Source organism: Prochlorococcus sp. MIT 1327 (assembly GCF_047304785.1).
Taxonomy (GTDB): domain Bacteria; phylum Cyanobacteriota; class Cyanobacteriia; order PCC-6307; family Cyanobiaceae; genus Prochlorococcus; species Prochlorococcus marinus_D.
In genome coordinates this window covers 2,058,031-2,113,958 of record NZ_CP138972.1, presented here as the reverse complement: position 1 = coordinate 2,113,958, position 55,928 = coordinate 2,058,031, and the positions used below count along the sequence as shown (strand labels likewise).

The following is a 55,928-nucleotide window of genomic DNA, read 5'->3' as shown; positions in this document are numbered from 1 at the left end:
ACTGAAAGTCGGCTTGATGCTAGGGGCGTAGCCAATGATCAATTGAAGAATAATCAACTGGCAATTAATCCAAAAGCCACTAATCTAGCAGCCACTAATCCGCTAGCTATTCAGAGAGTGCCAGCTAATTCAGTAACCAGTCAGCGAGTGCCGAATGATCAAGTATCAACAGATGAGACCGCTGTTGAACAGCAGGGCTCTAAATGTGCGCCTGGCTGGGTAGAGACAGGCGATGGCATTTTATGTGTGCCTGGATTGTTTAAGATGCTTGATGTTGCCGATACGGGCGGTCCGGGCGAGAAGAATTGTTGGGCTGGAGGGATGGTGCTTAATTGCCGTGACTAAAGAATCTGATGCGACTCTATTCATTGGAAGCCCATAAGATCGTGCTCTGTCTAATATCAAGTTCCTAGAATACCTATTTATTGGTATGATTATCTTGATTAATTCACAGCGTCTGCACTGAAATAGCAATAGATAGTTTTGAGGTTTGGAAAACTAGTTTGGTCAATGCTGGCGATAGCTGGCTGTGCTTTTGAGGGTTGGCTAAGGCATCGATAAAGAAGACGCTGTTCTCACCAACAGCAATGGGAAGAAATGCCCCTATGCAAGCTTGATCGGGTGTGCCTGCTCCTTGCAGTGTTCCTTGGAAACCCCAGTTGAACCACACAGCATCTTTAATCTTGATCTTCATCACGCCTAGATCTTCTGTACTGCCTTCTTCTTGTTGAGTAGCAACAGGTTGGATGGGAGTGTTGGCTAGTGCAAGAGCCGTCGCACCAGTCAGCGATAACGCGAGGCGAAGCGAACGCAGCACTGGGATTGAGCTGTTAAATGCTGTCCAAAGCATGATGGGAAGATGTGGCTTTTCGACCTGCCCACATCTTTTTCGCCAAAACGAACAGCAGGATCCGTGTCTCGGTTGCGCAGTTTTGGCTGGTGGGTAATGAGCGCATGAGGTGCTGGTCTTGTATCAATAGGGCAGTAGATCTTGTCCAATGCAGAGCAAGCCATTCACTCAAAAAGAAGGCACGCCGTTGTGGCTTCAAGTGTTCATCGTCAGTAGATGGCCCTTCGCTCTGGTGATTTCGATCGGCATGCTTTCGGCAACAGCGCTGCAGTTGCTCAGCCGGCCGATTCCAATTCGCATCGTTGGTGGATTACAAGTGGATCAGATTGATCTGCCCACCGTTGACATCAACGCCGAACAGCCACTCTCTGTGAACGGTGATGTGGCTGTTAAGAATGGCGTGACGATTAACTCCAATAAAGCTCTACCGATCCTCGGCCAAGTGTTGGTAGAAGAGATTAAAGGAAGCGTGAGTGTTGATGAAATTCGAACACCGGTGGATGTGGTGAATTCATCTCCTCTACAAGTGCAAGGTAGAGTTAATATTGATGGCAAGGTCAATGTGGAAGGGAGTGTGGGTGCTTCTGTTAAGCCCAAAATCTTCTGACTTGTTTCATGGAAGTAAAGAAGATGATTAGCTAGAGGCTTCTCTTTTAAAGTAGTTGTTGATTGATGTTTAGATGGTCAATCATTAATCTTTTTATTTGTTCTTTTAATCAAGCCAACTGCTCTGCCAGCTATTGGCTTATTTCCCTCTTGAAGCTTTGGATCGTGTTAAGCATCGTTTGTTGAATTAATCACTTTGGATTCGTTGCGGCGATGAGCTTGATCGCGGCGCCCCCGTAGGATGCGCCGCTGGCGACTTCGCTACTTATGGCCAACATCGATCAGGCTCCAAGCCGCAGCACTCCCAATCTCTTGCATGTGTTGCCTGCCTTTGCCGATGAATCGGAATTGCGGCTCAACACGATCGTGGAGCTCAACTCCAACACGATCAACAAATATGAGCTGATCACGGAAACAGGCCACCTCAAGCTTGATCGTGTCGGCTACTCCTCCCTGGCCTATCCCTTTGCCTACGGTTGCATTCCTCGTACATGGGACGAAGACGGTGATCCACTCGACATCGAAATCGTCAGTGTTACAGAGCCGCTGGTGCCTGGCTCGATTGTTGAGGCAAGGATCATTGGCATCATGACCTTTGATGATGGTGGTGAAGTCGACGACAAAGTGATCGCTGTACTGGCTGATGACAAGCGCATGGACCACATCACCAGCTTTGAACAGCTCGGAGAGCAATGGCTGAAGGAGACCCAGTACTACTGGGAGCATTACAAGGACCTTAAAAAGCCTGGTACCTGCAAGGTGAACGGCTTCTTAGGGGTGCAAAAGGCTGTTGAGATTATCAAGGCCTGCGAAGCCCGTTATCTCGCTGAGATCGATCCAAAATTGGTTGATTGATCCTTGCGGCAATGGTCGTTGGCAGCGAATGGACATTGCCTGAACGGTTTTGTTGCTCGCTGTTTATCTTGAGACTGATCAGTCTTTGCTGGCCCGTGTCAAGGCTGTTGTGCCGTCCGTTTTCGCTGTTGCCTGTTTCATTGATCTTGGCGGGAGCTGTTGCTTTGCCAGGCATGGTTCAAGCATCGCCTGAGATCTCAGCGGATAACACTGAAGCGTCTGCATCGCCTGAAGTCCCAGCGGATAACTCTGAAGTGTCTGTATCGCCTGAGATCAGTACGAAAGTTGTCTTGCTGCTTGGTCGTCGTGAAATCAGTGTGATCCGCGATGGAGAGAAGCTTGGCCCCTGGCCGGTTGCTATTGGTGATCCTCGTACGCCTACTCCTACTGGTGTCTTCAAGGTGGAGAACAAAGTGACCAATTCGCAATATCAGAGCACCAATTTGGGCGAGTGAATCCTGCGATTGGGGTTGCTAGCCCGCTTGGCGATCGCTGGATTGGCTTTCTGCAAAGTGGTCAGAACAAATTCGGCATTCATGGCACCCCATGGCCCTACTGGGTCAATGCAAAAGGTGCAGTCATCAATAGCTGTGTGCGCATGAAGCATGCGCATGTACGTCAGTTGTTTGACGTCGTCGAGGTGGGAACAGCTGTGGAAATCCTGCGCTGATCCTTTTCAGCGCAGCCAACAGACTTATGAGTGGTTGATTGATCTAGCTAGCTGGCTCAATAGAGATTGAGAGGAGTTCAGGTTTCTGGCCTGACAGCAGCGAAGATCTCCGCAAGGATCTCTCCAGCGCCTTGAGATTTCAGGGTTTCAGCGAGTTCCTTGCCGATGGTTTCACAGTGATCAAGTGGGCCGCGCTGCTGATCACGTATCAACCGCTTGCCATCCAAGCTGGCAACCATGCCCGTGAGCAGTAATTCATTGGCTTCGATGCGGCTATTGACTCCGATGGGGACCTGGCAGCCCCCTTCTAGTTCTCTCAGTAAGGCCCGTTCAGCAAGGCAGCGCTGTGCTGTTGGTTTGTGTTCCAGTGCCTTGATGACCTCGAGGACTTCGGGGTGTCCCTCCACGCATTCAATGCCTAGGGCTCCCTGGCCAACGGCATGAAGGGAGATCTCGCTGGGAATCAACTGATGAATGCGATCTCCAAAGCCAAGCCTTGTCAGACCTGCTGCTGCAAGGATCAGGCAGTCATAGTTGCCGGCATCCAGCTTTTCAAGGCGGGTGATCACATTGCCGCGCACATCCTTAAACACCAGATGGGGGTAGTGATGCCGCAATTGGGCGAGGCGCCGTAGCGAGCTTGTGCCAACGATTGCCCCTTCAGGCAGGGTGCTGAGTTGATGATCGGCATTCTTTTGATTCACTACCAGAGCGTCGGCTGGGTCTTCTCGCTCAGTCACGCACCCAAGCATGAGCCCTTCGGGAAGATTTGTGGGTAGATCTTTGAGGGAATGAACAGCGATATCGGCACGGCCGATCAGCATCTGAGCTTCAAGCTCTTTGGTGAACAGGCCCTTGTCGCCGATCTTGGCAAGGGCGACATCGAGGATTTTGTCTCCCTGGGTTGCCATCGCTTCCACGGAGATGGAAAGGCCAGGGTGTGCTTTCTCCAGTTCCGCTTGCACCCAATTGGTTTGCACCATGGCCAGCTGGCTTCGGCGGGAGGCGATGCGCAGTTGGGTGAGGACCATGTGTTCAGAACTCCAGCCCTCCAGATTAAGCAGTCGACCCCACGATCTTCGCGATGGGCTGATAATCCGTTAATGCTCTGAGGGAAGGGAGGTTTTTCGGTTGTCTGCTCAATCAATAGGACTTGTTCATTTCCTTTCCCAAGACCCGCAAGAGATGTAAGAGCTTCTGCTTGGAAAGCAAATATCACTTCCAAGCTATTGAAAAAGTGATCAGAAATATCTTTAGCTTGTCTCCGGATTGCATGCTGAAAAATAAAGTCGTTCCTAGTGAGTGACTTGATTGAATTTAACGCGGAGGCACTAACTTGATGGCCAGATTTTGATTTCTATCAGAAAGATGGAGGTGTTCTATGCCTAACATGAATGGTCATAGTGGTTAAAGTATTTTTAGTGCCTTTGATCGGATTGAGACTTGTTGCTTTTTTCGTGGCCTTAACCTAAATATCTTCGCTGCTCTACTGGCATTAGGAATTAAAGATATCAGTGGCTGAAAGGTCTTGGTCGCCTGCATTAAAAAAGGGGGCTTAAGCCCCCTTTTTGGATTGACTTTTAAATTCATTACTTGATGTATTCCTTTAAGACACCATTGCGGTTCGGGTGGCGAAGTTTGCGCAGGGCTTTTGCTTCAATCTGACGGATGCGCTCTCGTGTGACCTCAAAGATCTGTCCAATTTCCTCGAGGGTTTTCATGCGGCCATCGTCAAGGCCATAGCGCAGACGCAGAACATCACGTTCGCGGGGGCTGAGGGTTGCGAGAACACCTTCTAGATCTTCTCGCAAGAGAGTTTTGGCGACATCTTGTTCAGGATTCTCAGTATCAGATTCGATGAAATCACCAAGTCTGGAGTCTTCCTCTTTGCCAATCGGAGTCTCCAGGGAGATGGGTAGTTGAGCACTTTTTGCGATGAATCGAAGTTTTTCGATTGTCATCTCCATGCTTTCGGCAATTTCCTCTTCTGTTGGTTTACGGCCAAATTCCTGGCTCAGCACTTTGGTTGTTTTTTTGATGCGTGAGATTGTTTCGTAGAGGTGAACAGGAAGACGGATTGTGCGGCTCTGATCCGCAATTGCTCGGGTGATGGCTTGACGGATCCACCAGGTGGCATAGGTGGAGAATTTGTACCCTTTCTCGTGGTCGAATTTTTCGGCAGCACGAATTAATCCCAGGCTGCCTTCTTGGATTAGATCCTGGAAGGACAGGCCTCGATTCATGTATTTTTTGGCGATCGAAACCACCAGCCGCAGGTTGGATTGCACCATCTTTTCCTTGGCTCGGCGCCCCAGCATCAGGCGACGGCGGAATTTGATGTTGGGCATTTCAACAAGGGCAGCCCATTCCTTGTTGTTGGGGTAATGACCGTGATCACTATTGAACTGCTCTGCCAGTTCCTCTAGATGCAGGAGGTCAGCAATTTTGCGGGCTAGTTCAATCTCCTCGTCTGGACGCAACAGGCGGATACGGCCGATCTCCTGGAGATAAACCCGGATGGAATCTTCGGTGTAGACGCCTTTAGGACCGATCTTGATATTGGCTAGAGCTCTGGCCTTCGCGTCTGCTTCGCTGGTTGCTTTAGCAGCAGCTTGGCTGCTTTCAGTTTCAGCACTGGCCTTAGGGGCGCTTGCCGCTGCTGTAGCAAGAAGTTGGTCAGCCGTTAAATCAAGGTTTTTGCTGACAGTAGGGGTAGGGGTGGCTTTTGCTTTTTTTGCTTTGGGGCTGGACGCTTTAGCAGCAGAGCTAACCGGCTTGGCAGCAGTCTTTGCCTTAGGTGTTGTTGCCTTGACTTTCTTGGCTTTGGCTTTAACCGTGCCTTTGGCCACTTGGGGTTTGGCAGTCTTTGCAGAGGCTTTTGGCTTGGCCTTTGCAGCTGCTGCTTGGGTGGCTGCAGGACTCATGGCAGGTGAGGGAATTACAGAGGAAAGTGGGAATGAGGTAGCAGAACCCAGGCTTATGCAAAACCATGCAAAAGTGGCCACTGCAGCACCGACGGCTCAAAGCATCAGATCAGAACCTCATAAACAAGTGATCATCTGAGCTAGAAGTAGCCTGACGATCCTGTGATCCAGGTTGAGACTTGGGATGCTCTGATTTGGAGCGAAAGGAACAGGGAATGTTTTTGTGGACCAAAGCAGGGCTGTCAGGGGCTTTCTCAGACCGACCGAACTTTTATAGAGGGTTCCCTATTAGAGGCTCGAATTTCGTGTCTTCCCACTGGACGGAACTCTGCTTGGTTCCGACGACAGCCTTTGGACTGTCCAACATTCATATTCTAAAAAAAACTTGTGACGCCTGCAAGTCTTGATCCGGCTGAACTGGCCCGCTGCCCTTCCGAACGCTGCGCAGAGGTGGACGTATGGGTGGAGGCAGGTCGTGAAGGGCGGTGTTTCACCTATGTGGACAGCAGACGGTTAGGGGTGGATTTAGGGGATCTCGTGGTCGTTCGCCTGCGGGGACGAAGGATGCACGGCCTCGTGATGGATCGGCGGATCTCGTCTCCTGTTGATCGTGGCCAGGACTCTGGGAGTGAAGCACCGCCGCGTCACTTAGAGGCCATCGAGGCTCTTGTGCAGTCTGCGGCGGTAGATCCTCTCTGGTTTGGCTGGATTGAAGCGATGGCTGTTCATTGCCATATCAGTTCATTTCGCATGCTTAAAGCAGCTTTGCCGCCTGGTTGGCTCGGTCAGCGGCAGTCTCATCAGGCGGAGCCCCGTCGACTCTGGTGGATTCAACTCGAATCTTCTGCGATCAATCCCCAGAATCTTCCTCAGCGTCAGGCTGATTTGCAGGCGGCCTTGGCTGCAGGGGGTGGTGGTGCATGGCAGAGGGATCTTCAGGCTGCTGGCTTCGGCTCTGGTCTTGTCAATGGCCTCATCAAGCGAGGTCTCATTCGTAGGGAAAAGCGTCAACCTACTGATGCCTCCAACGGGCTTTCCTGCTCAGATGCTTGTGATCAGGATTTGGAGGTGCCTCAGTCTCTGACTGTTGAACAGCAGGAGGTTGTGGAGGCTTTCCAATCCCAGCTTCTTGGCACTGGGATGCTGCTTTGGGGGGTGACAGGCTCGGGCAAGACAGAGGTTTACTTGCAGCTTGCGGCAAGAGAACTGCAAGCCGGTCGTCATTGCTTGATTCTCACGCCGGAGATTGGTTTGATCCCTCAGTTGGTCGATCGTTTCCGTCGCCGTTTCGGAACCAAGGTTCTGGAATATCACAGTGGCTGTTCCGATCGTGAACGGGTGAGCACCTGGCGGCAGGGGCTTACTGCTGCCACTCCATTGGTGGTGGTTGGTACTCGTTCAGCAGTCTTTTTGCCATTGGCACCATTGGGTTTGATCGTGCTTGATGAGGAACACGACAGTTCTTACAAGCAGGAGTCACCCATGCCTTGCTACCACGCCCGTGATATGGCCATGGATAGGGCCAGGCGAACTGGCGCCAGGGTGGTGCTGGGAAGCGCTACGCCTTCGCTTGTCAGCTGGAAGAACCTCGCTCCTCAAGGCCAGCTTGTCTTGGCTCGACTGACCCGTCGCATTTCCGATCAGCCCTTACCGCCTGTGCATGTGGTTGATATGCGACAGGAATTGGCCGATGGCCATCGTCGCTTGATCAGCCGTCCATTGATGGAACGTCTTTCGGCATTGCCTGAGGCCGGTGAACAGGCGGTGGTGTTGGTGCCACGACGCGGCTACAGCAGCTTTTTGAGTTGTCGTAGCTGTGGAGAGGTCGTGCAGTGTCCTAACTGCGATGTGGCGCTTACGGTGCATCGCAGTCGTCAAGGGCACCAGTGGTTGCGTTGCCATTGGTGTGACCATCGCGCTGAGGTTGAGTCCAGTTGCCATAAATGTGGATCGAAGGCTTTCAAACCCTTCGGTGCAGGCACGCAGCGCGTGATGGAGCATCTCGTTGAGGAGCTTCAGGGTCTGAGGTTGTTGCGTTTCGATCGTGACAGCACCGCTGGGCGTGATGGGCATCGCCGTTTACTGGAGCAATTTGCAGCAGGGGAGGCAGATGTGCTGGTTGGCACCCAGATGTTGGCCAAGGGTATGGATTTGCCTCGGGTCACTCTTGCGGCGGTGTTGGCAGCAGATGGTTTGCTGCATCGCCCTGATTTACAAGCTGGAGAGCAGAGCTTGCAACTTTTGATGCAATTGGCTGGTCGTGCAGGACGTGGCGAGCGGCCAGGTAATGTGCTTGTTCAGACCTATTGCCCTGATCATCCTGTGATTCACCATTTGGTGGATGGTTGCTATGGCGAGTTTCTGAAAGAAGAGGCCTGTCTTCGTCATGAGGCTGGTTTGGTGCCTTATAGCCGGGCCTGTTTGTTGCGTTTGTCAGGTGATTCAGCTGCCGTGACAGCCACAGCTGCTGCGGTCCTCGCTGAACAGATCAAACCCCTTTGTGAGGCTCAGGGTTGGTGTCTTGTAGGACCAGCGCCAGCTCCGATTGCACGGGTCGCTGGTCGAAGTCGTTGGCAACTGCTATTGCATGGTCCGGAGGAGAGTCGTTTGCCGCTGCCATCAGGATCGACTCTTTGGAATGGATTGCCCCGTGGGGTTTCCTTAGCGGTGGACCCAGATCCAATTCAGCTTTGATTAGGCCATCATCTTCAATGGTTGATGTTGTTGGAGGTCCGTTCGAGGGGCATTTTGAGCACGCCGAAGCCGAGTCTGAGCTGAACGTTTTGCAGGATCAGGCTGGTCTTCAACAGCTCCATTACCCAAGGGTTGCCAACCTCGAGTCGGCTGGAGCGTTTGCGATCAAGGTCTAGCTGCTGAGGGTCGCCTTGCTGTAGAGGCCAACTCAGATCCCCGTCAGGGTTGTTGGTGAGTCTTTGGCTGGTTACTGGGTTCACTCGTTTGGCCTTAAGAGGCTCATCTCGGTGGTATGGCCAAGCCACTGAGCAGCATGGTTAACCCGATGAGAACGAGCAAGACCAAGATTAAGAAGCCCAGATTGGGGGCTTTTGTTGGTCCGGTGGCTGGCGGTGGCGGCGGTGCTGGCCGCAGTGAAGGTCGACGGGCTGAGACAGGGCGTGCAGCCGTTGTGGCTGTCATGTTTAAGTTCGGCAAGCGTATCGACCAGTTGGCAGGCCGTTGCAAGCTTGGTGCTTCCAACACGATCAGTAGCTGTTTCGCGTTCTGGCGAAGTTCGAGGTCTTTGCAGCGGGTGAGAAGACGACAGGTTGCGAGGGCCTTGCGCTCGTCGCCTTGCCCCATCCAAGCAGTAACCATCAGCATTCTGATCCTGGCCCCCTCCGCATGGGGCAGTGGATGGTTTGCTGCCAAAGGCTCTAATAGAGCAAGGCTTTGGCCATAGTCTCCGCGGGCGAGGGCGGCTTCAGCCTCGGCCAGATTCGCGTGCATCGCTCAGCTTCGACCGACCACCATGGTGCCGATGCCGGCGTCGGTGAACACCTCGAGAAGCAGGGCGTGTGGAACACGTCCATCGATGATATGGGCAGCGCCGACCCCTTGAGCTAAAGCTCTGATGCAGCATTCGGTTTTTGGGGTCATGCCGCCAGTCACCACCCCTTCAGTGATGAGCTGGCGTGCTTCAGAGAGACGCAACTGATGAACAAGGGAACTTGGATCATCCCGATCTAGCAAGATGCCTGGGGTGTCGGTTAGCAGGATTAGTTTCTCTGCTTCAAGAGCGGCGGCGATCTCACCGGCGACCGTGTCTGCATTGATGTTGTGTGAGCAGCCCTCAACAGTGGCCGCCACACTTGAGATTACTGGTACATAACCCTTTGCGAGAATTGGTTCAAGTACATCGGTGTTGACTCGGGCTACATCTCCGACGAGGCCATGGCTGCCGTCGCCCCAGGGTCGGGCTTCAACCAGACTCCCGTCACTGCCACTAAGGCCAACAGCCTTGGCCCCCAGTTGGTTGAGGCCATTAACGATTTGCTTGTTAACGCGTCCAACTAAGACCATTTCCACCACGTCCATGGTGTCTGCATCGGTAACGCGAAGGCCATCGCGGAATTGTGCTGGGATCTCAAGCCTTTCCAGCCATTGATTGATCTCTGGTCCGCCGCCATGAACCACAACGGGCTCTACTCCAACACTGACGAGTAGGGCAAGGTCGCGAAAAACCGCTTCCTGCAAATTGGCGTGGGCCATGGCGGCTCCGCCGTATTTGATAACAATGCGCCGTCCGCTAAAACGTTGGATGTAAGGGAGGGCTTCGCTAAGCACAGAAACCCTGAGGGAGTCATCCTCTGTAAGCCTTCTCGCGGAGTTGGTTTGGCAGGGCTCAACCAGCGCTGCAGCAGATTTAGCTGACTCCATCTTGACCTGCTAGTTCATCATCCTTGTTGATTGGCAGCAGGATGAGATCCAGAACCCCCGCGCTTGGAGATTTCAGTTCGGCGTGCAGGCCTTTGGCAAAGAAGCGGCCCAATCGTTCCTGGCGTTCCTGCCAGAGATCGAGTGGCACAGCACCCAGATTGAATCTCAACCGTACGCCGTACCCCGCGGCAGTTTCTAGTTCTTCAATCTCTTGGAGCTGAGGGGGGTTGTCTTTATCCCAGAGTTTGAGCGCTTCTAAGGACGTCTCAAGATGGGCTTTCTGTCCATAACGCCAGCGGGTTACATCCCAGACGAGTTTGCCCAGTTCAGGTGCTCCCTTCTCCCTGGCTTGACGCAGAACTGCGGCTGGAGTGACGCGTTTAGCAGGGGGGAGTTCAGAGGATTTTAGTGCTAGTCCTCCTATGAGGATGGGCACTCCATAGAAGATGGTTGGCAGGCTGAGGTTGGCATTGCCATTTGTGTAGGCCACCGCACCAACAACTGCAAGTACACCACCTGCCACGGTGACGAGGCTGCCTGGAGAGAACAGATCATTCATGGCGTTTATTCTGACGCTTTAGCCTCCAGGCTGAGGGTAAGGATCCGTTGCAAATGGCTTCAGTTCATCCCTCTGATAGCGACTTATCTGAGTTGATCACTCAGTTGGATGCTGATCGAGCTTGGTTGCTGGAGCAGATTGATCGTGGCCGTTGGGTTGAGTTGCGCCTTGACTTGGCTGCTCTGGAGAGGGAATTGGGCCAGCTGTTGACTCGAGCTGCCGAGGGCCTTGAAGACGAGAACAGCTTCGGGTAATGAATGCGTTCAGAAGGGAATGTCATCGGTGTCTGGCACCAGTGGGGCACTATTCCAGCTGGCAGCTTCTGGTTCTGCAGTTGTTACCGGTTTGGGTGTTGGCGTCTCGGCTATCGGTAGAGGTCGTGAGGTCTGGTTGGTTGTAGTGCTAGTAGGTCGTTCTGGGCTACTAGCAGTTTGACCAGCTTGGCCGGAGAGGGAATGAAGACGCGCGAGCGTGAATTCGGCGCGCTTTTCCTTGGTGCCATCTTGGCGGGGAACTGTGTTCATTCGTAGTCGCCCTTCAATCACAAGCCTTTGGCCAACTTGGACGCGGTTTTGTAGATCCTGGGCAAGGTTGCCCCATCCCACCACCTTGAGTTGACCAGGGGCAGTGTCGACACGAAGTGCATCGAAGCGCACCTCCATTTCGGCGATCGGTGTTTGGTTGTCTTGGGTATAACGAATGGTTGGTGCCTGGATCACTTCCACTTCAAGTACGCAGTGGTTCATGTCCTTCCCTTGGAGTGAGAGTCATTTTGATGCAAGGTTGCAGGAATGACCAGCCGCATGTCTGGTTGCTATCTGGGACTGGTGAAGGACCTGTTTTGGTGGCCGCTTTGGTGGCTCAGGGATGGCGAGTCAGTGTCAGTGTCGTCAGTGCTAGCGCCGCAGGGGCATACGCAGGTCTGTCCTTGGAAGATCTTTGGACGGGCCCCCTCGACGGAGTGGAAGGGATACTCGGGGTGCTTGATCAGGCTCGTCATCGCCATCAAGGTTTTGATTGGGTGGTGGATGCGACCCATCCCTTTGCAGTCAAGATCAGTACGGATCTGCAGCGGGCCTGTCAGGAATTCGCTCAGCCTTTGTTGCGCTTTGAGCGTCCCATGGAGGGTTGTGGAGAAGCATCCCTGATCGCGAGCTCGGCTGATTTGGCAAGGCAAACATTGCAAGGAAGTCGATTGTTGATGGCTCTTGGGGCAAGGCATCTTGGCCAGGCTGTTAGGGCAGCTCGTCAGGCTGGAGCTCAAGTGTTTGCTCGTGTGCTTCCTTCGCCGGAAAGTCTTCGACATGCTTTGGCGAGTGGCTTGCCCGAGCACCATCTGGCTGTGGTGCGTCCGCTGCAGGGGCAATCTCATGGCGAACTGGAGTCAGCCTTGTGCCGGCGCTGGTCGATTACAGCAGTGGTTTGCAGGCAGTCGGGGGGGGTGACGGAGCAGCTCTGGCACAAGATCTGTCGGCAGCAGGGTCTTGGCCTTTGGTTGATCTCCCGGCCACAGCCCTGCGGTGCAGCAGAAGCCATCGGTAGCGTTGAGAGCCTGCTCAATCGGCTCTCAACCGATCCAGTAGCTCCACTGTGCTGACGTTCTTCGCAAAGGTCTTCATGGTTGATCGAGGATCCTCATCGACACTGGTTTTGGTGTTGACCACAGAGGCAAACGCAAACCTGGCCGAGGGATTGGCCAATGAGCTCTTGGCTCGCAGGTTGGCGGCCTGCGTGAGTTTGCAGCAGATTCAATCCCACTACTGTTGGCAGGGGAAGCTGGAACGAGCGCAGGAAGTGCAATTGCTGATCAAGACCAGTCAGGATCAGCTGGATGCACTGCATCAGACGATTAAAGAGTTACACAGCTATGAGACCCCAGAGTGGATTTACTGGTCAGCCACTGCAAGTGATCCTTACGCTGCTTGGGTAGCAGCAGCTGTGGAACCTGTTGAAGGGTGAAACAGCCCTTTAATTAGTTCAGATGCTTCGCTACTAATTCCGGAAGCGACACCTGTGAGCGAGGACCGAGTTGAGTGATCACCTGGCCGGCGCAGATGGATCCAATTTGTCCACAGGTTTCCAAAGGGGTTCCCTGGGTGTAACCGTGTAGGAAGCCACCGGCGTAGAGATCACCTGCACCTGTGGTGTCAACCACGTTGCCAAGTTTGTAGGCAGGAATATCCCAGCGTTGATCACCAGCGAGCACGACAGATCCGTGCTCGCTGCGGGTGAGGGCTGCCACCTTGCAGCGGCCTTTCACTTCTTCCAATGCAGCCTCGAAGCTGACACTCTTGTAAAGAGAGGTGATTTCGCTGTCGTTAGCAAACAGCAGATCAACGTGGCTATCAACCAGCTCGAGAAAGCTGTCGCGATGCCGATCAACGCAGAAGCCATCGGAAAGAGAGAGGGCTACTTGGCCTCCTGAATCACGACAGACTTGTGCGGCAGCGATGAAGGCTTTTTTGGCTGCCGGACTGTCCCATAGATACCCCTCGAGGTAGAGCACCTTGGCTTGGCGAACCATTGACAGGTCTAAATCTTCAGGGTCCAGCTGGACCGAAGCTCCTAGATAGGTACACATGGTGCGTTGCGCATCAGGGGTGACCAGGATCAGACAGCGAGCCGTAGAAGGACCATCACTTGCTGGTGGAGTCTCGAATCGAGCGCCTACTGAACGGATGTCGTGGCTAAAAATGCTGCCTAGTTGATCATTTTTGACACGACCGATGAAGCCTGCCTTCCCGCCGAGCTGCGCCAGACCTACCAGGGTGTTGGCGGCCGATCCACCTGAAGTCTCTAGACCTGGTCCACTGATGGAGTAAAGCGCTTCTGCTTGGGCTTCATCCACCAAGGCCATATTGCCTTTACTCAGACTGTGCGCATCAAGGAAGGCATCGTCTGCCTGCACCAGCACGTCCACGATGGCATTGCCTATTCCAACCACATCGAGAGGACGATCACTGAACCTGGGGATAGCCATGGAGGGATGCATGGGAAACCTCAGAAGTATCGATCCCCGTCCACCAACTGTTTTGAGGAAGGGCTTAGGCGCTTAGGAGAGCCCGTTTGGGACCGTGGATCGGATCTTCTACAACGATTGTTTGATCACGGTTGGCACCTAGGGAGACGATGGCAATCGGCACTTCCATCAGGTCGGCGAGGAAGCGCAGATAGTCCATCGCTGTGGTTGGTAGGTCTTCAAGACGGCGGCAGTCTGCAGTGGAGCATTGCCAGCCTGGCAGGGTCTCGAAGATTGGATGACAGCGGGCAAAGTCTTCTGCGCTGCTAGGGAAGTGTTCAATTCGTTCACCATTGAGTTCGTAGGCCACGCACACTCGGATTTCGTCGAGCTCATCAAGCACATCGAGTTTGGTAATCGCCAGGCAATCCAGGCCATTCACTGCTACTGCGTAACGACCAATGACTCCATCGAACCAGCCGCAGCGTCTGCGGCGGCCTGTGGTGGTGCCGAATTCACCTCCCCGGTCACAGAGCTGTTCATTGATGCTTCCTTCCAGTTCTGTAGGAAAAGGACCTTCTCCTACACGGGTGGTGTAAGCCTTGGCAACACCGATCACTCGATCGATCAGCGTGGGTCCGACTCCAGCTCCGATGCATGCACCGCCTGAGATTGGATTGGAGGAGGTGACATAGGGATAGGTGCCGTGATCAAGGTCTAAAAGGGTCCCTTGAGCTCCTTCAAAAAGAATGTTTTTGCGGCTGCGGGCAGCTTGATGAATGGTTTGAATACAGTCGACAACGTGTGGAGCAAGCCTTTGGCCATAGCCGAGGTATTCCTCGATGACCTGCTCTGAGTCAAGTGGTGCTACTCCATAAATTTGTTCGAGTAGACGATTCTTTTCTTGTAGAGGGCCACGCAGTCGTTCTCGTAGTCGTTGGCTATCTAAAAGATCCAGTACGCGAATGCCGTTGCGTTGGGATTTATCGGCATAGGTGGGACCGATGCCCCGTCCAGTAGTGCCGATACGTTGATCGCCACGTTGTTGCTCCATCGCCTCATCCAAGAGGCGGTGATACGGCATCGTTACGTGGGCAGTCGACGCCAGTTGAAGACCTGAGATATCAATGCTGTTCTCAAGCAGCATGTCTAGCTCCTTGAGCATCACTTTGGGATCGATGACTGTGCCAGAGCCGATGAGGCAGATTGTTTCTGGGTAAAGGATTCCTGAGGGAATGAGGTGCAGTTTGAGCACCTGGTCATCCACAACGATTGTGTGGCCGGCATTGACGCCACCTTGATAGCGGACGACAACATCAGCTGAACGGCTTAGGAGATCGGTGATCTTGCCTTTTCCTTCGTCACCCCACTGCGCACCGATGACGACAACATTGGCCAAGGACACTGCGGCCCGAAGCCGCCGTTATTCACAAACGGGGATCTTCCCAGATATCCCTGCCTTAAGTCAAACAGTGATTACCTAGCAGTTGATTTATCTGCCTCTTAATACAGTTTGTTCTGCCTTGGCAAGTTCTTTAGTGATCCGATTTTGAAGTTCTTCCGGTAGGGGGCGGTTGGCGAAGTTGTTGTAATGACCAGCTAGAGAATTGAGGGCTGTCTGCATGGTGGTGAAGGACTGCAGGTTATTCACCTTGGAGCGAGGCCGATATCGGGCGATGTAGTTGTAGCTCAGGTCACGAGCCTCCTCTTGCGCTGCTGAAAAGCCTTCGTCGTCCGAGGACAGGGCGATTGCGTCTTGCAGGTTGTGAGCCACGTTGACTGTGTCGTCTACATAGTTTCCGGACAATTGGATCTCGGCTGCATTGGCGCTTCCGTTGGCTGTGAGCATCAGGCAAAGGACAAGGCAGATTGCCAATCCTGCCCGCATCAACTGCTTGGCCATGTGATGCAAGGCAGTAGTCATCCGGTTCATTCCATTCCCAAGAATTTTAAATGGCTGGTCAGACCCTTGTGTTTTGGTTCGCTGCTATCTCTTTAACCAGTGCGGTAAAGGCCTGTTTTGCAGAAAGTATTTGAACCTTGCGGCTGGATCTTTGAATCAGTTCCACCTGCCCCTTGACGGCATCTCTGCCAACCACGACTCGCCAAGGGATACCGATCAGATCAGCATCTTTGAATTTCACGCCGGCGCGTTCAGTCCTGTCATCAAGTAGCGCTTCGATATCAGCTGCTTGTAGTTCGCTGTAAAGCTGTTCGGCCAGCTTTTGCTGAACCTCATCCTGGATGTTGGCTACCACGATGATGACCTCAAATGGGGCTATAGCTAGAGGCCAATTCATGCCAGCTTCGTCATGGTGTTGTTCCACAGCGGCCTGGGCAAGTCTGGAAATCCCGATGCCGTAACACCCCATCCAGAAAGGCTCCTGAGTGCCCTGGTCATTGGTGAAACAGGCCTCTAGGGCTTCTGAGTACTTGCGACCTAATTGGAAAATGTGTCCTACCTCAATGCCTCTTCTCTCCTCCAGAATCTGGCTGGAGTCATGGATACAGCGATCGCCAGCCTGCGATTTGCGTAGATCGACGCTTTTGGGCACTTCCCCGAGTTTTGACCAGGTCATGCCAGTTCGATGCTGATTGCTTTGATTGGCACCGCAGACAAAACAGTTCAGCTCAGTAGCTGTCGGGTCAGCTAGGCGTAGGAAATGTTTTGTCCAGCTTGTGGCTCCGCTTAACAGGGCATCGTCTAGGTCAGGCCCTATCGCCCCAAAGGGCCAGGCTTCAAGCTTTTGTGCAGTGATTTGATCGGCGCTGATGGGGGCCACATCGAGCACCCCCTTGTTTAGTTCCCTGCTTAGGGCGTTGATCAGCTTTACCTCATTGAGTTGCTGGTCTCCTCGGATGCTTACAAGGACTGGTTGAAGTTCACCATCTTCGATGCGGGCCAGCATGACCAGCACCTTCACCACTTGAGACGGAACAAGGCCCTGGGCGGTACACAGTGTCTCGATCGTTCCCTGTTCGGGTGTATCAAGCAAGGCAACTTTTGAAGCAGGCAGGGGGATGGCTTTTGGTGGATGAGAGACGGCCTTTTCTTGGTTGGCGGCGTAGAGGCCATCACCACTGATCAGGATCAGGTCTTCGCCAGCATCCGCTGTGACCATAAATTCTTGAGACGAGGCTCCACCGATGGCTCCGCTGTCGGCTTCCACGGCGACGGTTTCGAGTCCGCAACGGGAGAAGATTCGTTTATAGGCCTCATCCATGGCTCTGTAGGTCATGGCGAGGTCTGCTTCGCAGGAATGGAAGGAATAGGCGTCCTTCATGATGAATTCGCGGCCGCGCATCAGGCCAAAACGTGGGCGGATCTCATCGCGGAATTTGCTTTGGATCTGATAGAGCGTTACAGGAAGCTGTCGATATGAGCGCAGCAGGTCTCCGGCAAGACTTGTGATCACCTCTTCATGGGTGGGGCCGAGTCCGAGTTCTCGTCCTTGGCGGTCTTCAAGGTGGAACATCAGGCCTTCGCCGGCCGTATACCCCTGCCATCGGCCACTACGCCGCCAGAGTTCTGCAGGCTGCAATTGAGGTAACAAGGTCTCCAGAGCACCAGTGGCATCCATTTCCTCCTGCACAATCGCTGTGATTTTGCGCAGGACCCGCCACATCAGGGGTAGGTAGGCATAAATGCCTGAAGTCACACGACGGATATATCCCCCTCTGAGCAGCAATTGATGGGAGGCGATTTCCGCGTCAGCTGGTATGTCGCGCAACGTCACCAGCATCAGGCGGGAGACGCGCATGAATCGGACCTCAGTGGATCGGGGAAGCTACCATCCGCGGTCTAAAAAGCCGATCGCGAAACTGTCTCAAGGCGCCGAATCGGCCTGTACGAGATGAGTCTCACCTGCTAATGTCGCGCAACATTAAGAAGCGGGTAGTAGATCTCATGTTTGATGGCTCGGTCAATTCTGATTCTCCTCTGCCCAGCCCTTCTTCAGATTTAAGCAAAGATATTAATGCTGTGATGGCTCAATCTGATGCGCTTGTTGGGATCGATGACGTTCAGAAGTCTTTGAATCGTTCAAGGGCTTCGGTGTATCGCTACACAAATACAGATCCACGCAACCTCAATCCTTCGTTTAATCCTCGCAAGCTCAATCCTGAGTATCGAAGCGATCAGAAAGATCCCCTTCTTTTTCATCCAAATGAAGTCGCCCGTTTCGCAAAGGATGTTTTAAGGATCAAAGAAGTCACTGTTGAGGTTCTTAATTCCCCCTCAACAGCAACGCAACAGGTTCTTGGATCAATCCTTGAGGAGCTGCGTGCGATTAGGTCACAGCTTGATGGATTGAATGATGCACCGTCAGATTTGGCCGCTCATCGGGAGCGGCAGGATCGTCCTGCTGCATAACGTCTCTTTCGGTGACAGAATATTTTGTAGCGGTTTCCGGCAATGGCTTGCCCAGACCCTGAAATCGCCCCGATGAAGGTGGCTGATGCTATCCCTTACACCGGGTCGTTCTAAACCACCCCTGCATGGATCCTGACCCAGCCTCAGTTGCAAGCCCCTCGTCTAAGGGTGAGGAGTCGTCCAGATCACATCATGATTCTGGTCTCATTGGACCAGATCCTGAAGATCCTTTCAGTTTGAGTGCGCCTTCGATTGCGTTGCTGGGTTTGACTATTGCCATCGCAACCGTTGGAGTACCCCTCGCGGCAGTTTTGACAGATCGGTCTGCGGGGAGGGAAAGCATGGTTCCCACAGCCTTGGAGAAAGATGGATCTAAGCTCTCTACTCCCATCTCCTTCACCCGGGTTGGTCAACCTGTTGGTGGAGATTCCGGCGGGAAGCCGGAACAAGTACGAATATTTCGATGAGGCTGGTGTGATGGCCCTCGATAGGGTTCTTCATTCCTCGGTTCGCTACCCGTTTGATTACGGCTTCATCCCCAACACCCTTGCTGAAGATGGTGCACCTCTTGATGCAATGGTGATCATGGAGGAACCCACATTTGCTGGCTGTCTGATTAGGGCACGACCAATCGGGGTTCTTGATATGCATGATTCCGGGGCTTATGACGGCAAGTTGTTGTGTGTTCCCGTTGCTGATCCCCGTCAACGGTCGATCAGCAGCATTCGGCAGATTTCAGCCAGTCAACTGGAGGATGTGGCTGAATTCTTCCGCACTTACAAAAATCTTGAGGGGCGAGTTGTTGATATCGGTGGCTGGAGAGATTCAGAAGCTGTTGAGCCTCTGTTGGAGACCTGCGCCAAAGCTGCGCAGGTTAAGCTGAAAAAGTAACTATGAACCCTAATCGCTTGATTGAACGAGTTCATTCTTTGCTGGCCAGTTAAATCATGCTCAACTCAATAAGGATTTATAGCTATTCGCGCTGCGCTACTTGTCGGAAGGCCTTGACCTGGCTGCAGGAGCATCAAATTGTGCATGATCTTTTCGACATCGTTGAGACACCTCCTAGTCGAGAGATGCTTCGTGGCGCCAGTAAGCAGTTAGCAAGCCGCAAACTTCTCTTCAACACAAGTGGTGTAAGTTATCGCTCGCTTGGCGCGGATGCAGTCAAGGCCATGAGCGATGACGAGGCGCTCGATGCACTTGCCTCCGATGGCAAGTTGATTAAACGTCCTTTCTTGATCACTGAAAATGGCAGTGTATTGGTGGGCTTTAAGCCGGATGTCTGGGCTGAGGTGTTGCTGCCTTGAAGCGTAAACCCTTAGAAATAGGAGTATATTTCGGCAAAAATAAATGTTGTTTTGATGCGATGAATTTTTTGTAGGGCTGCTAAAGGGAAAATGACAAAAGAGATCGCGAACGATGGACGTGCGATTATTGCTATTCGCAATTTGTAAAAGCCAGTAATCAATAGCCTGAAGGATGATTCGTATATTGTTTGTTCCTGGGGGATTGACTGCCATAGCAGGTGTATTACGGGCCATGAGTCATCCCTGTGCGCGAATATAATGGCCTTGTCTAAGTATTTATCTACTTTATCTGCAAGTTGATGGCAGCCTGTAAAGGATAGGGTTTGTTATCTATTCATGCTGGTGGAAGGAGATGGTTTGTGTTGGATATTTCTAGATAAAGCAGCAAGTTTTTTCAAAGAAGTTCAATTAAGTGGATCCGTATCAGGCCCAAAAGTCAAGAGATTAAAGTCGCTGAGGGTTCGCTATGCAATATTAAATGCGGAGGCAATTGTAATCTTTGTGGCCGTTTATCTTATCGCTATTTCGTTTTCTTTTATTTATGTATTTCAGGCTCTTGCTTTCTTTGGATTTCTTCTAATGGTAGCTTGCGTGATATCTTATAGTGTTATTTTATTGCCATATTCTTGCTTTTGGCTTGTCGTTTTCGCCTCGCTGAAGTTAAGACCATCGATCTCACTGATCAATTCATTAACCCCACCTTGTTCTCTGAGCTGGCGGAAGCTGGAGCGCTTGAACTCTTCAAGGAAGGCCACCATTAGTTCTTGACTACGTTCGAGAACGGGTCCCTGCTCGAGGGTGCGAGCGAGCTCTTCCCAGAAGCTATCAATAGTATCGACTCCTAGTTGCTCTAGCACCATATCCTTGCGGCCAAGTTGGTCGCCGGCATTGCGAGAGAGCTGCAGAAATGTATCGATCATTCCGGCTGCGAGTTGCCGGCTTAGTTCCGATTCGGCCTTTTCAATGACGGCAAGCCCTTTGAGTGGAGGGGGTACGATCACGCCATCCATACTTCGCTGCAAGGCGTGACTAAAGAGTGCCAAAAGTTGGGGGCGCATGCTTGGCGCTACCTCACTGAGGATTAGCGGTAGCCAGAGCCGAAGCAATTCGGCTAGTTCACGTTCTTCGTTCTTGTCCACTGATTGATGACTACAAAGACTGCGGATTCGTTGCGGCAGATGTGGTGAGCGAATGATTTCTTGCATCGCATCCACGATGCGTAAGGTGAGAACTTCAAACAGCTCCAGGGCTAATAGGGCTACGACGCCCCTGCTGATGACAGCGCGCAAAGGTTCCAGCTGAATGAGCCCAGCGCTGGATAGGCGCTCGGTAACGGGCACTACCCGCAAGAGTCTCCAGAATGGGAGGAGTAGAGGCAGGTCGATCCATCGTCGAAGCAGGGCCTCTCGCCAGCTAATGCCGGGGAAGCGACGCTTCAGGCGCATAGCCCTTAGAAGGATGTCGAGGAGAAAGAGAAGTTGGAAGGGAGTGTCGAGGCGCCAGGCATAGTCAACAGGCTGCCCGTTTTCGTTGATCGATCGCCAATAGTTGGTGGCGATCAGGGGAAGAATCTTCTCGGTCCAGAACAGTCTTTCTTGCTGCCAATCGAGGTTGTTGAGGTATTTGTTTCCCAAGAGATGGGCGGCTGCCTGCTTGGAGGAATCCATCCCAGCCCTTGCACGCAGTAGGCTTTTTAGTTTTTCAAGGGTGCCTACGTTGCCAGAGCTGACGAACGGATTCTCATCGATCAGTTGAGTCGTGAGCTCGACTTGATTAAGGCGTAGTTGTTGTGAAGCAGGACTATTGATTCCTTGCCTTGCTGCGGTTTGATCGAGTTGGCTGAAACGTTTGATATAAATCTGGGTGTCTCTATGCGGTTTGATGCCTTTAACAACGTCATAGAAAGGCGTCACGTTCGGCACCCATGGCAACGGCACCATCAACGATGTCGAGGGCAGGAGATAGAGATTGCGGTGTAACCAGAAATTGCGTAGCGGAATGTAGGTAACGTCGAAGAGGATCCAACTCAAGTTGGTGGCAGCGATTAGCGCCAAAACCTGATCCCAGCGCCGCCAGAACTTACGCGAGGGGGAGGGTTTCAACCCTTGCCAGCGGGGACGCACCATGGGCTGAGGTTGCTTTGATCACGCTAAGGGGCCGGACAGGCTGGCCTTATCGTTAAGCATCGAATTCATAACAGGGCTGAGTTGTCTGACGCGCAGAAGCAGGACCATCCCACAAACGATAAGGCGTCTGCTCCCCGGGGAGCATCAACCTCTAAACCTCATCCATTTTGGGATTTCTGGGGACCAGTCTTCTTCACTTTGGGCCTGTATTTCGGCATTCGTCATTACGTCGCTGAGGCGAGATACATTCCCTCTGAATCGATGATCCCAGGGCTGCAAGTCCAGGATCGTTTGCTGGTTGAGAAAGTCAGCCTTCGCAGTCGATCTCCACGTCGAGGCGAGATTGTGGTTTTCAATACTCCTTCTTCTTTTAATTCAAAATTAATTAAGCAGCTCGAGAGGCGTCGTTTGCGTGATGGTGAGATCGCAATTCCTTGCTTGCTAGTCAACCTTCCCTTTATGAACTGGATTGGACTAAATAATCCTGGCTGTGATGCCTATATCAAGCGTGTTGTGGCTGTGGGTGGAGATCAGTTTTCCATTAATCTAAGAGGAGAAGTGAGTGTGAATGGAAAGAAGATTGAGGAGCCCTATGTGACTAACTATTGCCCTATTGCAATGCAGGGAAGGGGGTCATGTAAACCATTTATCGCGACTGTTCCTAGGGATCATGTCTTGGTGTTAGGTGACAATCGAAGCAGTAGCTCTGATGGACGAATTTGGGGATTTCTGCCTGAGAAAGAGATCCTAGGGCGTGCCTTATGGCGTTTTTGGCCTTTTGATCGTTTCGGCTCACTTATTCCCTGAGTCCACATGCCACGACACGGCCTTGCAGTTGACAGCCCTGCCAGGGTTGATTAGCGGCTTTGGGGGCATCATCACTGTGTCGATCTTGGATCCAGAGCTGATCAGGGTCGAACATGAGCCAGCGCCGGCTGCCAACGGTCAAGCGTTCTTCGGGCAGGTTGAGCATTTTTGACGGTCCAAAACTCAGAGCATGCCAAAGCTGCTGTACAGACCAACCAGCTTTGACCACAAGCTCTTGCCAAAGCGCAGGCAGCACGAGTTGATGGCCTGCCAGGCCAGGCTCAAGTTGATTGGGAGGCAGTTGGGTATCTTCCTCATCCAGGGGTATGGCATGGACAGCCACGGCCGTGAGGGTGCCATTGGCGAGGGCCTTGATCAAGGCGGCTCGATCTCTAGGACTGCCAAGAGATGGGCTGACCCTCCATCCAAGCTCTGTGGGATCAAGTTTGCTTTGGTCAGTCACCAGATGCCACCAGCACACGCTGGCCATAGGCCGGGAGGGACAGGACCCCAAGATGGCGACTCCAGGGGCAGTGGCCAGGTTCATCAGTCTTAGGGAACGTTCAGGGTGCTGCCGATGAAGTTCGAGAAGTTGTCCCAGGGGGAGGGTTTCGCTGGCGAAGGGGTCAGGTGCCCAGCCCGCTCGTAGTGTTTCAACGCCTTCGCGCACCATCCCGCCACCTTGAATTTTTTCATCTCTGGGGGCGATTAACACAGGGGCTGACCCCATTTCGCCTAGCACCAGTCCTCGCTGTAGGAGAGCGATCGGCAGGATTAGATCGTCGTTTGCCAGTCCTACGGCTCCGTGTTGCACTAAATCCGCGTGGGGGGATAGTTCGCTGCCGGCACCATCTCTGCTAAAGCTGCCCCACAAGTGAATGTCGACATCGCTATTTGGATTTAAAAATCCCTGCAATCTTTCGGGGCGATCACGCCAGGAGGAACTGCGGGGTAGCAGAGCTAGTTGGCCATAACCGGCAGCAGCAGCTGCATGTCTCAGGCTTGCAAGGGTTTCGCAATGACCACTGATTGGATCTTCAAGGATGGAATGGGGGTCTACAAGACAGGGGGCGAGTAGTTGTTGGCTGGCTGATTTGGGGGGCAACCCGAGCTGTTGCGCCTGTATACGTGCCTTCGCTCCAAAGGCGATCAGATGGTTGTCTCTGATCAGCACAGCATCTTCAACGACAGGTTGATCCGACCCGTGCAGGATCCTTATGGGGTCTAGAAGTTGTGCCCCGGGCATCACGTTAGAGCGCCCCAGCAGCTGTGCGGTCGAGCACACCACCAAGGTGAGAGGTGAGGTTGAGAGAGGTCACCACTGCAGGTTGGCCGGGATCTGTAGCGATGTCGACCACCGTGACACCTCCATTTCCTTGTTTGACTGCCCAGATATCAGCCGGGGTCATTCCGAGTAGATGGCAGAGAATCGTTTTGTTGACAGCGTCATGAGCCACCACGAGCGCTGTTGCTTCTGGAGCCAGGCTGTTGGCGATCTTGTTCCAGCAGGCCACTGAACGCTTCCATACATCCTGGATGGTTTCGCCTTCGGGCATCTGCACCGTCTGCGGAGCTTGTTTCCAGGCGTCTAGCAGTTCAGGCCAGCCGGCTTCAATGTCTGATTCCAGCTTCCCTTCCCAAAGGCCATGGCCGATTTCCACCAGCCCCTGGGTGACTTCGAGTTGGACATCTGGATGGTGCTTGAGGATGGCTTTCGCCGTTTGTCTTGGTCGGGTCATCGAACTGCTGTAGGCCTGATCGATCAACACATCGCTTAGGAATGCACCGGCTGCGGCGGCTTGCGCGAAGCCATTTTTATTCAGCGGGATGTCGATTTGGCCTTGGAACCGGCCTTGTTGGTTCCAGTCGGTTTCACCATGGCGCACAAGGATCAGTCTCGGACCCTTCCCTTTGCTGGGTAGTTGCTGATGCAAGTGAACGGTGCTGTTGAGGCATTCGACTTGTGCTTGATGGGATTGCTCTGAGAGGGGTATCAGGTTGAACACCGAGAGTGAGGCGTTATCGAGGCGCAGTCGTCGCAAGCCTTGGTTTGGCTCACCAAGGAGAACAAGGATTAAGCAGCGCAGGATGCAATTGTGCGAAACAACCAGAACTGTTTCGTCACCCTCCAGTGGGTGACGTTGAATGAGTTTCCGTAGGAATTCACGAGCCTGTTCCATCAGCTCGCCAATGGGTTTATAGGGATTGCCGTCTTCTCGCTTGAGAACCAATTCCTGTGGTTGTTGCTTCCAGGTGCGATAGGCATCTGGGAACATGCTCTTTACCTCATCGCTGCAGAGACCACTCCATGGAGCCAGGTCGATTTCCAGTAACCCATCATCGAAGCAAGGCCTGAGATCACTGCCTTTGCTTGCTAGTAGGTTTGTTGTTGTGGATGCGGCACGCTTCAGAGGGGAGCTGTAAACAGCATTGATTTGGATTTCTTTCAGGGCTTGTCCAGTTTGACGGGCCTGTTCTTGGCCTTGCGAGGTGAGCGTGGAAAGATCACTGCGACCCTGAATCCGTCGCTCGCGGTTGAAGCTGCTCAGCCCATGACGGACGAGGAGAAGACGCAGGGGCACCGGCAAAGATGTTTTGACGCGGCCATCGTATGGGGCCCCCTGCCAGCGCAGTATGGGATGGTCGTCGGCGATGCCCTTGAGGGAGTGTTGAACAGCTGTCAGCGCGCTGTGCTGCGGCCAGCGAGAATCAGCTTCAATTGATGCCTGGTCGTTGAGCTTTGATCCCCTGTTCAGCCTGATCAGGCGATACACCCGTGAGCCGCTTTGGAAAGTCGGACTGGCTTTCGTATCACTGATGTTTGCGGTTTTGATTTGGTTTGTGGGGTTGCAAGACAGCTTCAGCAGGCCGTCAGTGACCCCAACCATCTCCATGCAGCAACAGGAGATGGCTTTGCTTGCTGATCAGGCCGTCCCTGCAGCCATTAGGCCTCTGCTGGTGGGTGAGGATCCAACATTGGCTTTGCAAGAAGCTCTCGGTGAGATCCCTCTCAGTCAGATGAATGACCGCCAGAGGCTGTTGCTCGCCGGACTCCAATCTTCAGGGGCAGAACGTCGTGAGCTCCTGGCTGCTTCAGTGCAGTCACCGTTACTGATCCCTCTAGAGCAGGCGCTACTGGCTAGTAAGCAAGAAGGGGGCTTGTCACTTGCTGATCGTGAGGCGCTTGGCTCATTAAGCGGGGACCCTTTGCTTCAGCAGGTTGGTTGCTTTGCTCTTGGCGGGGATCGCGATGACTGCGTGAATCCCCGTGTCGCATCGAGCATGGCTTTGCGGCTGGTCTTGAGCGTGGTGTTACCGGCGGCGGCTCTACTTGCCGGTACTGCGCTTTTGTTGCGTCATCTTTGGATGTTGTTGCGCAAGTCTGTTGCTCCCTGGCCACTGCTTCAGGCCTTACCACTTTCCTTAACGGACATGGTGCTCCTGATTGCCTGTGGATTTGTGGTCTTGGGTGAGGTGATTGCTCCCGCTTTCGTGGCTCCGCTGAGTGCCTTGATGACGAGGGGGATGGACAGCCCCTTGAGCAAAGCGTTGACAGTGGTGATTGGCTACGGCGCTTTGGCACTACCGCCATTGTTGATTCTGCGTCAGCAGCTGCGAAGTCTGCAGGCAACTGATCGGCCCGTTGATGGATGGTTGCAGTGGCGTCTGCAGCCTTGGGGTTCAGCGTTGCTGAAGGCAGGTCGAGGCTGGTTGATGGTGATGCCGTTGGTTCTCTTGACTGGATGGCTGATGGGATTGCTGTTGGGGGATCAAGGGGGAAGTAACCCCTTATTGGAACTGGTACTGCGCAGCAAGGATCCATTGGCCTTGATGTTGCTAGCCACCACCGCTGTGATTCTGGCGCCTCTCTTTGAGGAGTTGGTTTTTCGTGGTGCGCTTCTGCCTGTATTGGCGAAATCTTTTGGTCCGCTATGGGGTGTGGTAACTAGCGCGTTGGTGTTTGGTGTGGCTCACCTGAGTGTTGGTGAATTACCACCGCTGTTTGTGTTGGGCTTGGGACTCGGTCTATTAAGGCTTAGTTCAGGTCGTCTTTTGCCTTGCGTGCTGATGCATGCCCTCTGGAATGGGGTTACTTTCATCAATCTTTTGCTGCTTGGCGGATAACTGAACTCTTCAATCAGCCTTGATTGTCAGCGACTTAGCCTTGCGGAGGCTTATTGAGGGTGGTTCACTGATTTATTAGAGTGGATTATTAGGTGGTTGCCGCACTTCAACAGCGTTCGGTAACGGCTAACCGTGCTGTTTCTCGGGCACGTTCTGTCCGCACACTTGAGCTGATCCAGGGATCCTTGTCTTCAAGGAAGGTGGCTCGCCAGTCGCCAGTCCTGGCAGGACTGCATCGGGCTGCTGATGGTGCATTGATCGGTGCTTTGGTTGCTGCGGCATTGATGTCCGCTCTCACGCTGCATTGGCAGCATCGTTGGACGATTGCTTTCAACAGGCTGGAGACCACTCGCTCATTGGCTCATCGTCTTACGGAGTCAACCGCGATGATTGAGCGTCACTTGTTGGTTGAAACCAGGTTGCCTCAGTCGATGGTTCCCACAAAGGTTGCCAACCTTCTTTACCTCGATCGCGCTGCGAATCCGTCTGGTGGTGTTGTTTCTGGAGAGTCGCAACTGCTTAGCCAATTGATGGGCCAACCCATTAATCACGGCTACTGATGCCTGCCTCAAAGGCTCGTCGCTCACGAAGCTCCAGGAGGCGTGCCCAGGACGTGATTGCGTTGGAATCAGTTCCTGCTCATCGGATGCGATGGGTGTTTTCCATCCTCTGCGTTGGGCTGATTGGACTTGTGGGCCGGATGGCTTGGCTGCAGGTTCTGCAAGCACCGGAACTTGAAGCCCGTGCAAGGGCTTTGCAGACCCAGCGAACCCAACCGATTGGAACACGGCGTTCAATTGTGGACCGCAATGGACGGCTGGTGGCTCTCGATGAGGAACGCTTTCGGCTTTGGGCTCATCCTCGTTATTTTAATTTCCCCGGGGATGATCCCGGTTTGATTCGTAAGCCACTGGATGTTGCTCGCAAGCTCTCCGGGGTGTTGGCGATTCCTGTTGCCGAATTGGTGCAGCGATTTGGCGACCGTCCTTCTGGTGTGAAGCTTGCTGAAGGATTGGATCAGGACATCGTCAATGAAATCCGCAACCTTGGTATCAGTGGTTTAGATCTTGAGGCTTATCCACAGCGGCTCTATCCGCAGGGCTCTCTGTTTGCCAACGTGGTGGGTTTTCTTAATTTGGATCGCGTCCCACAGGCGGGATTGGAGCAAAGTCGCCACGAGGATTTGTTGCGTCATGAACAGGTTCGCAGCATGCGCCGAGGAGCGGATGGCACCCCCCTTCCTGACGACCTGGCTCCGGGAGTGTTTTATGGCGATCATCTAAGCCTGCAGCTCACTTTGGATGCTCGTTTGCAGGAGCTGGCGGGGCAGGCACTTGTGGCCCAGGTCAAAGAGTGGAAGGCAAAGAAGGGAGTGGCCATCGTGATTGATGTCACCAATGGAGAGTTGCTGGCGCTGGCGTCCACACCCACATATGACCCAAACAAGTATTGGAAATATTCGCCCTCTCTCTTTCGCGAGTGGTCCGTTCAGGACCTTTATGAACCTGGTTCTACCTTCAAGCCGATCAACCTTGCCCTTGCTCTTCAGGAAGGTGTGATTGATCCGGGGGGAATGGTGAATGACAACGGATCACTGAAGATCGGTGGATGGCCAATCTCCAACCATGATCGTAAGAGCCATGGGGTGATCGACTACGCCAAGGTGCTGCAGGTTTCTAGCAACGTCGGCATGGTGAAGATCATGCGTCAGCTCAAACCCTCGCTGTACTGGGATTGGTTGCGACGGCTAGGACTTGATGTCAAGCCCGATACCGATCTGCCGGGGGCTATTGCAGGTCAGTTAAAGACGAAGGAGCAATTCGTGGCTCAGCCAATTGAGCCGGCCACGGCGGCATTTGGACAGGGACTGTCGCTCACGCCACTGAAGCTGGCTCAGTTGCATGCCTTGATTGCCAATGGTGGCCGACTGGTGAGTCCCCACATCACCAGGGGATTGCGGGCGGGAGAAGCGTTGGCTCCACGCGCCGCCGCAACAACTGGACATCAACTACTGCGCCCAGATGTCACCAGGATTGTGCGGGACTGGATGGAATCGGTTGTAGAGACAGGGAGTGGGGAAGGGGCGAAAACACCTGGTTATCGCATTGGTGGCAAGACCGGCACTGCTCAGAAAGCACTGAATGGGGTTTATTTGCCAGGAGCAAAGATTTGCAGTTTTGTTGCCCATCTGCCGGTTGACAATCCTCGCTATGTGGTGGTCGTTGTGGTGGATGAACCCCAGGGAGGCAATGCTTATGGGTCCACGGTGGCGGTGCCTGTGGCGAAGCAGATCATTGATGCTTTGCTGGTGCTTGAAAAAATCCCACCTAGCACTGAGCAGACCCATTCTCAGCCGGCCAAAGGCTAAGTCTTGGCAAATCTTCGATGGTGAGTTCTGAACCTGGGCTGTCAGCAAAAGAAACGCCGCTAGCTTAAAGATCTTGCGAGACGTTCTGCTTCATGGCCACACTCCTTGAGCAGCTTTCCACCATGACCGTGGTCGTGGCGGATACCGGTGATTTGGACGCGATTAGAAAGTTCACCCCCAGGGATGCCACGACCAACCCTTCATTGATCCTTGCGGCGGCTCAGATTCCTGCTTATCAGAGTTTGATCGATGAGGCTCTTCACTCCTCCCGTCAGTTATTGGGCAACTCTGCAGCTGTGGAGGAGGTGGTCCATGAGGCTCTCGATGAGATTTGTGTAATCTTTGGAAAGGAAATTCTCAAGATTGTTCCTGGCCGTGTTTCCACTGAAGTGGATGCTCGCCTCAGTTTCAATACTGAAGCCACAATCGCTAAGGCTCACAAACTCATTGGCCTATATAACGACGCTGGCATTACTAATGATCGCGTTTTGATCAAGATAGCTTCTACTTGGGAGGGTATAAAAGCGGCTGAGGTTTTGGAGAAGGATGGAATTCATTGCAACTTAACTTTGCTATTTGGCTTTTCTCAGGCTGTCGCTTGTGCAGAAGCAGGAGTCACTTTGATCTCTCCTTTTGTTGGGCGAATCCTTGATTGGTACAAAGCGTCTACTGGTCGGGATTCTTATGCAGGTCCAGAAGATCCTGGTGTGATCTCGGTGACCAAGATCTTTAATTATTTCAAAACCTATGATTATAAGACTGAGATCATGGGTGCGAGTTTCCGCAATCTTGACGAAATTATTGAATTGGCTGGATGTGATTTGTTGACCATCTCACCAAAGCTTTTGGATCAGCTGGGTAGTACAGAGGCTCCGCTGATGCGTAAGTTGGATGCGGTCAATCCTGTTGCTGCAGAGTCTCAGATCCATGTCGATAAGGAGAGTTTTGAGTCAATGATGAGGGCTGATCGCATGGCTTTTGAGAAGTTGGATGAAGGGATTCGCGGCTTTAGCAAGGCGATTGAAACTCTTGAGGCTCAGTTGGCGCATCGATTAGCTGTTTTGGAGGGAGGAGCGGCCTTCTGCCATGTTGTTCAGGAGATTTTCATGCTCAATGATCTCGATGGTGATGGTTGTATTACTAGAGAAGAATGGCTCGGTAGTGATGCGGTATTTGATGCCTTAGATCATGACCATGATGGCCGACTTCTTCAGGAAGATGTTCGTTCCGGGCTGGGTGCTGCTTTGGCACTAACAACAGCTTGAAGTCTTGCTTAGTAAGTTAATAAGGTGATGAGCATTTATCATCATTCCTTATAATGTTGAAAAATACTCTGCTTTGCCTGAATTGAAGCTGGAGAGTTTTTTTCTGCCATCTAGAAAGGACTAATGCTCTGAATCCCAAGATCGGTATCGTTTGATCAGAGCATGAGTGAGATCAGGGTTGGCAATCCTGCCAATCCAACTGGCATGCGTGCAAAGATACTCTCTCGCTATAAAGTTATTTTCTAAATAGGCTTCTGCTTTCTCTGCTCTTGGCGACCTATCTGATCACAGGAACGAATCGCGGCATTGGCTATGAATATTGTCGTCAGCTTCATGCTCGTGGTGACGTGGTTGTGGCTGCATGCCGTAAGCCTTCGCAGCAATTGGAAGGCTTAGGCGTGCGTATTGAGGCCGGAGTCGAGATCACTTCAGATGGATCGATTGCGCGCTTGAAGCAACGGCTTCGCAGCTTGCCGATCGATGTGCTGATCCACAATGCCGGCATTTTGGAAAGCACGACTTTGAAAGATTTTGATCCCGAGAGCCTTCGTCGTCAGTTCGAGGTCAACGCCATTGGGCCATTACGTGTCACACATGCTCTTATGGATCATCTACTTCCTGGCGCAAAAGTCATTTTGATGACTAGCCGCATGGGCTCGATCGATGACAACAGTTCCGGCGGTTCTTATGGCTACAGGATGTCGAAGGTGGCTTTGTGTATGGCAGGAAAGTCATTAGCTATCGACCTTAAATCTCAAGGCATTGCCGTGGCGCTTCTTCATCCAGGGCTTGTGCGTACCCGCATGACAGGATTCACTGATCAAGGCATTACTCCAGAAGAATCGGTTGATGGCTTGTTGGCCCGTATTGACAATCTCAATTTGGAAAACTCAGGCACTTTTTGGCATGCCAATGGGGAGATTCTCCCTTGGTAACAATTGGTTTGGTGAAGAAGTGATTGACGTTGCTTTTGGCCTGTAATTTTGCGTTCTTCGTAATCACTTGAGAGCACTCCACTGCTCACGCTGAAATTTATTCTAAATTAGAAATGCTTGAACACTAGTTATCGAACTTCGTTCGGCTAATCTTTATTTCTTTATGTAATTAACGTTGCAATAGCAACCGTTTGATCACACGCTGGGCAATGTCGCCATATCCCATCTCTCCAGAAAGGATCTGAGCAATCCGTTGTGGAGCTGTTGGCCTTTTGATCCCAAGCTGATATCCCACCTTGGGGAATCGATAAAACACCTGAGCAATCCTCTTGCCCCAGGCCATGGAGTCTCCCCACCGTTGTCGCATGGTTTGGCTGTAATCAGCCAGGTTGTTGGTATCACCGTTCAACCAATGATTCAGGCAGCGGGCTGCTTCACATCCACTCATCAACGCTGGGCGCAGACCTTCTGCCAGGAACGGATCGCATAGTGATGCCGCATCTCCCACGGCGACGACACCATCGCCATGAAGTGCTTGATGGCCGTTCCATACCCGTAAAGATGCTTCTTGTCGTTTGCCTGCTTGCGGGTCAAATCCCAGGTTCGGTAGAAGTTGTTCCAAGACGGCATCACTATCGGCGGCATTGCGGCCGATGAACGTACCTACGCCTATATTCACGCCTCCTGCCAAGGGGAAAGCCCAGGCAAAACCATGATGAACCAGCCCAAATTCAAATCGGGCTGAACCAGTTTTGAGGTTGCCTCGACCCTCCAGGCGTACAGACATGGTGCTCGCGTGATGCAGGGTTTTTGGTCCCAATCCCAAGGCTTCAGGCCAAGCTGACTGGGAGCCATTCGCCAGTACGACCGCTCTTGATTCAAGTTGTCTGCCGTCATCGGCTGTGACTTGCCATCGTTCTTTTTGTCTTTGCAAGCTTTTGACCGTAAAGGGCCGTAGCAGTTCGGCGCCTGCATCAATCGCCTGGCTTGTTAGGAGGGCATCAAGCTTTTCTCGCCGCACAATCCAAAACGGGGCGGAATCTTGCAGGTCGGCCACGACGGGATCACTGAGCTGCCAGCTGAACTCAACCCTTTCAATGACTTCATCAACGACCGATTGCAAATCAAATGGAAACCACTCCTGCACCGCAGCTGCCATGCCTCCGCCACAGGGTTTGATCGTTTGGTGTGCATTCTGTTCGAGCACTGTGACGCGTTGGCCGGCTGCAGCCAGATGGAAAGCTGCCGCAGACCCAGCGGCGCCTGCTCCGATGACCAGCACATCGGGTGTGCTCAAACCTTGAGAATGTCGGCTTCTTTTTCGGCGAGGTATTTTTCGATTTCAGTGATGAATGTGTCGGTGAGTTTTTGTATCCCATCCTGTTCATCATGGCTCTGATCTTTAGAGAGCTCAGCATCTTTTTCTAGCTTTTTCACTTTATCAATTGCATCGCGACGGATGTTGCGCAGGGCTACTTTGCCTTCTTCTGCATATCTTGCTGCCAGTTTGCAGAACTCTTTGCGGCGCTCTTCAGTTAGCGGCGGCACATTGATGCGAATGATCTTGCCGTCATTGTTGGGTGTCAAGCCCAAATCACTAGTGGCAATGGCTTTTTCAATCAGGCCCATTGATCCATTGTCAAAGGGCTGTATGGCAATCGTCTGTGAATCAGGGGTGGATATTGTTGCTAGAGATTTCAGGGGCGTTTCTGTGCCGTAATACTCAACGTTGATTCGATCAAGTAGTGACGGGTTGGCGCGTCCAGTACGGATGGTGGAGAAGTTGCGCTGTGTGGCCTCCACTGATTTGTGCATGTTGTCTTTGAGTTCCTGGTTCGACATGGCTTCAGAGAGGCGAAGGCTGGGTGAAGGGATGAGTTGGGATGGCCTGTTTAGGTTGCATTGCTGATACGGGAGCCGATTGCTTCGCCAGCCACTGCTTTGCCGATGTTGCCAGGTTCAAAGAGGTCAAATACAATGATCGGGATATTGTTGTCTTTGCATAGGGCAATGGCAGTGCTGTCCATCACCGCCAGCTCGCCGCTTAGCACTTGCTGGAAGGTGAGTGAGTCGTAGCGTTTTGCATCAGGGAAGCGTTTTGGATCACGGTCATAAACCCCATCCACCTTCGTGGCTTTGAACACCACATCAGCGTTGATTTCCGCAGCCCGAAGTGAGGCCGTGGTGTCAGTTGTGAAGAATGGATTACCGCAGCCTCCACCAAACACAACCACTCGGCCTTTCTCTAGATGACGAATGGCTCTCCGACGGATGTAAGGCTCCGCCACCTCTTGCATTTCGATTGCAGTTTGTACTCGGGTTGGTACCCCCGCTCGCTCTAAGCCGTCCTGCAATGTGATGGCATTCATCACTGTGGCCAACATGCCGACGTAGTCGGCCGTGGCCCGATCCATGCCCGCGGCAGAACCCTTTAGGCCTCGAAAAATGTTGCCACCGCCCACCACGATCGCCAATTGGGTGCCCTTGGCCACCACTTTGGCTACATCCTCTGCGATGGATTGAACAATTGCTGGATCGATGCCATAACTCTGATCGCCCATCAGCGCTTCGCCGCTGAGTTTTAGAAGGACTCGCGCGTAGGCCATTCATCGTCCAGATCCCGAAGAGAGTAGCAAGCCTTCTCCGAATCGTCCTTGAGCTGGATGGTCTGAAGGGTTGTCGATTCTCAGATTCGCTTGGATGAAGTCATCATTCCTGATCGATGCGAGAGAACGTGCTTTGTCGCAGCGATGTGATGGCAGGTCTGAGCTGTTGAGCGCTTGAAGGCATCAGACAGGATCCTTCTTGTTGGAGCGAGCTCATTGTGCACAGAGCTTTGCTGGTGAACGGTCTGTCGGTTTTTGTTGCTACAGATCAGCTATTGAATGTGCATTTAGAGGTGAGATGATTGATTGCCTCAAAACTCAATGCCTGCTTGTGCTTTGACGCCTTGCTCCTTGAAGGGGTGGTGCACCAAGGTCATTTCTGTGACCAGATCTGCACGTTCAATGAGCTCCTTTGGTGCGCCTCGGCCAGTGAGTGCTACGTGGGTTAGGGGTGGCCTTTCCGTGATCCCCCCTAGTACTTCTTCTACCTTGAGATATCCCAGTTTCATTGCCACATTGACCTCATCAAGCACTACAAGTTTGTGGGTGTTGCTGTGGAGGTAAATCAGAGCCTGTTGCCAGGCTTTTGATACCAATTGCTGATCTCTTTCCCGGTCTTGGGTTGTCCAGGTGAAGCCCTCTCCAAACGCATGCCAGCTCAAAGCGTCACCAAAAACTTTTAACGCTTTTGCTTCGCCTGGCTGCCAACTCCCTTTAATGAATTGCACGACTGCAACATGCTCGCCATGGCCAAGGGTGCGTAAGGCTAGCCCTAGCGCTGCTGTGGTTTTGCCTTTGCCATGTCCTGTGAACACAAGGATTAGGCCTTTCTCTTTGTCTCGTTCTCCTACACGTTGGCGCTGAATGTCTTGTCGGCGCTGCATGCGTTTGCGGTAGCTCTGTTGGTCGGTTTCGGGGGCTAAATGCCCGCCTATGCCGAGAACTTCTGCGCTGTGATCGAGTTCGGTTGAAGAGGGCGAATGCGGAGCTGGCGGGTTGGTCATCAAAGTGTTGGCAAGGTCTTGAGCATGCTTTGAGTTGGGCTGCTTATGGAAGGCGGGCTGTGATTCGTTGTAGTGCTCGGCCTGCTAATAGTTCTTGCTCAATAGTGCTGTAACCCATCTCCCGAAGTTGCTTGGGCAAGTCTGCTTGCAGCATTTTGAGAGCGGTTTCAGTTTCGAACAGGGCACAAAACAACTGTTGGGGCAGTTTGAGGCAGGGGTCTGCTGGATGGAGGTCTATCAGCACTAGCCAACCCCCCGGTTGCAATAGGCGCATGCAGGCTTTGAGCACTTGTTGTCGTTCTTCTGAGCTGAATTCGTGCAAGGCCAGGCTGATTTGGATGGCCGCAAATTGGCTGCTGTTCAGCGGTGGCTTTTCTGCCATGCCCTCGATGCATTGCAGTTGGGGGGTTCGTTCAGCTGCGAGTGCCAGTGCCTTTGGTGAAAGATCTAAACCTGTTACAGCGAAACCAGCCTCGATCCATGGTGCTGCTGTTTCGCCAGACCCACAGCAAAGATCCAAAACTGGTGCTCCTTTAGAAATCTTGTCTTGAAGAGCAGTCAGCCCTAAGGACCTCAACCGCTTTACACCCCCTACGCTGAAGGCCGAAATGGTTGTCACTAGGTCATAAAACCAGCGATGCTCGTAGGCAAAGGTTCTTAGTGGTGAGGTCATGGGCTGAGCTGTCGAGCTAGGGCTGCATCTACCGCTTGTTGTTGGTCACGTCGGGTGATCCAGTGGTGATAGGTGCGGGTATGAATAGCCACTGAATGGCCCATCATTCTTGCTGCAACTGTGTCTGGAAGGCCGATGTGGATTGTGCGTACCGCCCAGGCATGCCGCAGGTTGTAGGGGGTGAGGGGCAGTTGATAGCGTCGGAATTGTTCCGACACTCTTCTCCCCACCTGTTGGAGTGTGGTGTGACGCAGATCGACATTCACCGGCGGCAGGGCCTGGGCATTGTTTGCTAGTTGTTCAAGTTCAAAATGCTCGACCCAGTCTGGATGAAACGGCCAAACCTGATGCTCGCCGGTTTTTGTGTTTGGTAGGACCCGCAGCACCTGATCTTCCCCCTTCGCTAAAGCAGCAAGGTCGCAGAAGAACACCTCGTGATTGCGCAGGCCGTAAGTGGCCATCAGTCCATAGGCAAGTCGCCATCCTGGGTTGGGGATGCGCTCCACCGCCTCGATGATCTGCTTGTCGCTGGGTAGTTGACGAAAGCGCGCCTGATGCAGGCCATATCCATCCGCTTCTGCGCGCCAATCTTCCGGCAGTGCCATTTCCAGGTGGCGTGCCAATGCAGCTAGGGCCGTGGCGCATTGCTGTCGGCTTCGGCTGCCATCTGCATAACTGGCCAGAGTGTCTTTTAAAAGGTCTGAATCAAAACAGCTCTGCTTGTTAACAGCTAGGGCTTTGAGTCGTCGTAAGTAAGGAAGGTAAGCGGACGTCCATGTGCTGCGGCTACCGGCCGGTGACCGTCGGCGATATGGATCAGTAAAGAATGCTTCTTCAAAGCTGACCAAAGCTTCTCTAAGCCCTGTCGCTATCTGTTCAGGTTGTTTCCGTGTTGATTTGGTCGTCCACTGGGACCAGTCGAATTGTTTGCGTTGCAGTTGGTAGTGCACAAGTTGCACAATTCGCTCAGCCTCTTTCAATCCTTTTTGTTCTGCCAAAAGCTGCAAACTGATTCGTTGAGTTTTGATCAATCCAGTTCCATTCCGGCAGGGCAGTGCGCCGCGTAAATTGAGCCACTGGCCTCGCTGTTCAATTCTCAGGTTGATGCCGCTGTCAGCCAGGGCACGGTTGATGTTGATTAGCTCGTTGCTCAGCTCCATGGCCTTGTAGGGATGGTGCCACCTTGGCGTTGATGGCAGCTACCCTCAAGTCCCTCTAAAGAACTCTCTTCTCTATGGCCCGGGTCGGTGTCCTCTTGATGAACCTAGGGGGGCCTGAACGTATCCAGGATGTAGGGCCTTTTCTCTTTAATATTTTTGCCGATCCGGAGATCATTCGGCTGCCTAACCCCGCTCTTCAGAGGCCTTTGGCCTGGTTGATCAGCACGCTGCGCAGCAGTAAATCCGAGCAGGCTTACCGCTCAATCGGGGGCGGTTCACCTCTGCGGCGGATCACTGAACAACAGGCTCGGGAGTTGCAGAGCTTGCTTCGGCAACGCGGTATCGATGCCACGAGCTATGTGGCGATGCGTTATTGGCATCCCTTCACAGAATCCGCTGTCGCAGATATCAAAGCTGACGGGATTGATCAGGTGGTGGTGCTTCCCCTCTACCCTCATTTTTCGATTAGTACCAGTGGCTCGAGTTTTCGAGAGTTGCAGCGCTTGCGACAGACGGATGAATCTTTCCGCAAGCTGCCAATACGTTGTATCCGCAGCTGGTACGACCACCCTGGATATGTTCGTGCCATGGCGGAGTTGATCGCTGAGCAGGTTCGGCTGAGTGATGTGCCTGAAGAAGCTCAAGTGTTTTTTAGTGCTCATGGAGTGCCCAAGAGCTATGTCGAACAAGCAGGTGATCCATACCAGAAGGAGATTGAGGCTTGTACAACTTTGATCATGGCTGAGCTGGAAAACCTTCTTGGCTATGGCAATCCTCATTCCCTTGCCTATCAAAGCCGAGTGGGGCCAGAAGAATGGATTCAGCCCTATACCGATCAAGTTATTGAGCAGCTTGGTGAAGCTGGTACACGCGATTTAGTGGTTGTGCCGATCAGCTTTGTGAGCGAACACATCGAAACTCTCGCCGAGCTTGATATCGAATACCGCGAGCTGGCGACCGAAGCAGGGATTGTTCATTTCAGGCGGGTGCCTGCTCTTGATACTTACCCCACATTCATTGAGGGTCTGGCCGATCTGGTTGGATCCAGTCTTGAGGGGCCAGAGATCAATCTCGATGAGGCTGCCAAGCTGGCCGGTCGAGTGAAGTTCTATCCCCAGGAGAGATGGCAATGGGGCTTGAATACCAGTTCTGAAGCATGGAATGGACGCATAGCCATGCTTGGGTTTGCGGCTTTTTTGTTGGAGCTGATCAGTGGCCATGGCCCTTTGCACGCGATCGGTCTGCTCTGAGTGTTGGCTCGTTAAGGGTCGTATCACTCTTCTTGTTGGTTCGTATGTGGGATGACTGTTCTCAACGGAGTCCATTTGTATTGGGGCATTCGCCCTCAGGCAGCAGGCTCACTGAAGGATTGATTTTGCTGGGGATGGTGAAGAACCAATAGGCAATCTGTACGGCAGGCCCTTAATCTTTAGGAGCAGACCATGCTTTGCCACTGCCGTGACCTTGACTTCTTCAACCACGGCTCTCGGTGGTTCATCACAACAAGTGCAAAAGCGTATGACGGGCGCCGATGCCCTGATGGATGCTCTTCGCCGCAACGGTGTGGAGATCATCTTTGGTTATCCAGGTGGTGCAATCCTTCCGATTTACGACGCCGTTTATAAGGCTGAGCAGCAGGGATGGTTGAAGCACATCCTTGTTCGCCATGAGCAGGGGGGCGCTCATGCGGCTGATGGCTATGCAAGGGCTACAGGTCGTGTTGGAGTTTGCTTTGGAACCTCTGGGCCAGGCGCAACCAATCTGGTTACTGGTATCGCCACGGCTCAGATGGATTCTGTTCCAATGGTGGTGATTACAGGACAGGTCCCTCGACCATGCATTGGTACAGATGCTTTTCAGGAAACTGATATTTTCGGGATCACGCTGCCTATCGTGAAACACTCCTGGGTTGTTCGCGATCCGGGTGATTTGGCTTCGGTTGTTGCTCAAGCATTTTTTATTGCAGCTTCTGGGAGACCTGGTCCGGTGTTGATTGATATCCCTAAGGATGTGGGCCAGGAGGAATTCGACTATCAGCCAGTTGAGCCTGGATCGGTCGTGCCTGCAGGATTTCACCGATTCCCGGCTCCAGAACTTTCCTCAATTGAGGCGGCTCTCGATTTAATTGATGATGCTAAGAGGCCTCTCCTTTACGTTGGCGGAGGAGTTATTTCTGCCGGGGCTCACGAGAGTCTTAAGGGTTTTGCAGAACGTCACCAGATACCTGTCACCACCACATTGATGGGTAAGGGGGCGTTTGATGAGCGACATCCTTTGGCTCTGGGGATGTTGGGAATGCATGGCACTGCCTATGCAAACTTTGCAGTTACTGAATGTGATTTGTTGATCGCTGTTGGTGCACGTTTCGATGACCGTGTTACGGGTAAGCTTGATACTTTTGCGCCCCGCGCAAGAGTGATTCATTTTGAAATTGATCCAGCAGAAGTAGCTAAGAACCGACGTCCTGATGTTGCGGTATTGGGTGATGTTGGTGTCAGCTTGGTGAAGCTATTGGACTTGAGTAAGCAAAAGTCTGTTGAGTTGAGGACTTCAGCGTGGCTAACTCGTATTGAGAGTTGGAAGAACCTTTACCCCTTGATGACTCCGCCTGAGGTGGGGCCAATTTATCCTCAGGAGGTGCTCTTGGCGATAAGGGACTTGGCTCCTGAGGCCTACATAACAACTGATGTGGGCCAGCATCAGATGTGGGCGGCTCAATATTTACGGAATGGGCCTCGTCAGTGGATCAGTAGCGCGGGATTGGGAACGATGGGTTTCGGGATGCCAGCTGCTATTGGTGTTCAAATTGCTTTGCCAGATGAACAGGTTGTTTGTATCGCTGGTGATTCCAGCATCCTGATGAATATTCAGGAGTTGGGAACACTGATTGAGTACAACATCCCAGCCAAGATTGTGATTGTGAACAACCACTGGCAAGGGATGGTTCGTCAGTGGCAGCAAAGCTTCTACGAAGATCGTTATTCAGCCACTGACATGCTTCCGGGCATGCCTGATTTCGTGGCATTGGCGAACGCCTTTAGGGTTGGCGGGGTGTTAATCACTGAGCGAAAGGATCTCAGGTCAAGTTTGAAGCAGGCCCTTGCGACTCCAGGTCCGATGCTCATCGACGTGCATGTGCGACGTGATGAAAATTGCTATCCGATGGTTCCTCCTGGCAAGAGCAACGCTCAAATGGTGGGTTTATCTAACCACCCTGAACTTTCTGGGGTTTCTCTGTGATGCAACGACTGCAGTTTGTTCTTCTAAGCATTCTGCTTGTTTTGTTCATCGCACCGTTGCCTGTCATTGCGGCGGAAGTGCTGCGTGTGAGTAGCTCCTCGTTGCTGCTGGTTGGTGACCACAACCGAACCTATACGGTTCGTCTTGCTTGTTTGCAGGTGGATCCATCTGATGAGTTGGAGGCGATGGCTTGGTTGAAGTCAGAGCTACCCAGGCGCCGGCGGGTCAATCTGCGCCCAGAAGGTTCTAGCGAAGGGGTGCTTTTGGCGCGGGTGACCTCCATCGGCAGCGATGTAGATCTCAGTGCAGGGCTAGCGGCTGCTGGTTTAGGTCGTTTAACGTGCGATTCGCCTCAGACTTGAGATAGGAGTGGCCTGCAGGATCAAATTGTTTCTCTAGAAAGATCTTGTGAAAAAGCCAGAGTTGTCTGATCCATCCTCCCTACTCTGATTACGTTGGGTCTTCAGGATCATGGCCCCCTCCCAAGCGGCCCCTTCAAGTGGTTCGTCTTTGCCTGCAGATTCCATTGCAAGTGGGTCTTGGAGGCAAAGGTTCTTTAAGGCTCCCTGGCGGAGCTGGTTGATGATTTTTGCCAGCCTCCTTGGCTGTCAGGCGGTTTCGGCAAGTGGGTTGCTGTCTCCATCTGTGGTGGTTCTGTTGCCAAAGGGCTCTGCTCTAGAAGGTGCCAATGAGATCTTCCTAAAGGGCTTCCAGTTGGGAGAGGAGAAGGTAAGAGGTTGCGGTCTTTTGCTGGCGTCTGTGAAGTTGCGTCTTCTCAATCTGGATGATGATCCTGCTGTGGCTTTATCAGGTAACCCGCGGTTGAAGTTGGTCGTGGCGCCTCCTGCTGCGGATCTTCGTGCTTTTTCTGCTCTGGCGTCTAAGCGCAATCTTAGTGTGGTGCTGCCTTATCAGCGGGGCGCTTCGTTACGAAGTCTTGGTGAGCTGGATGCACGTTCACGCCTGTGGTTCTTGGTGGCACCTGTTCGCGATGATCATCGGGCCATGGCCCAGCGAGTGATGGAGCAGGGTTGGCGCCGCGTCATGGTGGTGCGAGATCCATCTGAGCTTGGTGTTGCTGCAGCGAAATCTTTTATTGAAGCCTTTGAAATCCTTGGGGGGAGGGTGGAGAGCTACGAGCCCGAGTTGGTGCAGAGCGTGAGTCCTGACGATGGCGAACGACTTAAGCGTTTGCAGCAGGACCTGGCCTGGCTAGGACCTGATGCTCTTGTCTTGGCGTCTCGCCCATCAGGTCCTCTTGCGCAGGCTTTGAAAAAGGCGCAGATGGATGGATCGCTTGGGCGGGGACCACAGCATCCAGCCTGGGTATGGCTTGCATCATCGGATTTGGCGAGTGATATCGGTCCAGAAGCCTGGGAGCAGCTCTTGTTGAAGCAATCCTCACGGGGGCCTGGTTGGCAGAAATTTTCTGAATCGTTTGAGCAGCATTGGGGGCAGGCGCCCGATTTGTTGGCCGCTGCTGGCTTTGATACTGCTCGAATAATTGCGCTGTCAACGATGTCTGCTTCTCTAGCTTCTGCAGAGGGAAGCGCTGATCCTCTTGGATGGGTTGATGCAGAAAGTGAACCCCAGCCTCTTTGCAAAGCTTTGCGCTTGCGGCTCGAAGGCAAACAAGTGCGTTTGGAGGGCGCCGCTAGCAGTTTTGCTTTGCGAGCAGGACAGACACCTTCTGGGACAACAGTTTTTACACGAGTTTCTGCTTTGGGGCCTGACTGAGGCAGCACTCGAATCTGCTGGGATTGAATCAGGATTGGATGGAGCTGATGCGCTTTAGGTGTGAGGTGATGACGTGTTGCGGTTGAGTGAGTTGAAGCTTCCCCTTGATCATTCTTCAGAGGCGATCGAAGCAGTCATCCTTAAGCGGTTGCGTATTCCGCCTTCCCAGCTCATCAATCACAGGCTGGTGAAACGAAGTATTGACGCTCGACGTCATGAGCGGATTCAGTTCATCTACAGCGCGGATGTGAAGGTTCGAGGGGAAGCTGCTCTGTTGAAACGCCACGCAGGCAATCAAAAGATTCGTAAGGCTCCAGACACCCGCTATTACCCAGTTGCGCAGGCGCCAACAGATTTCCCTCAAGTAGAAACGCAGCGGCCGGTTGTGGTGGGTGCAGGCCCTTGTGGTTACTTTGCAGCTCTGCTTCTGGCACAGATGGGTTTCAAGCCTTTGCTGTTGGAGCGCGGTCAGTCGATCAAAAAGCGCACGCTAGAAACCTTTGCTTTCTGGAGGGGACAGCGGCCTTTCAATCCTGATTCCAATGCCCAATTCGGTGAAGGTGGGGCGGGGACTTTCTCAGACGGAAAGCTTTATAGCCAGGTGAGTGACCCTGAGCACTATGGGCGCAAGGTGCTTGAAGAATTGGTGGCCAGTGGAGCCAATCCAGAGATCCTTACGGTGCACCGACCTCACATTGGCACCTACAAATTGGCCACGGTGGTGCGTGGAATGCGCGCCAGAATTGAGGAGCTTGGTGGTGAGATTCGATTTGAGACTCGAGTTGATGAATTGCTGCTGCGGCGAGATTTAGATCATTCACGCACTGGCAAGCCTTTGCAGGTGGTAGGGCTGAGGCTTGCCGATGGCAGCACAATTAGCAGTCGGCATGTGTTATTTGCCCTGGGTCATTCAGCCCGGGACAGCTTCGACATGTTGGAAAGGGTTGGCGTGAAGCTTGAGGCCAAGCCCTTTTCTGTAGGACTCCGCATCGAACACCCCCAGCCTCTGATCGATCGCGCGCGCTGGGGCCCAATGGTGGGTCATCCACAACTCGGCCATGCGGAATACAAGTTGGTGCATCACGCTCGTAATGGCCGCACTGTCTATAGCTTCTGCATGTGTCCGGGGGGAGTTGTGGTGGGTGCTACATCGCAAGCAGATTGCGTGGTTACCAATGGCATGAGTCAACACACGCGCAATGAACGCAATGCCAACAGTGCCTTGGTTGTGAATTTGGAGCATCAGGATTTGTGCAGTTATGAGCGTTGGCCAGGAGATCCTTTGGCAGGAGTGGCCTTGCAGCGGGACTTGGAACGAAGGGCTTTTCAGCTTGGAGGGGGTGGATATTGCGCCCCTGCTCAGCGCCAGGAGGATTTCCTGGCGGGCAGGCCTACAACTTGCCTCGGTGAGGTGATTCCCTCTTGTCTGCCAGGGATCACGTTGGTTGACCTCAATCAGATGTTGCCGGCTCCGTTGATTGAGGCTTTAAGAGAGGCCTTGCCGGCCTTCGCTAGGCGTTTACCAGGCTATGAGCATCCTGATGCTGTACTCACTGGGGTTGAGACCCGTACCTCATCGCCTGTGCGTATTCCCAGGGATAACTCCTTTGAGTCGCTTAACACCACTGGGCTGATTCCTGCTGGAGAAGGGGCTGGTTATGCCGGAGGCATCCTTTCGGCTGGCATTGATGGGATTAGGGCTGCAGAAGCCCTGGCGAAACAGCTTGTGGTTGCTCAGTCTTCAGCTTGAGCAACGATTCCACTCCACTGCACAGCTTTGACGTGGTCCCTGCGCCATGAGTAAAAGAGGCTGGGCTCTGCCACTGTGCATAGCGGGCAACTGCTGATCTGCTCGCTGCTTAACCCTGCTCGTTTTAGTTGTTCAGTAGCAGCCAAGCGAATGTCGAGACGCAGTTGCTGTGGCTCTTTGTCTGCATTGAGAATGCCTCGTTCTTTTAGTGCGGAGAGCCGTTTCTCCAGCTGGATTGGTGGGTTGTTTGGATCTGCTTCGAGGCTTTTGACCACAGCTTCTGCAACATCAACTTGAATCTGATAGTTGGAACCGCTTACAGCTGGTCCTAGAGCAACAAGCAGAGTCTCGATTTTTGCTCCTCGAGATTCCAACTTTGCTAGAGCTTCTTGCAGGATTTTGGCGGCTACGCCTCGCCAGCCCACATGACATGCGGCTGCATGCCCCGTGGACTGGTCGGCAATCAGTATTGGAGCGCAGTCGGCAGTGCAGACCCAGAGACTTTGCCCACCGCTGTCGCTGACGAGGCCATCAGCCTCCGGCCAGGGTGGGCGGTTGGCTTGTGAGGCTTGAAGCACCTTACCGCCATGAACTTGTTGGGGTCTATGAACACTAATGCCTGCGCTTAGGTAACCAGCTAGTTGATCGGGCCCTCGATCTTGCCAGCGTCGCGTGAAGAATCCATGTTCGAAACCAGCCTTTTGTAGAAGGTCGGCCTGCAGGTAGTAGCCCCCATAGCAACCGACCCAGGTCCATCCTTTGAGTTGGTTGAACAGGGTATCTGGAGTAGCAAGCGGGTCTTGGTTGTCAGTTTCCGCTGCCGGCCCCAGCGATGTCATGGTTGCGGCAGGTCACGCAGCATCCAGAAACCAGCAAATCGTTTTTCCTCTGGGGAGGTCTGCACAGAGATGAATTGCAGTCCGCCGGCTTGCTCTCTTGCTTCTAGGAGGCTCTGTTGAACTGCCGTGGCTGTTTTGTCATCCAAATCCGTCACCAGCCAGCGATCGTCTTGACCTGCTTCAAGCATCAGCTGCGTGCCATCGACGGCCAAGCAAACTGGTTCCAGGCCTCCAAGCCAGCCTGCTAGAGCCAAAGCACGGGTTTGACTGAACATCCGTACACCTGGCACGGGGATGTTGTCGTTGTCGTTTGCTCCAACTGGTAGTAGGCCGCCGAAGCCGATTGGCCACTCTTGGGCTTCGCGTAGCAAACCTAAGGGTAGGGAGGCCCAGCTCCAGGCGTCTCCCCTTACAGCCTCAGGTAGAGGCACTGGGGGTGTTGGTATCGGAGTTGGGGGAGGAGCCAGTGGACCAGCCATGTAGCCCTCCTCAAGGGGGTAGACATCCCGTTCTCGCTCGGCGAGCCAGTCGAGTAGGGCATACGTTCTGCGGCTTGGAATGACTTCGATGCCAAGCTCTGCGGCAGCCCGTTGCACCATGGTGCGCATCGATATACGCCAACAGCGAAGCCTGAGAGGGGCCTCCCAGCCTTGTTCCTGAGAGTCTTTCAGGGCCTCTCTCAGGGCATCGGTCAGCCACAGTGAATTGACTTCTCCTGCAGGGCAGCGTTTTACCCAGCGGAATGGTGCAGTTCCTGACGGGTCCTGGGAGCTGCTAATTAACAACTCCCAACGTTTTTTGCCGTCAGATTCAAGGATTGGTCGCGAGTAGAAGTCGAGCTCCCAGTCAGTCTTAGGGTGTTTGTCTGTGATGTTGGGCGTATTGGCAGCAATCATCCTGCTGACTGTTCCTGCTGCCTAAGGACGTTACGAGCTTTGTTGGCTCGATCAGTCGCTTCAGCCATAACCTTATCTTTTTCGATTAGGAGTTCGCCCGGTTGTCCTTCCAGTAGGGCTGTGTTCAGGGCAATGCGTCCGCGACCAGGGTCCATTTCGGTGATCAAGGCTTTGACTCGATCGCCTTGGTTGAATACCTCCCGCAGGGATCTAAGACTGCCACCGGTGATCATGGATTGGTGAAGGAGGCCACTCACACCGCCTAGGTCTATGAAGAAACCGTAGGGCTTCACTGCTACGACTTGACCTTCCACGAGCTGTCCTACTTCAAGTTCAGAGAAGCGGGCGGCGGTAGCGGCCCGCTTCTCTGAAAGCACCAGCTTGCGGGTTTCTGGATTGACTTCCAGGAATGCCACACCAAGGGTTTTTCCGACAAGCGCTTCGTGATTCTCTCCATTTTGGAGCTGAGAGCGGGGGATAAATCCTCTCAGGCCTTCAAGGTCGCAGGTCACTCCACCACGGTTGAATCCATTGACCTTGACCTGGGCGACCTTGCCTTCCTTCTCCATCTGCTGCACCTTGCTCCAGCTCTTACGCAGCTCTAGAGCTCGACAGCTGATGGTGACCATCCCATCGGCATTTTGCTCTCGAGTGACGAGTACTTCGACCTCTAAACCCTTTGGGAAGCGCTCTTTGAGGTTGGTAATCACGCCAAGGCCGCATTCATTTTTGGGCATAAAGCCTGGTGCTTTCCCGCCGATGTCGACGTAAACACCATCACTTTCCAAAGCGATGACCTTGCCTGTAGCCACTTCCCCTGTGGTTCCAATTGGTTCGTTTTCATCTAGAGCAGCCAAGAAGGCGTCTTCATCGAAGTCGAAATCGTCGACACTGCGTGCTGGATTGGATTGCCCTTCTTCGTTGCGATGATCGATGCCCTTCGGGGCCGAAGCGCTTCGGCGTGACTGATCGGCCGGACCAAGTAGATCGGCCATCGTCATGTTTTGCAGCTCGCCGAGATCAAAACGACTCTCATCTGAGGCTGCATCAGCTGAGACGGATCGATTGGGGGCGTTGCTGAGCTGGCCTGATGCTGCAGTTGCTTCGCTGCCAGGTGAAGTTGTTTCGGCGGCTTCTCGTACTAGCTTTTCTTGTTCCCCACGCCTGCTGATGTGCATGACCTGCAGGGGCTTGCGAGGGGCTTCCGCTGCGGGTTTAGGGGGCTGTGGTCTATTGGACTGCGGACTGCCTGATCCGGCCATGGGGGCCTTGGGGTCGTCGATCAAGCATTCTGACAGGCAGGGTGGGGTTCTGTTCGCAGATTGGGGCTGATGTCTATTTCTTGCAGGCGTTTTGACCATCTCAGCTGGCCAGAGGCTGCAGAGGCGGTTGGTCTGGAGGGATCCACCTTGGTTTGGCCATTCGGGGCCTGTGAACAGCATGGTCCGCATTTGCCTCTGATAACGGACGCTTTTTTTGCAGAGCGGATGTTGGTAGAGGTCCTTGAACGCTTGCCTGCTGACCTGCCGATCTGGATGTTGCCAGCCCAGTCATTGGGATTTTCTCCGGAACATGAAGCATTCCCAGGAACTCTTTCCCTTTCAGCGAACCTGATGTTTCAGCTGGTCATCGAAGTTGGTCAGCAATTGGCGACCATGGGAGTTCGTCGTTTGCTGCTTTTCAATGCACATGGAGGCCAGATTGGCTTATTGCATGTGGCGGCTCGGCAGCTTCGTGCTCAATGCCCTGCGATGGCTGTATTGCCCTGTTTCCTCTGGAGTGGTGTGGGGGCATTAAAGGATTTGCTCCCTGAAAGCGAGCGTGAGGTAGGGCTGCATGCTGGTCTGGCTGAGACCAGCCTGATGCTGTCCATGGCACCTGAGTTGGTAGGGCTTGAGCGCCCTGTCGATGGTGACCACTACACCCCTGGCCTATCCACCACTCCGCCGATGGGTTGGAGCCTTGAGGGGCATGCTCCATGTGCTTGGCTTACGGACGATTTCAGTAAGTCCGGGGTGATCGGTGATAGTCGAGAGGCTAATGCTGCGCTAGGGAAAGCATTGGAGCAGGCTTTGGTTGATCACTGGGTTAATTTGCTGATCAGCCTGATGGGAAGCCAATGGCCTCCGGTGAGAGAACCAGAAGGCTTGTGATTTAAAGGGCGGCTTGAGTCAATTTTCCCTGGTAGAGGGTTAAAGTCTCTCGACTTACGACTTTTAAAAGATCCATGCCTACGCTAGAGATGCCTGTGGCAGCTGTTCTTGACAGCACTGTTGGATCTTCAGAAGCCCTGCCAGACTTCACTTCAGATAGGTATAAGGATGCATACAGCAGAATCAACGCAATAGTCATTGAGGGCGAACAGGAAGCCCATGACAATTACATCGCGATTGGCACGCTGCTTCCCGATCATGTCGAAGAGCTCAAGCGGCTTGCCAAGATGGAGATGAGGCACAAGAAGGGCTTTACAGCTTGCGGCAAGAACCTTGGCGTTGAGGCTGACATGGATTTCGCAAGGGAGTTTTTTGCTCCTTTGCGTGACAACTTCCAGACAGCCTTAGAACAAGGGAAAACACCTACATGCTTGCTGATCCAGGCGCTCTTGATTGAAGCCTTTGCTATTTCGGCTTATCACACCTATATCCCTGTTTCTGACCCCTTTGCTCGCAAGATTACTGAAGGTGTCGTGAAGGACGAGTACACACACCTCAATTATGGCGAGGCTTGGCTCAAGGCCAATTTGGAGAGTTGCCGTGAGGAGTTGCTTGAGGCTAATCGCGAGAACCTGCCTCTGATTCGCCGGATGCTTGATCAGGTGGCAGGGGATGCTGCCGTGCTGCAGATGGAGAAGGAAGATCTGATTGAGGATTTCTTAATCGCCTACCAGGAATCTCTCACCGAGATTGGCTTTAACACTCGTGAAATTACCCGTATGGCAGCGGCAGCCCTTGTGAGCTGAACTGCTGCCTTTGGTCTCCCTTTTTGCTTATGTTCAGATGTGAGCAGCCCGGTTGAAGGTCAAGCAATTGACCCTAAAGACCAGCATTCATGGGATCATGGTTGACTTGGACCTCTCCGGGGCTTATAGGGTGGGCTCAGATTTTTCGTATGTCAGCACTACATGTTTGGTCTGATCGGTCATTCCACCAGTTTTGAAGATGCCAGGAAGACGGCACTTCAGATTGGCTATGACCATCTAGATGGAGACCTGGATGTTTGGTGCAGTGCTCCTCCGCAGTTTTTGGAAGAGATTGAGGTAGAAAGCCTTACAGGAAAGAAAATAGAAGGTGCTTATATCGATTCATGTTTTGTGCCAGAAATGTTGAGTCGGTTCAAAACTGCCCGTCGCAAAGTCCTTAATGCCATGGAGATGGCCCAGAAGAGAGGCATTCAGATCAGTGCCCTAGGCGGATTTACCTCAATTATTTTTGAGAACTTCAATCTTCTTAAGCATCAACATGTACGAAACACCACTCTTGAATGGGAGCGATTCACAACCGGCAACACTCATACGGCTTGGGTTATTTGCCGTCAGCTTGAGAACAATGCCCCACTTTTGGGCATTGATTTAAGTAAGGCGCGTGTAGCGGTAGTTGGTGCCACTGGCGATATAGGTAGTGCTGTTTGCCGTTGGCTTTCCTCTCGAACTGGTGTCGCTGAACTTCTTTTGGTGGCTAGACAGCAACAACCTCTTATAGATCTTCAAACTGAATTGGCTGGCGGCAGAATACTGAGTCTTGAAGAGGCCTTGCCTGAAGCTGATGTTGTGGTTTGGGTTGCCAGCATGCCTCGAACCCTGGAAATCGATATGGAGAGTTTGCGCAAGCCTTGCTTGATGATTGATGGGGGCTATCCGAAGAACCTAGATGCAAAGTTTGCTGGTAGTGGGGTGCATGTGCTCAAAGGAGGAATCGTTGAGTTCTGCAATGACATCAGCTGGGATGTTGGCTGGATTGCAGAGATGGATAAGCCTGCGAGGCAAATGTTTGCCTGTTTTGCAGAAGCAATGCTGTTGGAGTTTGAGAATTGCCACACAAACTTCAGTTGGGGGCGTAACCAGATCACCCTTGAGAAAATGGATTTTATCGGCATGGCGTCTTTGCGTCATGGTTTTTCAAGCCTCAATCTCAATCACCAACTTCAGGCTGCTGCAGCCTGAACCTTGTTTCCGGATCTTCTCTTGTTATGGCTCGTCGTTATCTGTTTGAGTTCGAAAAGCCATTGGTAGAACTAGAGCAGCAGATTGAGCAGATCCGAGAGCTTGCACGCGATTCCGAAGTCGATGTCAGTCAGCAGTTGCTCCAGTTAGAGACTTTGGCGGCTCGTAGACGGGAGGAAATTTTTCAAGCTCTTACACCGGCCGAAAAAATACAAGTCGCGCGACATCCTCACCGGCCGAGCACCTTGGATTTTATCCAAATGTTTTGCGAGGACTGGATTGAGTTGCACGGTGACCGTCGTGGTAGCGACGACCAGGCGTTGGTTGGTGGTGTGGGCCGTATTGGTAAGCGCTCTGTGCTGCTGATCGGACATCAAAAGGGCAGGGATACAAAAGAAAATGTGGCTAGAAACTTTGGGATGGCTACGCCTGGTGGTTACCGCAAGGCTCTTCGCCTGATGGAGCATGCTGATCGTTTTCGTTTACCCATCCTCACTTTCATCGATACGCCGGGTGCATATGCAGGCCTGCTTGCCGAGGAGCAGGGGCAAGGTGAAGCCATTGCAGTCAACTTGCGTGAAATGTTCCGTTTGCGCGTGCCTGTGATTGCCACGGTGATTGGTGAAGGAGGCTCGGGTGGCGCTCTTGGAATTGGCGTAGCTGATCGTTTGCTCATGTTTGAGCACAGCGTCTACACCGTGGCCAGTCCGGAAGCCTGTGCTTCGATTCTTTGGAGAGATGCTGCCAAAGCTCCTGAGGCAGCTGCTGCTTTGAAGATCACTGGTCCAGACCTCCTTAACTTAGGAGTGGTGGATGAAGTGCTTCCAGAACCAGCTGGAGGCAACAACTGGGCCCCTCTTCAGGCGGGAGAGGTGCTCAGAGAGGCTATCGAGCGGCACCTCGATGAGCTTCTTGGTTTAAAGGTTAATCAGCTTCGCGAAGCGCGGTATCTGAAATTCCGGGCGATGGGTCGTGTTCTCGATCCAAGCTCGTCGGAAACCGGCTTGCCTGCCTAGGGTTATTGGGGTTGCATTCGCTCCTTGCCTACTGCCCTGATTACTGGAGCATCTCGCGGTATTGGGGAAGCAGCTGCGCGGTTGTTTGCAAATTCCGGTTGGGATTTGATGTTGGTAGCCCGCAGCCAAGATGCACTTCAGGCACTTTCTCAAGAGCTAAAAAGTACAGGCCAGAATGTTCTTTTTAAATCAATCGATTTGGCTGATCCAGAAGCCATCGCTCCTGGTATCGAGGATTTGCTTGGTCGGGGCCATTGCCCATCGGTGTTGATCAACAATGCTGGGGCGGCTTGGACAGGGGATCTTCTATCCATGCCTTTGAAGCGTTGGCAATGGTTGCTTCAGATGAATCTCACCAGCGTCTTCCAGTTGTGTTCTGTTGTGGTGCCTGCGATGCGTACCAGCGGTGGATTGGTGATCAATGTGAGCAGTCATGCCTCTCGCAATGCTTTCCCACAGTGGGGTTCGTACTGCACCACCAAAGCAGCATTGGCTACTTTTACTAGTTGTTTGGCGGCGGAGGAGCGCAATCATGGGATACGTGCTTGCACCCTCACTCTTGGAGCGGTCAATACCCCTCTTTGGGATACTGAAACCGTGCAAAGCAGCTTCGACCGTGATGCCATGCTGTCTGTTGAGCAGGTAGCCGCCGCCCTTCTACACTTGGCTCAGCAGCCACCATCACAGGTGATTGAAGATCTAACTCTGATGCCAGCCACTGGCGCCTTTTGAACAAGCCTTTAATGACTTCCATCATCCCAGCATCATCTAAAGACCTAGGTCAGCATCGCAATGGCTTGCCTGGGAATGGTCAGCCAAAAAATGAAAACAAGATCTCTGAACGTATACGTTCCCGCCTAGTTGCAGAAGATGTTTCCTTCCTCGCCAACGACAATATTGCAGAACATATTCAACCTGGAGAGTTGAAGGAACTTGAAGTAGAAGTTGCCGATCGCGTGCGAGAACTGCTCCAAAGCTTAGTGATTGATATTGATAATGACCACAACACACAAGAGACTGCCGAGCGGGTTGCTCGCATGTATTTAAATGAAGTATTTAAAGGTCGATTCTATAAGCAGCCAGATGTTACTAGCTTTCCAAATACAAAAGATTTAGATGAAATTTATACTGTTGGCCCCATAACTGTTCGTTCGGCGTGCTCTCATCATTTGGTTCCTATTCTTGGTAACTGTTGGATTGGCATTAAGCCTGGCAGTCGTGTAATTGGGCTCTCAAAGTTCGCAAGAGTTGCCGATTGGGTATTTTCAAGACCTCATATTCAGGAAGAGGCTGTGATGATTCTTGCTGATGAAATAGAGCGTTTATGTGAGCCTAAGGGTTTAGGGATAATAGTAAAAGCACAACATTATTGTATGAAATGGCGAGGAGTGAAAGAGCCAAGTACCAGCATGGTCAATTCTGTTGTTAGAGGCGTTTTTCGTCATGATCCTAGCCTTAAGCAGGAATTTTTCGAGCTTGTTCGCCAGCAGGAGTCCACGCTAGTAACTTAAAAGTTCTTTCAAGGTCTTTTAGAGGTATAAGGCTTAATGATGGCCATGTCTGATTAACATGTGTGTATCGACTTCGCTTGTTACTAGCCAAGTCGATGAAGCTCTGTCAAGCTAATTCTTGTATTTACAATTTAGAGGTCAATGCCTTCACCTTTGCTTGCAATGGCTCTTAATCTGAGCCCATTAGCGATTGGAGTGATTGTAGTTGCAACTGTCTTGGTGTTAGGCGCGAATGTCTTTTTTGGAATTCAACAAAGACAGGAACAGCTTAACGATCAAGCTAAAAAATAATTAGCAGCAATCTTAAGATGGGGTCTTGCCCGTCTCATTGAACAAAGTTTTAGCCAGGCATATTTTATTGATTTGATTGAAATTCTTATTCTCTATTCGCTCTTTATTATTGAAATTCAATTTCAACCCATAAAAAAATCTGCTGCAGCTCAAATTGTTTAAGAGCTTTGATTGCATCATTGAATCTATTTTTGCTGCTGACGTACCGCTTCAACCAGGGCCTCAACCAGTTTTAGATCCTTGATCCCTGGCGAAATCTCGAGACGGCTTGAGGCGTCCAAGCCCCATGGATTCACCTGGCTCAAAAGTTCTGGAATCCACTCTGCGGAGACACCACCCGCTAACCACCAGGGCAGTTCAAAAGAGGCTTGATGTAGCCAGTTCAGGGGAAGTCGATGGCCTGTGCCACCAAGTTGTCCAGGCCTCCATGCATCGAGAAGGAGTGCGTCGACCTGGCCTGCATAGGTATGGGCAAGGGAGAGATCCTCATGGCTACGGATGCGCAGGGCTTTCCACCACTGCGTGTTCGGGTGTTGGATGCGCAGGTTTGCGCAGTGTTCTGGCGTTTCTTGGCCGTGAAGCTGGATTGCCGAAGGTGCACCTTCTCCTTGCAGGGCTTCGGATAGGTCGGTGTCATCTGGATCAGCGACCACCCAGACTCGTTGGAGTTCCGGATTGAAGCTGTTGAGTTGAGCGAAAAGGTCTCGTCGTTGCTGTTCTGCAACAAAGCGGGGTGAGTTTGCTACGCCGATTACGCCAATTGCTTCGACACCTAGCGCTGCAATCGATTTGGCTTGGTCAATGTTGGTAAGACCACAGATCTTCACTGCGGTGGATGTGGGAGATCCCATAGGCAAGACCATTGGCTCGAGACTTTTCTAAGATTGGTTTGCTACTGGCCGCTGATCCGGCTCGATGGAGATGAAAGGGTGGGCGAAGGCTGGGAGCTGATGAAGATTCGGGGAATCCCTTTAAGGGTTCATCCCAGCTGGTTTGTGATCCTGTTGCTTTTTACTTGGATTTCACAAAACCAGGTGTCCGCTGCAGCTGAATCTTCGCTTCCAGCTTGGATCAGCTGGGGTCTGGGGTTGATAACGGCCCTGCTGTTGTTTTTGTCTGTTCTCCTGCATGAGCTAGGCCACTCTTTGGTTGCACTGCGTGAGGGGGTCAAGGTTCGCAGCATCACCCTTTTTTTCCTGGGAGGTGTTGCCAGCGTTGAGAGGGAGTGCTCGACACCGATGGCCTCTTTAAGGGTTGCTGCAGCCGGACCATTGGTGAGCTTGGTCTTGGCTGTTGCCTTGCTGACGGGAGGGGTGTATGCAGCTGATCACGTCAATCCGCTGCTTGCCAATCTCGTTGGTCAGTTGGGTGGGCTCAATTTGTTGCTCGCCCTTTTTAATTTGCTGCCTGGGTTGCCTCTTGATGGAGGCTTGATCCTTAAGGCTTTGGTCTGGCAGTGGACTGGCAGTCAGAGGAAGGGTGTCCAGGTCGCCACCGCAACTGGCCGTGCCCTTTCTCTCTCGGCAATGGTGTTGGGGGGGTGGTTGCTCTTTTTTAAAGGTGGTGGGATTGGTGGGCTTTGGCTGTTGATGCTCGGTTGGTTTGGCCTGGGTGCATCTCGCTCTCAAACCCAGCTGCTTGCCTTGCAGAAGGTCTTGCGTGAGCTCAACGTAGGCAAGGCGGCTGGGCGCAACTTCCGTGTGCTTGAAGATGACCAGTCGCTGCGCAGGCTTAGTCAGTTGCGTTTGTCTGGCAGCGAGGAGCAGTCTCCTCAGGAGTGGGTTTTGGTTTGTCGCTCTGGTCGATGGGTTGGTTACATGACGGACCAACCCTTAAAAGAATTGCCTGTGCAGCAATGGGATAGGCAATGCCTGGCGGATCACATGAAGCCGATATCTGAGTTGCCTTCCATTGGCGAGAAAGCCCCGTTATGGCAGGCGGTGATGGCACTAGAACAGGCTGAGGAGGGCAGGCTTCTTGTCTTTAATGTTGCTGGTCTTCCTTGCGGAACATTAGATCGAATTGATCTCTCCGAAGCTGTGCTTAAGCGTCTTGGTGTAAGGCTTCCTGCTCAGTTTCTCGAAGCTGCTCGCCGTCAGAACACCTATCCCCTGGGTATGGCACTGCCTAAAGTTGTGGAGTCGATGGTCTCGGGAGGATTGGTTGAGCAGCCTGAGGCATCCAGCAGTACTTCATAGTTCGGTGCTTTATTGACAACTGAGCTCCATTCATCGTTCGTGATAGGGCTCTCTTGCCAGTTCACCTCTGGCCAACAGGAGCAAAACGTTGTTTGCAGGAGATGGCTCAGCTCTTGCCTGGGGATTGATGCTGGTGCGTCGCTAGGTGGTTCGCAATCGAAGACTTCTCGCCAGAGTCTTTGAGGGGGATTCAGGATGATTTCGCCATGTTGAAGGAGATGACCCTGACGCCAGAGTTGTGCACTGCCGATGCGTTTGTGACCCTGAGAATCCACAAGATCAGCGGCTGTGGCTGTGGCGAAGCAGTTACTCTCGCTGGCCCCCCTGGCTGGGTGATCGCCAAATTGCAAAGGTAATTCGAGCTCTTTAAAGCCCCTTATGAGCCATTGACAAGCTTGTTTATAGGCTTGTTGTCTCTGGCGGGGAGGAGAGGGCCAGATCAATGCATAAGTGAGCCCTCCTGCATGCAGGACTGCACTACCGCCACTGGGTCGGCGAACCATCTGTAGATCTCCTCGTTTGGCTAGGGCGTTCCAGTGCTCTGGCCAGTGATGTTGGTTGCGACCAAGGGAAAGCCATGGACCGTTCCATTGATAGAAGCGCAGTGTTGGCAGTGGTTTCGCATCTGCTTGGTAAGCCTCGAGCAGCACCTCATCGAGGGCCATTTGTTCTGGGCCAGACAATCGCAAAGGGGAGATCAAGCGGCCGCGACCTGGCGAGATGGTTAGGCAGGATGCAGCTGACGGCATAGAGCAGTAATGGTGTTGTGGGATTGGCTGGTGTTTGTGCCTTTGGGGCTTTGGCCTCGCTTGAGCAACAGCCGCTCCACCTCGTTGAGTTTCTCCGGCTTACGCCAGGTGTAGTTTTTTTGAGGTGGTGGGGCTGTTGCAAAGTTGTAATCGCTAAGTGTTGGCCGCTCTATTATTGACTCATGATTTACCTGTAGATGCTCTCACTTGGCTTGGAGTGCTGCTCTTTAGTTTTTCTGCTCTTCTGATTGGATTAGAACTCGATAGGCGTTGTCATATTGTTGCTCAACATTTGTTGAGGCATGACATTGTCTACAGTTAAAAGAACGTTCTCATCTGCAGTCGATAAAGGCATGCTTTGCGTCATTCCACCAAAGCTGAAGACATCATAATCAGCGGCGATCGGTTCTTCAAAACCTTGGCTATGTTCCCGGCTAGTGGCAACGCTATTTGCGAGCAATCCTTTGTTGAAGTTTGTCAGTACGTCAGTGCCTTCAATCTGGGCAGAGGTGTTATTGTCTTGCAATAATAAATTGTCTGCAATTCTATTGTCTAATGAAGTTGTTACAATCTCTTTGAGTAGATATTCAGACGTTAAGTGAGGATCAACTTGGTTAATCAGTGAATCAAAATTATTGGTGTTTACTGGAGATTGGTCAATGAAAAACCATGGTGGCCTGCCCCCAGTCTCTGACCAAGGCGCAATGCCATCTGGATTAGGTCTACCCCACCTTTTCCCGAACCACCATCTATCATCTTCTTGATTACTGCTACTGCTACTGCTACTGCTACTATTATTAGTACTGCATTCATTTCCTGCAGCTTCCGCTTCAAAGCGTTCTGCGAAATATTCTTCTTCGGTGATATCAGTATTAGTCCCCCATAATTCATTGTGTCGAGAAAATCTGTATTCACCATCATTCCTCCAAAGTTCAACCGACCCAAACGTAGTATTGGTTGATTCAAAGCGTCC

General features: G+C 52.6%; 58 protein-coding genes and 1 pseudogene (2 of these 59 only partly in view). 32 read left to right on the top strand and 27 right to left on the bottom strand.

The features are described from left to right. Positions 1 to 345: the 3' portion of a Paralytic/GBP/PSP peptide gene (locus SIB80_RS10575; RefSeq protein ID WP_413351461.1), read on the top strand. The gene continues 69 nt to the left of window position 1, outside the view; the window shows 345 of its 414 coding nt (coding positions 70–414); its start codon lies off the left edge, out of view; it ends in the stop codon at positions 343 to 345. Positions 346 to 541: 196 nt separating this feature from the next. Here SIB80_RS10575 and SIB80_RS10570 read toward each other — a convergent pair. Beyond that, positions 542 to 817 (bottom strand): annotated as a pseudogene (locus tag SIB80_RS10570) (carbamoyl-phosphate synthase); the annotation flags it as partial. Positions 818 to 998: 181 nt separating this feature from the next. Here SIB80_RS10570 and SIB80_RS10565 point away from each other — a divergent pair. From SIB80_RS10565 to SIB80_RS10550, 4 genes are all read left to right on the top strand, one after another. Further along, on the top strand, positions 999 to 1,457 hold the full coding sequence (locus tag SIB80_RS10565) for a hypothetical protein (RefSeq protein WP_063419791.1): 459 nt from the start codon (positions 999 to 1,001) through the stop codon (positions 1,455 to 1,457). Between the two features lie 266 nt (positions 1,458 to 1,723). Next, positions 1,724 to 2,311 (top strand): inorganic diphosphatase, encoded by a 588-nt coding sequence (locus SIB80_RS10560; RefSeq protein WP_063419792.1) that lies wholly within the window; start codon positions 1,724 to 1,726, stop codon positions 2,309 to 2,311. A 128-nt stretch (positions 2,312 to 2,439) separates the two neighbouring features. Then, the gene (locus SIB80_RS10555; protein WP_255454372.1) at positions 2,440 to 2,766 is read left to right on the top strand and encodes a L,D-transpeptidase; all 327 of its coding nucleotides are present in this window, start codon (positions 2,440 to 2,442) and stop codon (positions 2,764 to 2,766) included. After that, the gene (locus tag SIB80_RS10550) at positions 2,763 to 2,981 is read left to right on the top strand and encodes a L,D-transpeptidase (RefSeq protein WP_268873909.1); all 219 of its coding nucleotides are present in this window, start codon (positions 2,763 to 2,765) and stop codon (positions 2,979 to 2,981) included. The genes SIB80_RS10555 and SIB80_RS10550 overlap by 4 nt, the downstream gene beginning before the upstream one ends. Before the next feature lie 77 nt (positions 2,982 to 3,058). On the opposite strand, the gene hemC is transcribed toward SIB80_RS10550, so the two are convergent. Together hemC and rpoD are read right to left on the bottom strand one after the other, a co-directional pair. Continuing rightward, complete coding sequence (gene hemC / locus SIB80_RS10545; RefSeq protein WP_063419793.1) at positions 3,059 to 4,012, bottom strand: hydroxymethylbilane synthase; 954 nt, start codon at positions 4,010 to 4,012, stop codon at positions 3,059 to 3,061. Positions 4,013 to 4,570: 558 nt separating this feature from the next. Next, complete coding sequence (gene rpoD, locus SIB80_RS10540; RefSeq protein WP_063419794.1) at positions 4,571 to 5,905, bottom strand: RNA polymerase sigma factor RpoD; 1,335 nt, start codon at positions 5,903 to 5,905, stop codon at positions 4,571 to 4,573. Between rpoD and SIB80_RS10535 the strand changes: the two genes are divergently transcribed. Both SIB80_RS10535 and priA read left to right on the top strand, forming a co-directional pair. Further along, entirely contained in the window at positions 5,817 to 6,044 is a 228-nt protein-coding gene (locus SIB80_RS10535; RefSeq protein WP_169246966.1) for a hypothetical protein, read from the top strand. The genes rpoD and SIB80_RS10535 overlap by 89 nt on opposite strands. A 278-nt stretch (positions 6,045 to 6,322) precedes the next feature. After that, positions 6,323 to 8,599: a primosomal protein N' gene (priA, locus tag SIB80_RS10530; protein WP_063420004.1), complete on the top strand. Its 2,277-nt coding sequence runs from the start codon at positions 6,323 to 6,325 to the stop codon at positions 8,597 to 8,599. 14 nt (positions 8,600 to 8,613) lie between these two features. Here the strand turns inward: priA and SIB80_RS10525 are convergent, their stop codons facing one another. From SIB80_RS10525 to SIB80_RS10510, 4 genes are read right to left on the bottom strand one after another with little or no spacing between them, the layout of a single operon-like run. After that, positions 8,614 to 8,859 (bottom strand): hypothetical protein, encoded by a 246-nt coding sequence (locus SIB80_RS10525; protein WP_236072640.1) that lies wholly within the window; start codon positions 8,857 to 8,859, stop codon positions 8,614 to 8,616. A gap of 19 nt (positions 8,860 to 8,878) precedes the next feature. Further along, positions 8,879 to 9,370, bottom strand: coding sequence for a hypothetical protein (locus SIB80_RS10520; RefSeq protein WP_063398274.1), 492 nt, complete (start codon positions 9,368 to 9,370; stop codon positions 8,879 to 8,881). A 3-nt stretch (positions 9,371 to 9,373) separates the two neighbouring features. Beyond that, the gene (gene argB / locus SIB80_RS10515) at positions 9,374 to 10,300 is read right to left on the bottom strand and encodes an acetylglutamate kinase (protein ID WP_063419796.1); all 927 of its coding nucleotides are present in this window, start codon (positions 10,298 to 10,300) and stop codon (positions 9,374 to 9,376) included. Beyond that, complete coding sequence (locus SIB80_RS10510) at positions 10,287 to 10,859, bottom strand: DUF2854 domain-containing protein (protein ID WP_063419797.1); 573 nt, start codon at positions 10,857 to 10,859, stop codon at positions 10,287 to 10,289. The genes argB and SIB80_RS10510 overlap by 14 nt, the downstream gene beginning before the upstream one ends. 53 nt (positions 10,860 to 10,912) lie before the next feature. On the opposite strand from SIB80_RS10510, the gene SIB80_RS10505 reads away from it, so the two are divergent. Beyond that, positions 10,913 to 11,113 (top strand): hypothetical protein, encoded by a 201-nt coding sequence (locus SIB80_RS10505; protein ID WP_063419798.1) that lies wholly within the window; start codon positions 10,913 to 10,915, stop codon positions 11,111 to 11,113. A 9-nt stretch (positions 11,114 to 11,122) separates the two neighbouring features. Here the strand turns inward: SIB80_RS10505 and SIB80_RS10500 are convergent, their stop codons facing one another. Further along, positions 11,123 to 11,605 carry a single-stranded DNA-binding protein gene (locus tag SIB80_RS10500; protein WP_011130634.1) on the bottom strand — a complete coding sequence of 161 codons (483 nt, stop codon included), beginning with the start codon at positions 11,603 to 11,605 and terminating at the stop codon, positions 11,123 to 11,125. A gap of 29 nt (positions 11,606 to 11,634) precedes the next feature. Between SIB80_RS10500 and SIB80_RS10495 the strand changes: the two genes are divergently transcribed. Beyond that, positions 11,635 to 12,456, top strand: a complete 822-nt coding sequence (locus SIB80_RS10495; protein WP_063419799.1) for a precorrin-6A/cobalt-precorrin-6A reductase — start codon at positions 11,635 to 11,637, stop codon at positions 12,454 to 12,456. A gap of 20 nt (positions 12,457 to 12,476) precedes the next feature. Then, a complete protein-coding gene (cutA, locus tag SIB80_RS10490) occupies positions 12,477 to 12,818 on the top strand; it encodes a divalent-cation tolerance protein CutA (protein ID WP_063398445.1) in 342 nt (113 codons plus the stop codon). 13 nt (positions 12,819 to 12,831) lie between these two features. Here cutA and SIB80_RS10485 read toward each other — a convergent pair whose 3' ends face one another. From SIB80_RS10485 to SIB80_RS10470, 4 genes are all read right to left on the bottom strand, one after another. After that, a complete protein-coding gene (locus SIB80_RS10485) occupies positions 12,832 to 13,851 on the bottom strand; it encodes an adenosine kinase (RefSeq protein WP_063415586.1) in 1,020 nt (339 codons plus the stop codon). Positions 13,852 to 13,903: 52 nt separating this feature from the next. Continuing rightward, positions 13,904 to 15,223, bottom strand: coding sequence for an adenylosuccinate synthase (locus tag SIB80_RS10480; protein WP_196757106.1), 1,320 nt, complete (start codon positions 15,221 to 15,223; stop codon positions 13,904 to 13,906). Positions 15,224 to 15,310: 87 nt separating this feature from the next. Further along, positions 15,311 to 15,751, bottom strand: a complete 441-nt coding sequence (psb27, locus tag SIB80_RS10475; protein ID WP_196757478.1) for a photosystem II protein Psb27 — start codon at positions 15,749 to 15,751, stop codon at positions 15,311 to 15,313. Positions 15,752 to 15,779: 28 nt separating this feature from the next. Then, the gene (locus SIB80_RS10470; protein ID WP_063419800.1) at positions 15,780 to 17,579 is read right to left on the bottom strand and encodes a proline--tRNA ligase; all 1,800 of its coding nucleotides are present in this window, start codon (positions 17,577 to 17,579) and stop codon (positions 15,780 to 15,782) included. A gap of 146 nt (positions 17,580 to 17,725) precedes the next feature. On the opposite strand from SIB80_RS10470, the gene SIB80_RS10465 reads away from it, so the two are divergent. The 3 genes from SIB80_RS10465 to SIB80_RS10455 all read left to right on the top strand — a co-directional run bounded on the left by SIB80_RS10465 (position 17,726) and on the right by SIB80_RS10455 (position 19,500). Then, entirely contained in the window at positions 17,726 to 18,190 is a 465-nt protein-coding gene (locus SIB80_RS10465; RefSeq protein WP_063419801.1) for a hypothetical protein, read from the top strand. 366 nt (positions 18,191 to 18,556) lie between these two features. Further along, positions 18,557 to 19,081, top strand: a complete 525-nt coding sequence (locus SIB80_RS10460) for an inorganic diphosphatase (protein WP_011130626.1) — start codon at positions 18,557 to 18,559, stop codon at positions 19,079 to 19,081. Between the two features lie 56 nt (positions 19,082 to 19,137). Beyond that, positions 19,138 to 19,500, top strand: a complete 363-nt coding sequence (locus SIB80_RS10455) for an arsenate reductase family protein (protein ID WP_063419802.1) — start codon at positions 19,138 to 19,140, stop codon at positions 19,498 to 19,500. Between the two features lie 599 nt (positions 19,501 to 20,099). On the opposite strand, the gene SIB80_RS10450 is transcribed toward SIB80_RS10455, so the two are convergent. After that, a complete protein-coding gene (locus SIB80_RS10450; protein WP_063419803.1) occupies positions 20,100 to 21,626 on the bottom strand; it encodes a hypothetical protein in 1,527 nt (508 codons plus the stop codon). An 81-nt stretch (positions 21,627 to 21,707) separates the two neighbouring features. Between SIB80_RS10450 and lepB the strand changes: the two genes are divergently transcribed. Then, a complete protein-coding gene (gene lepB / locus SIB80_RS10445; protein ID WP_063419804.1) occupies positions 21,708 to 22,433 on the top strand; it encodes a signal peptidase I in 726 nt (241 codons plus the stop codon). Here the strand turns inward: lepB and SIB80_RS10440 are convergent. Together SIB80_RS10440 and SIB80_RS10435 are read right to left on the bottom strand one after the other, a co-directional pair. Beyond that, entirely contained in the window at positions 22,423 to 23,679 is a 1,257-nt protein-coding gene (locus SIB80_RS10440; protein WP_063419805.1) for a dihydroorotase, read from the bottom strand. The two genes, lepB and SIB80_RS10440, sit on opposite strands and share 11 nt — an antisense overlap. A gap of 4 nt (positions 23,680 to 23,683) precedes the next feature. Then, positions 23,684 to 25,015, bottom strand: a complete 1,332-nt coding sequence (locus SIB80_RS10435) for a histidine phosphatase family protein (RefSeq protein WP_063420006.1) — start codon at positions 25,013 to 25,015, stop codon at positions 23,684 to 23,686. Positions 25,016 to 25,166: 151 nt separating this feature from the next. On the opposite strand from SIB80_RS10435, the gene SIB80_RS10430 reads away from it, so the two are divergent. The 5 genes from SIB80_RS10430 (at position 25,167) to SIB80_RS10410 (ending at position 31,126) form a co-directional block, all read left to right on the top strand. Beyond that, entirely contained in the window at positions 25,167 to 26,558 is a 1,392-nt protein-coding gene (locus SIB80_RS10430) for a CPBP family intramembrane glutamic endopeptidase (RefSeq protein WP_328585573.1), read from the top strand. A 92-nt stretch (positions 26,559 to 26,650) separates the two neighbouring features. After that, positions 26,651 to 27,118 carry a hypothetical protein gene (locus SIB80_RS10425; protein WP_063419806.1) on the top strand — a complete coding sequence of 156 codons (468 nt, stop codon included), beginning with the start codon at positions 26,651 to 26,653 and terminating at the stop codon, positions 27,116 to 27,118. Next, positions 27,118 to 28,926, top strand: coding sequence for a peptidoglycan D,D-transpeptidase FtsI family protein (locus tag SIB80_RS10420; protein WP_063419807.1), 1,809 nt, complete (start codon positions 27,118 to 27,120; stop codon positions 28,924 to 28,926). Before SIB80_RS10425 ends, SIB80_RS10420 begins: the two co-directional genes overlap by 1 nt. A gap of 92 nt (positions 28,927 to 29,018) precedes the next feature. Then, positions 29,019 to 30,191: a transaldolase gene (locus SIB80_RS10415; RefSeq protein ID WP_063415569.1), complete on the top strand. Its 1,173-nt coding sequence runs from the start codon at positions 29,019 to 29,021 to the stop codon at positions 30,189 to 30,191. Positions 30,192 to 30,460: 269 nt separating this feature from the next. Further along, positions 30,461 to 31,126: an SDR family oxidoreductase gene (locus SIB80_RS10410; protein WP_011130616.1), complete on the top strand. Its 666-nt coding sequence runs from the start codon at positions 30,461 to 30,463 to the stop codon at positions 31,124 to 31,126. Between the two features lie 169 nt (positions 31,127 to 31,295). Here the strand turns inward: SIB80_RS10410 and SIB80_RS10405 are convergent, their stop codons facing one another. From SIB80_RS10405 to SIB80_RS10380, 6 genes are all read right to left on the bottom strand, one after another. Further along, positions 31,296 to 32,423, bottom strand: coding sequence for an NAD(P)/FAD-dependent oxidoreductase (locus SIB80_RS10405; protein WP_063419808.1), 1,128 nt, complete (start codon positions 32,421 to 32,423; stop codon positions 31,296 to 31,298). Then, the gene (gene frr, locus SIB80_RS10400) at positions 32,420 to 32,968 is read right to left on the bottom strand and encodes a ribosome recycling factor (protein ID WP_063419809.1); all 549 of its coding nucleotides are present in this window, start codon (positions 32,966 to 32,968) and stop codon (positions 32,420 to 32,422) included. The genes SIB80_RS10405 and frr overlap by 4 nt, the downstream gene beginning before the upstream one ends. A gap of 50 nt (positions 32,969 to 33,018) precedes the next feature. Next, positions 33,019 to 33,732, bottom strand: coding sequence for a UMP kinase (pyrH, locus tag SIB80_RS10395; RefSeq protein WP_063419810.1), 714 nt, complete (start codon positions 33,730 to 33,732; stop codon positions 33,019 to 33,021). Between the two features lie 311 nt (positions 33,733 to 34,043). Beyond that, a complete protein-coding gene (cobO, locus tag SIB80_RS10390) occupies positions 34,044 to 34,736 on the bottom strand; it encodes a cob(I)yrinic acid a,c-diamide adenosyltransferase (protein ID WP_011130612.1) in 693 nt (230 codons plus the stop codon). A 43-nt stretch (positions 34,737 to 34,779) separates the two neighbouring features. Next, a complete protein-coding gene (locus tag SIB80_RS10385) occupies positions 34,780 to 35,409 on the bottom strand; it encodes a class I SAM-dependent methyltransferase (RefSeq protein ID WP_063419811.1) in 630 nt (209 codons plus the stop codon). Beyond that, positions 35,406 to 36,569 (bottom strand): site-specific integrase, encoded by a 1,164-nt coding sequence (locus tag SIB80_RS10380; RefSeq protein ID WP_063419812.1) that lies wholly within the window; start codon positions 36,567 to 36,569, stop codon positions 35,406 to 35,408. Before SIB80_RS10380 ends, SIB80_RS10385 begins: the two co-directional genes overlap by 4 nt. 74 nt (positions 36,570 to 36,643) lie before the next feature. Here SIB80_RS10380 and hemH point away from each other — a divergent pair, with 74 nt between their 5' ends. The 5 genes from hemH to SIB80_RS10355 all read left to right on the top strand — a co-directional run bounded on the left by hemH (position 36,644) and on the right by SIB80_RS10355 (position 43,296). Continuing rightward, positions 36,644 to 37,819 (top strand): ferrochelatase, encoded by a 1,176-nt coding sequence (hemH, locus tag SIB80_RS10375; RefSeq protein WP_011130609.1) that lies wholly within the window; start codon positions 36,644 to 36,646, stop codon positions 37,817 to 37,819. Between the two features lie 208 nt (positions 37,820 to 38,027). Then, positions 38,028 to 39,809, top strand: a complete 1,782-nt coding sequence (gene ilvB / locus SIB80_RS10370) for a biosynthetic-type acetolactate synthase large subunit (RefSeq protein WP_063419813.1) — start codon at positions 38,028 to 38,030, stop codon at positions 39,807 to 39,809. Then, positions 39,809 to 40,171 carry a hypothetical protein gene (locus tag SIB80_RS10365; protein WP_063419814.1) on the top strand — a complete coding sequence of 121 codons (363 nt, stop codon included), beginning with the start codon at positions 39,809 to 39,811 and terminating at the stop codon, positions 40,169 to 40,171. Before ilvB ends, SIB80_RS10365 begins: the two co-directional genes overlap by 1 nt. A 109-nt stretch (positions 40,172 to 40,280) precedes the next feature. Beyond that, positions 40,281 to 41,546, top strand: coding sequence for an ABC transporter substrate-binding protein (locus SIB80_RS10360; RefSeq protein WP_074160146.1), 1,266 nt, complete (start codon positions 40,281 to 40,283; stop codon positions 41,544 to 41,546). 73 nt (positions 41,547 to 41,619) lie between these two features. Beyond that, positions 41,620 to 43,296, top strand: a complete 1,677-nt coding sequence (locus SIB80_RS10355) for an NAD(P)/FAD-dependent oxidoreductase (RefSeq protein WP_063419815.1) — start codon at positions 41,620 to 41,622, stop codon at positions 43,294 to 43,296. Here SIB80_RS10355 and pgeF read toward each other — a convergent pair. The 3 genes from pgeF to SIB80_RS10340 are packed head-to-tail and all read right to left on the bottom strand — an operon-like array spanning position 43,281 to position 46,293. Next, complete coding sequence (pgeF, locus tag SIB80_RS10350) at positions 43,281 to 44,135, bottom strand: peptidoglycan editing factor PgeF (protein ID WP_063419816.1); 855 nt, start codon at positions 44,133 to 44,135, stop codon at positions 43,281 to 43,283. The two genes, SIB80_RS10355 and pgeF, sit on opposite strands and share 16 nt — an antisense overlap. Next, entirely contained in the window at positions 44,132 to 45,031 is a 900-nt protein-coding gene (locus SIB80_RS10345) for a Tab2/Atab2 family RNA-binding protein (protein ID WP_063415549.1), read from the bottom strand. The genes pgeF and SIB80_RS10345 overlap by 4 nt, the downstream gene beginning before the upstream one ends. Next, positions 45,028 to 46,293 carry a S1 RNA-binding domain-containing protein gene (locus SIB80_RS10340; protein ID WP_063419817.1) on the bottom strand — a complete coding sequence of 422 codons (1,266 nt, stop codon included), beginning with the start codon at positions 46,291 to 46,293 and terminating at the stop codon, positions 45,028 to 45,030. The genes SIB80_RS10345 and SIB80_RS10340 overlap by 4 nt, the downstream gene beginning before the upstream one ends. 69 nt (positions 46,294 to 46,362) lie before the next feature. On the opposite strand from SIB80_RS10340, the gene SIB80_RS10335 reads away from it, so the two are divergent. The 7 genes from SIB80_RS10335 (at position 46,363) to SIB80_RS10305 (ending at position 52,008) form a co-directional block, all read left to right on the top strand. Next, a complete protein-coding gene (locus SIB80_RS10335; RefSeq protein ID WP_063419818.1) occupies positions 46,363 to 47,184 on the top strand; it encodes a creatininase family protein in 822 nt (273 codons plus the stop codon). A 74-nt stretch (positions 47,185 to 47,258) separates the two neighbouring features. Then, positions 47,259 to 47,990: an aldehyde oxygenase (deformylating) gene (locus SIB80_RS10330; protein WP_063419819.1), complete on the top strand. Its 732-nt coding sequence runs from the start codon at positions 47,259 to 47,261 to the stop codon at positions 47,988 to 47,990. 162 nt (positions 47,991 to 48,152) lie between these two features. Further along, the gene (locus tag SIB80_RS10325) at positions 48,153 to 49,190 is read left to right on the top strand and encodes a long-chain acyl-[acyl-carrier-protein] reductase (RefSeq protein ID WP_063419820.1); all 1,038 of its coding nucleotides are present in this window, start codon (positions 48,153 to 48,155) and stop codon (positions 49,188 to 49,190) included. A 26-nt stretch (positions 49,191 to 49,216) separates the two neighbouring features. Next, positions 49,217 to 50,206, top strand: coding sequence for an acetyl-CoA carboxylase carboxyltransferase subunit alpha (locus tag SIB80_RS10320; protein ID WP_063419821.1), 990 nt, complete (start codon positions 49,217 to 49,219; stop codon positions 50,204 to 50,206). A gap of 24 nt (positions 50,207 to 50,230) precedes the next feature. Further along, positions 50,231 to 50,938: an SDR family oxidoreductase gene (locus tag SIB80_RS10315; protein ID WP_063419822.1), complete on the top strand. Its 708-nt coding sequence runs from the start codon at positions 50,231 to 50,233 to the stop codon at positions 50,936 to 50,938. Positions 50,939 to 50,949: 11 nt separating this feature from the next. Beyond that, positions 50,950 to 51,717 carry a GTP cyclohydrolase I gene (gene folE / locus SIB80_RS10310; protein ID WP_063400319.1) on the top strand — a complete coding sequence of 256 codons (768 nt, stop codon included), beginning with the start codon at positions 50,950 to 50,952 and terminating at the stop codon, positions 51,715 to 51,717. 141 nt (positions 51,718 to 51,858) lie between these two features. Continuing rightward, positions 51,859 to 52,008, top strand: a complete 150-nt coding sequence (locus SIB80_RS10305; RefSeq protein ID WP_169189855.1) for a hypothetical protein — start codon at positions 51,859 to 51,861, stop codon at positions 52,006 to 52,008. Between the two features lie 185 nt (positions 52,009 to 52,193). Here SIB80_RS10305 and SIB80_RS10300 read toward each other — a convergent pair whose 3' ends face one another. Continuing rightward, on the bottom strand, positions 52,194 to 52,871 hold the full coding sequence (locus SIB80_RS10300; protein WP_063419823.1) for a phosphoribosylanthranilate isomerase: 678 nt from the start codon (positions 52,869 to 52,871) through the stop codon (positions 52,194 to 52,196). Positions 52,872 to 52,937: 66 nt separating this feature from the next. Here SIB80_RS10300 and SIB80_RS10295 point away from each other — a divergent pair, with 66 nt between their 5' ends. Continuing rightward, positions 52,938 to 54,206 carry a site-2 protease family protein gene (locus SIB80_RS10295; RefSeq protein WP_063420012.1) on the top strand — a complete coding sequence of 423 codons (1,269 nt, stop codon included), beginning with the start codon at positions 52,938 to 52,940 and terminating at the stop codon, positions 54,204 to 54,206. On the opposite strand, the gene SIB80_RS10290 is transcribed toward SIB80_RS10295, so the two are convergent. Then, positions 54,113 to 54,955: a lipoate--protein ligase family protein gene (locus tag SIB80_RS10290; protein WP_063419824.1), complete on the bottom strand. Its 843-nt coding sequence runs from the start codon at positions 54,953 to 54,955 to the stop codon at positions 54,113 to 54,115. The genes SIB80_RS10295 and SIB80_RS10290 overlap by 94 nt on opposite strands. 253 nt (positions 54,956 to 55,208) lie before the next feature. Beyond that, positions 55,209 to 55,928: the 3' portion of a hypothetical protein gene (locus SIB80_RS10285; protein WP_063419825.1), read on the bottom strand. It continues 624 nt past the right edge of the window; the window shows 720 of its 1,344 coding nt (coding positions 625–1,344); the start codon falls outside the window, past its right edge; its stop codon occupies positions 55,209 to 55,211.

Coding starts and splice junctions, on each gene's coding strand:
- SIB80_RS10345 (WP_063415549.1), bottom strand. CDS start 45,031: ATGATTGCTGCCAATACGCCCAACATCACAGACAAACACCCTAAGACT.
- cutA (WP_063398445.1), top strand. CDS start 12,477: ATGGTTGATCGAGGATCCTCATCGACACTGGTTTTGGTGTTGACCACA.
- SIB80_RS10495 (WP_063419799.1), top strand. CDS start 11,635: ATGCAAGGTTGCAGGAATGACCAGCCGCATGTCTGGTTGCTATCTGGG.
- SIB80_RS10565 (WP_063419791.1), top strand. CDS start 999: ATGCAGAGCAAGCCATTCACTCAAAAAGAAGGCACGCCGTTGTGGCTT.
- SIB80_RS10385 (WP_063419811.1), bottom strand. CDS start 35,409: ATGACCTCACCACTAAGAACCTTTGCCTACGAGCATCGCTGGTTTTAT.
- pgeF (WP_063419816.1), bottom strand. CDS start 44,135: ATGACATCGCTGGGGCCGGCAGCGGAAACTGACAACCAAGACCCGCTT.
- SIB80_RS10560 (WP_063419792.1), top strand. CDS start 1,724: ATGGCCAACATCGATCAGGCTCCAAGCCGCAGCACTCCCAATCTCTTG.
- SIB80_RS10365 (WP_063419814.1), top strand. CDS start 39,809: ATGCAACGACTGCAGTTTGTTCTTCTAAGCATTCTGCTTGTTTTGTTC.
- SIB80_RS10505 (WP_063419798.1), top strand. CDS start 10,913: ATGGCTTCAGTTCATCCCTCTGATAGCGACTTATCTGAGTTGATCACT.
- SIB80_RS10330 (WP_063419819.1), top strand. CDS start 47,259: ATGCCTACGCTAGAGATGCCTGTGGCAGCTGTTCTTGACAGCACTGTT.
- folE (WP_063400319.1), top strand. CDS start 50,950: ATGACTTCCATCATCCCAGCATCATCTAAAGACCTAGGTCAGCATCGC.
- hemC (WP_063419793.1), bottom strand. CDS start 4,012: ATGGTCCTCACCCAACTGCGCATCGCCTCCCGCCGAAGCCAGCTGGCC.
- SIB80_RS10320 (WP_063419821.1), top strand. CDS start 49,217: ATGGCTCGTCGTTATCTGTTTGAGTTCGAAAAGCCATTGGTAGAACTA.
- SIB80_RS10340 (WP_063419817.1), bottom strand. CDS start 46,293: ATGGCCGGATCAGGCAGTCCGCAGTCCAATAGACCACAGCCCCCTAAA.
- SIB80_RS10450 (WP_063419803.1), bottom strand. CDS start 21,626: ATGGTGCGTCCCCGCTGGCAAGGGTTGAAACCCTCCCCCTCGCGTAAG.
- SIB80_RS10455 (WP_063419802.1), top strand. CDS start 19,138: ATGCTCAACTCAATAAGGATTTATAGCTATTCGCGCTGCGCTACTTGT.
- SIB80_RS10485 (WP_063415586.1), bottom strand. CDS start 13,851: ATGCATCCCTCCATGGCTATCCCCAGGTTCAGTGATCGTCCTCTCGAT.
- SIB80_RS10290 (WP_063419824.1), bottom strand. CDS start 54,955: ATGCCGTCAGCTGCATCCTGCCTAACCATCTCGCCAGGTCGCGGCCGC.
- psb27 (WP_196757478.1), bottom strand. CDS start 15,751: ATGAACCGGATGACTACTGCCTTGCATCACATGGCCAAGCAGTTGATG.
- pyrH (WP_063419810.1), bottom strand. CDS start 33,732: ATGGCCTACGCGCGAGTCCTTCTAAAACTCAGCGGCGAAGCGCTGATG.
- cobO (WP_011130612.1), bottom strand. CDS start 34,736: ATGACCAACCCGCCAGCTCCGCATTCGCCCTCTTCAACCGAACTCGAT.
- SIB80_RS10305 (WP_169189855.1), top strand. CDS start 51,859: ATGCCTTCACCTTTGCTTGCAATGGCTCTTAATCTGAGCCCATTAGCG.
- SIB80_RS10510 (WP_063419797.1), bottom strand. CDS start 10,859: ATGAATGATCTGTTCTCTCCAGGCAGCCTCGTCACCGTGGCAGGTGGT.
- SIB80_RS10380 (WP_063419812.1), bottom strand. CDS start 36,569: ATGGAGCTGAGCAACGAGCTAATCAACATCAACCGTGCCCTGGCTGAC.
- SIB80_RS10325 (WP_063419820.1), top strand. CDS start 48,153: ATGTTTGGTCTGATCGGTCATTCCACCAGTTTTGAAGATGCCAGGAAG.
- SIB80_RS10470 (WP_063419800.1), bottom strand. CDS start 17,579: ATGCGCGTCTCCCGCCTGATGCTGGTGACGTTGCGCGACATACCAGCT.
- SIB80_RS10465 (WP_063419801.1), top strand. CDS start 17,726: ATGTTTGATGGCTCGGTCAATTCTGATTCTCCTCTGCCCAGCCCTTCT.
- SIB80_RS10500 (WP_011130634.1), bottom strand. CDS start 11,605: ATGAACCACTGCGTACTTGAAGTGGAAGTGATCCAGGCACCAACCATT.
- SIB80_RS10300 (WP_063419823.1), bottom strand. CDS start 52,871: ATGGTCTTGCCTATGGGATCTCCCACATCCACCGCAGTGAAGATCTGT.
- frr (WP_063419809.1), bottom strand. CDS start 32,968: ATGTCGAACCAGGAACTCAAAGACAACATGCACAAATCAGTGGAGGCC.
- SIB80_RS10415 (WP_063415569.1), top strand. CDS start 29,019: ATGGCCACACTCCTTGAGCAGCTTTCCACCATGACCGTGGTCGTGGCG.
- SIB80_RS10440 (WP_063419805.1), bottom strand. CDS start 23,679: ATGCCCGGGGCACAACTTCTAGACCCCATAAGGATCCTGCACGGGTCG.
- SIB80_RS10420 (WP_063419807.1), top strand. CDS start 27,118: ATGCCTGCCTCAAAGGCTCGTCGCTCACGAAGCTCCAGGAGGCGTGCC.
- SIB80_RS10460 (WP_011130626.1), top strand. CDS start 18,557: ATGGATCTAAGCTCTCTACTCCCATCTCCTTCACCCGGGTTGGTCAAC.
- SIB80_RS10520 (WP_063398274.1), bottom strand. CDS start 9,370: ATGCACGCGAATCTGGCCGAGGCTGAAGCCGCCCTCGCCCGCGGAGAC.
- hemH (WP_011130609.1), top strand. CDS start 36,644: ATGGCCCGGGTCGGTGTCCTCTTGATGAACCTAGGGGGGCCTGAACGT.
- SIB80_RS10335 (WP_063419818.1), top strand. CDS start 46,363: ATGTCTATTTCTTGCAGGCGTTTTGACCATCTCAGCTGGCCAGAGGCT.
- SIB80_RS10360 (WP_074160146.1), top strand. CDS start 40,281: ATGGCCCCCTCCCAAGCGGCCCCTTCAAGTGGTTCGTCTTTGCCTGCA.
- rpoD (WP_063419794.1), bottom strand. CDS start 5,905: ATGAGTCCTGCAGCCACCCAAGCAGCAGCTGCAAAGGCCAAGCCAAAA.
- argB (WP_063419796.1), bottom strand. CDS start 10,300: ATGGAGTCAGCTAAATCTGCTGCAGCGCTGGTTGAGCCCTGCCAAACC.